This window comes from Streptomyces sp. NPDC004051 (genome assembly GCF_053604275.1).
Genome location: NZ_JBSGHG010000012.1, coordinates 114313 through 171041 on the forward strand (window position 1 = coordinate 114313; position 56729 = coordinate 171041).

52 protein-coding genes and 1 riboswitch (2 of these 53 only partly in view) are annotated in these 56729 nt (G+C 73.2%); of the genes, 38 read left to right on the forward strand and 14 right to left on the reverse strand.

All coding sequences use genetic code 11. The features are described 5' to 3' along the window. On the forward strand, window positions 1-2064 hold the 3' portion of the coding sequence (locus tag ACWEQO_RS15795; protein ID WP_452983228.1) for a primosomal protein N'. 84 nt of this gene lie to the left of the window's left edge; the window shows 2064 of its 2148 coding nt (coding positions 85-2148); the start codon falls outside the window, past its left edge; it ends in the stop codon at window positions 2062-2064. Window positions 2065-2085: 21 nt separating this feature from the next. On the opposite strand, the gene ACWEQO_RS15800 is transcribed toward ACWEQO_RS15795, so the two are convergent. Beyond that, a complete protein-coding gene (locus ACWEQO_RS15800) occupies window positions 2086-2658 on the reverse strand; it encodes a hypothetical protein (RefSeq protein WP_452983231.1) in 573 nt (190 codons plus the stop codon). Between the two features lie 233 nt (window positions 2659-2891). On the opposite strand from ACWEQO_RS15800, the gene fmt reads away from it, so the two are divergent. The 11 genes from fmt (at window position 2892) to ACWEQO_RS15855 (ending at window position 16342) form a co-directional block, all read left to right on the forward strand. Then, window positions 2892-3824 carry a methionyl-tRNA formyltransferase gene (fmt, locus tag ACWEQO_RS15805; protein ID WP_361457911.1) on the forward strand — a complete coding sequence of 311 codons (933 nt, stop codon included), beginning with the start codon at window positions 2892-2894 and terminating at the stop codon, window positions 3822-3824. A 97-nt stretch (window positions 3825-3921) separates the two neighbouring features. After that, window positions 3922-5331, forward strand: coding sequence for an RsmB/NOP family class I SAM-dependent RNA methyltransferase (locus ACWEQO_RS15810; protein WP_452983234.1), 1410 nt, complete (start codon window positions 3922-3924; stop codon window positions 5329-5331). A gap of 106 nt (window positions 5332-5437) precedes the next feature. After that, window positions 5438-6124 carry a ribulose-phosphate 3-epimerase gene (gene rpe / locus ACWEQO_RS15815; RefSeq protein ID WP_361457917.1) on the forward strand — a complete coding sequence of 229 codons (687 nt, stop codon included), beginning with the start codon at window positions 5438-5440 and terminating at the stop codon, window positions 6122-6124. Window positions 6125-6202: 78 nt separating this feature from the next. Continuing rightward, on the forward strand, window positions 6203-7249 hold the full coding sequence (locus ACWEQO_RS15820; RefSeq protein ID WP_452983237.1) for a sugar-binding transcriptional regulator: 1047 nt from the start codon (window positions 6203-6205) through the stop codon (window positions 7247-7249). Between the two features lie 263 nt (window positions 7250-7512). After that, window positions 7513-8955 (forward strand): GuaB1 family IMP dehydrogenase-related protein, encoded by a 1443-nt coding sequence (locus tag ACWEQO_RS15825; protein WP_452983346.1) that lies wholly within the window; start codon window positions 7513-7515, stop codon window positions 8953-8955. A gap of 88 nt (window positions 8956-9043) precedes the next feature. Next, the gene (locus ACWEQO_RS15830) at window positions 9044-9496 is read left to right on the forward strand and encodes an Lrp/AsnC family transcriptional regulator (RefSeq protein ID WP_109379437.1); all 453 of its coding nucleotides are present in this window, start codon (window positions 9044-9046) and stop codon (window positions 9494-9496) included. 372 nt (window positions 9497-9868) lie between these two features. Next, on the forward strand, window positions 9869-11071 hold the full coding sequence (locus tag ACWEQO_RS15835) for an MFS transporter (RefSeq protein WP_452983240.1): 1203 nt from the start codon (window positions 9869-9871) through the stop codon (window positions 11069-11071). A gap of 82 nt (window positions 11072-11153) precedes the next feature. After that, the gene (locus ACWEQO_RS15840) at window positions 11154-13118 is read left to right on the forward strand and encodes a sensor histidine kinase (RefSeq protein ID WP_452983243.1); all 1965 of its coding nucleotides are present in this window, start codon (window positions 11154-11156) and stop codon (window positions 13116-13118) included. Continuing rightward, a complete protein-coding gene (locus ACWEQO_RS15845; RefSeq protein WP_361457929.1) occupies window positions 13115-13495 on the forward strand; it encodes a DUF742 domain-containing protein in 381 nt (126 codons plus the stop codon). Before ACWEQO_RS15840 ends, ACWEQO_RS15845 begins: the two co-directional genes overlap by 4 nt. A gap of 292 nt (window positions 13496-13787) precedes the next feature. After that, complete coding sequence (locus ACWEQO_RS15850) at window positions 13788-14576, forward strand: carbon-nitrogen hydrolase family protein (RefSeq protein ID WP_452983246.1); 789 nt, start codon at window positions 13788-13790, stop codon at window positions 14574-14576. Between the two features lie 53 nt (window positions 14577-14629). Next, window positions 14630-16342: a flavin monoamine oxidase family protein gene (locus ACWEQO_RS15855; RefSeq protein WP_452983249.1), complete on the forward strand. Its 1713-nt coding sequence runs from the start codon at window positions 14630-14632 to the stop codon at window positions 16340-16342. Here the strand turns inward: ACWEQO_RS15855 and ACWEQO_RS15860 are convergent. Further along, entirely contained in the window at window positions 16303-17052 is a 750-nt protein-coding gene (locus ACWEQO_RS15860) for a DUF5995 family protein (protein WP_452983252.1), read from the reverse strand. The genes ACWEQO_RS15855 and ACWEQO_RS15860 overlap by 40 nt on opposite strands. A gap of 171 nt (window positions 17053-17223) precedes the next feature. Here ACWEQO_RS15860 and ACWEQO_RS15865 point away from each other — a divergent pair, with 171 nt between their 5' ends. Next, window positions 17224-18354, forward strand: a complete 1131-nt coding sequence (locus ACWEQO_RS15865; protein ID WP_452983349.1) for a glycoside hydrolase family 6 protein — start codon at window positions 17224-17226, stop codon at window positions 18352-18354. On the opposite strand, the gene ACWEQO_RS15870 is transcribed toward ACWEQO_RS15865, so the two are convergent. Continuing rightward, window positions 18336-19784, reverse strand: a complete 1449-nt coding sequence (locus ACWEQO_RS15870; RefSeq protein WP_361457941.1) for a uracil-xanthine permease family protein — start codon at window positions 19782-19784, stop codon at window positions 18336-18338. The two genes, ACWEQO_RS15865 and ACWEQO_RS15870, sit on opposite strands and share 19 nt — an antisense overlap. A gap of 184 nt (window positions 19785-19968) precedes the next feature. Here ACWEQO_RS15870 and ACWEQO_RS15875 point away from each other — a divergent pair, with 184 nt between their 5' ends. Further along, window positions 19969-20427 carry an acyl-CoA thioesterase gene (locus ACWEQO_RS15875; protein WP_361457944.1) on the forward strand — a complete coding sequence of 153 codons (459 nt, stop codon included), beginning with the start codon at window positions 19969-19971 and terminating at the stop codon, window positions 20425-20427. Here the strand turns inward: ACWEQO_RS15875 and ACWEQO_RS15880 are convergent. Then, entirely contained in the window at window positions 20387-21592 is a 1206-nt protein-coding gene (locus ACWEQO_RS15880; RefSeq protein WP_452983257.1) for an MFS transporter, read from the reverse strand. The genes ACWEQO_RS15875 and ACWEQO_RS15880 overlap by 41 nt on opposite strands. Window positions 21593-21774: 182 nt before the next feature. On the opposite strand from ACWEQO_RS15880, the gene ACWEQO_RS15885 reads away from it, so the two are divergent. Next, a complete protein-coding gene (locus ACWEQO_RS15885) occupies window positions 21775-22974 on the forward strand; it encodes an ROK family transcriptional regulator (RefSeq protein ID WP_452983260.1) in 1200 nt (399 codons plus the stop codon). A 53-nt stretch (window positions 22975-23027) separates the two neighbouring features. On the opposite strand, the gene ACWEQO_RS15890 is transcribed toward ACWEQO_RS15885, so the two are convergent. Beyond that, a complete protein-coding gene (locus ACWEQO_RS15890; RefSeq protein ID WP_452983264.1) occupies window positions 23028-23786 on the reverse strand; it encodes an SDR family oxidoreductase in 759 nt (252 codons plus the stop codon). Between the two features lie 439 nt (window positions 23787-24225). After that, window positions 24226-24356: riboswitch (FMN riboswitch) on the forward strand. Between the two features lie 144 nt (window positions 24357-24500). On the opposite strand from ACWEQO_RS15890, the gene ACWEQO_RS15895 reads away from it, so the two are divergent. The 9 genes from ACWEQO_RS15895 to ACWEQO_RS15935 all read left to right on the forward strand — a co-directional run bounded on the left by ACWEQO_RS15895 (window position 24501) and on the right by ACWEQO_RS15935 (window position 32095). Continuing rightward, window positions 24501-25115: a riboflavin synthase gene (locus ACWEQO_RS15895; protein WP_361457956.1), complete on the forward strand. Its 615-nt coding sequence runs from the start codon at window positions 24501-24503 to the stop codon at window positions 25113-25115. Further along, window positions 25112-25756: a nicotinamide mononucleotide transporter family protein gene (locus ACWEQO_RS15900; RefSeq protein WP_361457959.1), complete on the forward strand. Its 645-nt coding sequence runs from the start codon at window positions 25112-25114 to the stop codon at window positions 25754-25756. Before ACWEQO_RS15895 ends, ACWEQO_RS15900 begins: the two co-directional genes overlap by 4 nt. After that, window positions 25753-27042 (forward strand): bifunctional 3,4-dihydroxy-2-butanone-4-phosphate synthase/GTP cyclohydrolase II, encoded by a 1290-nt coding sequence (locus ACWEQO_RS15905; RefSeq protein ID WP_361457962.1) that lies wholly within the window; start codon window positions 25753-25755, stop codon window positions 27040-27042. Before ACWEQO_RS15900 ends, ACWEQO_RS15905 begins: the two co-directional genes overlap by 4 nt. A gap of 65 nt (window positions 27043-27107) precedes the next feature. Further along, window positions 27108-27593, forward strand: a complete 486-nt coding sequence (gene ribH, locus ACWEQO_RS15910) for a 6,7-dimethyl-8-ribityllumazine synthase (protein WP_361457965.1) — start codon at window positions 27108-27110, stop codon at window positions 27591-27593. Window positions 27594-27627: 34 nt separating this feature from the next. Beyond that, window positions 27628-27900, forward strand: a complete 273-nt coding sequence (locus ACWEQO_RS15915; protein WP_010046365.1) for a phosphoribosyl-ATP diphosphatase — start codon at window positions 27628-27630, stop codon at window positions 27898-27900. Between the two features lie 49 nt (window positions 27901-27949). Beyond that, window positions 27950-28813: an ATP phosphoribosyltransferase gene (hisG, locus tag ACWEQO_RS15920; RefSeq protein WP_361457969.1), complete on the forward strand. Its 864-nt coding sequence runs from the start codon at window positions 27950-27952 to the stop codon at window positions 28811-28813. Between the two features lie 25 nt (window positions 28814-28838). After that, window positions 28839-29327 (forward strand): PH domain-containing protein, encoded by a 489-nt coding sequence (locus ACWEQO_RS15925; RefSeq protein ID WP_452983272.1) that lies wholly within the window; start codon window positions 28839-28841, stop codon window positions 29325-29327. Between the two features lie 258 nt (window positions 29328-29585). Continuing rightward, a complete protein-coding gene (locus tag ACWEQO_RS15930) occupies window positions 29586-30968 on the forward strand; it encodes a hemolysin family protein (protein WP_452983275.1) in 1383 nt (460 codons plus the stop codon). Next, a complete protein-coding gene (locus tag ACWEQO_RS15935; RefSeq protein ID WP_452983277.1) occupies window positions 30965-32095 on the forward strand; it encodes a hemolysin family protein in 1131 nt (376 codons plus the stop codon). Before ACWEQO_RS15930 ends, ACWEQO_RS15935 begins: the two co-directional genes overlap by 4 nt. Window positions 32096-32122: 27 nt before the next feature. Here the strand turns inward: ACWEQO_RS15935 and ACWEQO_RS15940 are convergent, their stop codons facing one another. Further along, complete coding sequence (locus tag ACWEQO_RS15940) at window positions 32123-34000, reverse strand: AAA family ATPase (protein ID WP_361457981.1); 1878 nt, start codon at window positions 33998-34000, stop codon at window positions 32123-32125. Window positions 34001-34432: 432 nt separating this feature from the next. Further along, window positions 34433-35053 (reverse strand): uridine kinase family protein, encoded by a 621-nt coding sequence (locus ACWEQO_RS15945; RefSeq protein ID WP_452983352.1) that lies wholly within the window; start codon window positions 35051-35053, stop codon window positions 34433-34435. 308 nt (window positions 35054-35361) lie between these two features. On the opposite strand from ACWEQO_RS15945, the gene ACWEQO_RS15950 reads away from it, so the two are divergent. The 4 genes from ACWEQO_RS15950 to ACWEQO_RS15965 all read left to right on the forward strand — a co-directional run bounded on the left by ACWEQO_RS15950 (window position 35362) and on the right by ACWEQO_RS15965 (window position 39315). Further along, a complete protein-coding gene (locus tag ACWEQO_RS15950; RefSeq protein ID WP_452983281.1) occupies window positions 35362-36753 on the forward strand; it encodes a peptidase C39 family protein in 1392 nt (463 codons plus the stop codon). Between the two features lie 152 nt (window positions 36754-36905). Beyond that, entirely contained in the window at window positions 36906-37064 is a 159-nt protein-coding gene (locus ACWEQO_RS15955) for an SCO1431 family membrane protein (RefSeq protein WP_361457987.1), read from the forward strand. 64 nt (window positions 37065-37128) lie between these two features. Beyond that, window positions 37129-37785: a TetR/AcrR family transcriptional regulator gene (locus ACWEQO_RS15960; RefSeq protein WP_452983284.1), complete on the forward strand. Its 657-nt coding sequence runs from the start codon at window positions 37129-37131 to the stop codon at window positions 37783-37785. Between the two features lie 354 nt (window positions 37786-38139). After that, a complete protein-coding gene (locus tag ACWEQO_RS15965; RefSeq protein WP_452983287.1) occupies window positions 38140-39315 on the forward strand; it encodes an acyl-CoA dehydrogenase family protein in 1176 nt (391 codons plus the stop codon). Between the two features lie 119 nt (window positions 39316-39434). On the opposite strand, the gene ACWEQO_RS15970 is transcribed toward ACWEQO_RS15965, so the two are convergent. Continuing rightward, on the reverse strand, window positions 39435-39869 hold the full coding sequence (locus ACWEQO_RS15970) for a hypothetical protein (protein ID WP_361457996.1): 435 nt from the start codon (window positions 39867-39869) through the stop codon (window positions 39435-39437). Window positions 39870-40136: 267 nt separating this feature from the next. Here ACWEQO_RS15970 and ACWEQO_RS15975 point away from each other — a divergent pair, with 267 nt between their 5' ends. The 4 genes from ACWEQO_RS15975 to fxsA all read left to right on the forward strand — a co-directional run bounded on the left by ACWEQO_RS15975 (window position 40137) and on the right by fxsA (window position 44332). After that, the gene (locus ACWEQO_RS15975; RefSeq protein WP_109379411.1) at window positions 40137-40577 is read left to right on the forward strand and encodes an Lrp/AsnC family transcriptional regulator; all 441 of its coding nucleotides are present in this window, start codon (window positions 40137-40139) and stop codon (window positions 40575-40577) included. Window positions 40578-40693: 116 nt separating this feature from the next. After that, window positions 40694-42310 (forward strand): amidohydrolase, encoded by a 1617-nt coding sequence (locus ACWEQO_RS15980; RefSeq protein ID WP_452983291.1) that lies wholly within the window; start codon window positions 40694-40696, stop codon window positions 42308-42310. A gap of 549 nt (window positions 42311-42859) precedes the next feature. Further along, window positions 42860-43699 carry a polyprenol monophosphomannose synthase gene (locus tag ACWEQO_RS15985; RefSeq protein ID WP_361458002.1) on the forward strand — a complete coding sequence of 280 codons (840 nt, stop codon included), beginning with the start codon at window positions 42860-42862 and terminating at the stop codon, window positions 43697-43699. Window positions 43700-43750: 51 nt separating this feature from the next. Next, the gene (gene fxsA / locus ACWEQO_RS15990; protein ID WP_452983294.1) at window positions 43751-44332 is read left to right on the forward strand and encodes an FxsA family membrane protein; all 582 of its coding nucleotides are present in this window, start codon (window positions 43751-43753) and stop codon (window positions 44330-44332) included. A 101-nt stretch (window positions 44333-44433) separates the two neighbouring features. Here the strand turns inward: fxsA and ACWEQO_RS15995 are convergent, their stop codons facing one another. The 4 genes from ACWEQO_RS15995 to yczE form a co-directional block, all read right to left on the reverse strand. Continuing rightward, window positions 44434-44808, reverse strand: coding sequence for an RNA polymerase-binding protein RbpA (locus ACWEQO_RS15995; protein ID WP_003977404.1), 375 nt, complete (start codon window positions 44806-44808; stop codon window positions 44434-44436). Window positions 44809-45074: 266 nt separating this feature from the next. Then, window positions 45075-46427 carry an MFS transporter gene (locus ACWEQO_RS16000; RefSeq protein ID WP_452983355.1) on the reverse strand — a complete coding sequence of 451 codons (1353 nt, stop codon included), beginning with the start codon at window positions 46425-46427 and terminating at the stop codon, window positions 45075-45077. Window positions 46428-46474: 47 nt separating this feature from the next. Then, the gene (locus ACWEQO_RS16005) at window positions 46475-47242 is read right to left on the reverse strand and encodes a glycerophosphodiester phosphodiesterase (protein ID WP_361458008.1); all 768 of its coding nucleotides are present in this window, start codon (window positions 47240-47242) and stop codon (window positions 46475-46477) included. Further along, complete coding sequence (gene yczE, locus ACWEQO_RS16010) at window positions 47239-47904, reverse strand: membrane protein YczE (RefSeq protein WP_361458011.1); 666 nt, start codon at window positions 47902-47904, stop codon at window positions 47239-47241. Before yczE ends, ACWEQO_RS16005 begins: the two co-directional genes overlap by 4 nt. 99 nt (window positions 47905-48003) lie before the next feature. Here yczE and ACWEQO_RS16015 point away from each other — a divergent pair, with 99 nt between their 5' ends. After that, window positions 48004-49503: an SCO1417 family MocR-like transcription factor gene (locus tag ACWEQO_RS16015; RefSeq protein ID WP_452983298.1), complete on the forward strand. Its 1500-nt coding sequence runs from the start codon at window positions 48004-48006 to the stop codon at window positions 49501-49503. Between the two features lie 88 nt (window positions 49504-49591). Here ACWEQO_RS16015 and ACWEQO_RS16020 read toward each other — a convergent pair whose 3' ends face one another. Together ACWEQO_RS16020 and ACWEQO_RS16025 are read right to left on the reverse strand one after the other, a co-directional pair. Further along, a complete protein-coding gene (locus ACWEQO_RS16020) occupies window positions 49592-51268 on the reverse strand; it encodes a hypothetical protein (protein ID WP_361458017.1) in 1677 nt (558 codons plus the stop codon). A 66-nt stretch (window positions 51269-51334) separates the two neighbouring features. After that, window positions 51335-51529 (reverse strand): hypothetical protein, encoded by a 195-nt coding sequence (locus ACWEQO_RS16025; RefSeq protein WP_361458019.1) that lies wholly within the window; start codon window positions 51527-51529, stop codon window positions 51335-51337. Window positions 51530-51861: 332 nt separating this feature from the next. Between ACWEQO_RS16025 and ACWEQO_RS16030 the strand changes: the two genes are divergently transcribed. The 5 genes from ACWEQO_RS16030 to ACWEQO_RS16050 form a co-directional block, all read left to right on the forward strand. Then, on the forward strand, window positions 51862-52254 hold the full coding sequence (locus ACWEQO_RS16030) for an ankyrin repeat domain-containing protein (RefSeq protein WP_361458022.1): 393 nt from the start codon (window positions 51862-51864) through the stop codon (window positions 52252-52254). Window positions 52255-52689: 435 nt separating this feature from the next. Next, a complete protein-coding gene (locus ACWEQO_RS16035; protein WP_452983303.1) occupies window positions 52690-54108 on the forward strand; it encodes a HEAT repeat domain-containing protein in 1419 nt (472 codons plus the stop codon). Between the two features lie 162 nt (window positions 54109-54270). After that, complete coding sequence (locus tag ACWEQO_RS16040; protein ID WP_452983305.1) at window positions 54271-55404, forward strand: glycosyltransferase family 4 protein; 1134 nt, start codon at window positions 54271-54273, stop codon at window positions 55402-55404. A gap of 35 nt (window positions 55405-55439) precedes the next feature. Next, window positions 55440-56669 (forward strand): glycosyltransferase, encoded by a 1230-nt coding sequence (locus tag ACWEQO_RS16045; protein ID WP_361458091.1) that lies wholly within the window; start codon window positions 55440-55442, stop codon window positions 56667-56669. Continuing rightward, a protein-coding gene (locus tag ACWEQO_RS16050) for an SGNH/GDSL hydrolase family protein (protein ID WP_452983308.1) crosses the window boundary here: on the forward strand, window positions 56666-56729 show its beginning. 800 nt of this gene lie beyond the right edge of the window; the window shows 64 of its 864 coding nt (coding positions 1-64); it begins with the start codon at window positions 56666-56668; the stop codon falls past the right edge of the window. The genes ACWEQO_RS16045 and ACWEQO_RS16050 overlap by 4 nt, the downstream gene beginning before the upstream one ends.

Sequence of the window (56729 nt, forward strand, 5' to 3'; positions counted from 1 at the left end):
AAGGCGGACACGCCCCGGGCCAAGCCGCGGACCTGGCGGGGCGCCGCGCTCGCCGGACAGCTGCCGGTCGCGCGCGTCCTGGTCGACAAGGGCGTGCTGCACCTCGACCGGTACTTCGACTACGCGGTGCCCGAGGAACTCGACGCCGACGCGCAGCCGGGCGTCCGGGTGCGGGTGCGGTTCGGGGCCGGCCGGCACCGGGTGCGCGAGGGACGCCGAGAGGGCGGGGGGCTGATCGACGGGTTCCTCGTCGAGCGACTCGCCGAGTCCGACTACTCCGGCCCGCTGGCCGCCCTCGCCCAGGTGGTCTCGCCCGAGCCGGTCCTGAGCGAGGAGCTGCTGGGGCTGGCCCGCGCGGTCGCCGACCGGTACGCGGGCAGCCTCGCCGACGTGCTCCAGCTCGCCGTGCCGCCGCGCAACGCCCGCGCCGAGCGGCGCCCCTCACCCGACCCCGTACCGCCGCCCCCGGCGCCCCCACCGGGCTCCTGGGCCCGGTACGAACAGGGGGAGGGCTTCCTCCGGTCGCTGGCCTCCGGCGGCGCTCCGCGCGCCGTGTGGAACGCGCTGCCCGGACCGCTGTGGAGCGAGGAGCTGGCCCGTGCCGTCGCGGCGACACTGGCCTCGGGGCGCGGCGCGCTCGTCGTCCTGCCGGACGGCCGGACCGTCGCCCGTGTCGACGCCGCGCTCACCGAGCTCCTCGGCGAGGGACGGCACGCCGTACTGACCGCCGACGCCGGACCCGAGAAGCGGTACGCGCAGTGGCTCGCCGTGCGGCGGGGCTCGGTGCGCGCCGTGATCGGCACCCGGGCGGCGATGTTCGCGCCCGTCCGGGATCTCGGACTGATCGCGCTCTGGGACGACGGCGACGCCAGCCACAGCGAGCAGCACGCCCCGCAGCCGCACGCGCGCGAAGTGCTGCTGCTGCGGGCGGCACAGGACAGGTGCGGCTTCCTGCTGGGGAGCTGGAGCTGCACGGTGGAGGCCGCCCAGCTGGTCGAGACCGGCTGGGCCGGACCGCTGGTCGCCGGAAGGGACCGGGTACGGGCCGCCGCGCCGCTGGTGCGGACCGTCGGCGACGGGGACCTCGCGCGCGACGAGGCCGCCCGCGCCGCCCGGCTGCCGACGCTCGCCTGGCAGACCCTCAGGGAGGGGCTGCGGCACGGGCCGGTGCTCGTACAGGTGCCCCGGCGCGGCTACGTCCCCCGGATGGCGTGCGCCGGCTGCCGCGCCCCGGCACGGTGCCGGCACTGCTCCGGGCCGCTGGAGGCGCACGGTGCCGACGATCTGCGGTGCGGGTGGTGCGGGCGTGAGGAGACCGGCTGGCACTGTCCGGAGTGCGGCGGGTTCCGGCTGCGGGCCCAGGTGGTGGGGGCCCGCCGGACCGCCGAGGAGCTGGGCCGTGCCTTCCCCGCCGTGCCGGTGCGCACCTCGGGGCGCGAGCATGTGCTGGACACGGTGCCGGACACGCCCGCGCTGGTGGTGAGCACCCCCGGGGCCGAGCCGGTCGCGGAGGGCGGCTACGCGGCGGCGCTGCTGCTGGACGGCTGGGCGATGCTGGGCCGGCCCGATCTGCGGGCCGCGGAGGAGGCGCTGCGCCGGTGGATCGGCGCGGCGGCGCTGGTGCGTCCGCAGGCGGCCGGCGGCACGGTGGTGGTGATCGCCGAGCCGACGCTGCGGCCCGTGCAGGCGCTGGTGCGGTGGGACCCGGTGGGGCACGCGGTGCGGGAGCTGGGCGAACGGACCGAGCTGGGCTTCCCGCCGGTGTCGCGGATGGCGGCCGTGTCGGGACCGGGGGAGGCCGTGGCGGAGTTCCTCCGCGCGGTCGAACTGCCGGGGGAGGCGGAGGTGCTGGGACCCGTCCCGCTGCCCCTCACCCCCGCCGGCCGCCCCCGGCGACCGGGCGGTTCGCCGCCCGGGGACCACTGGGAGCGGGCGCTGATCCGGGTACCGCCGGGCAGCGGAGCGGCGCTCACCGGCGCACTGAAGGCGGCCCAGGCGGCGCGCACGGCCCGCGGGGGCGACATCCCGGTGCGGGTGCGGATCGACCCCCCCGACATCGGCTGAACGGCGCCGAGGAACCGCCGGTCAGCCGTTGCGGGGGCCGGGGAAGGTCGGGGGAGCGGGGAACGCCGGGGGACGGGGGTCGTTGCGGAGGGGCGAACTGCTCGCCGTGGGCTGGGTCGGCATGGAACGGGCGGCCGGCACCGTCGGCACGGCGGAGACCCCGGCGCCCACGTTGACCGTGCGGGCCCCCGACGGCTCCGCGGTGTGCTCCGTCTCCACGGCCGGGGCGGTCGGCCGGGCGGCCGCGGCGCGGCGGGCGCCGTAGCGGCGGTGCACCGCCTGCTTGGTGACGCCGAGCGCGGAGCCCACCGCGTCCCACGAGAAGCCCAGCGAGCGGTCGAAGTCGACGGCCGCGGTGACCAGGGTCTCGACGCTGTCCCGCAGTTCCTGGGCGAGCCGGACCGTCGGAGCCGGGGCACGTCCGTAGACGACGAAGCCCGTGGAGGGACCGGAACGGCGCGGGCGGTAGACGTTGCCCAGCTGGGCGGTGAGTGTGCGCAGTGCGTCCACCTGCCGGCGGACCCGCTCGATGTCCCGCACCAGCAAGTGCAGGCTGGCACGAGCCTGGGCGTCGTGGGTTGCGTGGTCGGCCATGGAACAAGCCTCTCGAACCGGCGTTGAATGGAACGGGCCGCGTCCGGGCCCGATGTGGTCAACTCTTTCTTGACCAACGCGGACGCGCCCCATGAGTCACGGGGTGGGGGCGTGGCGACATATGCGCACGCCCCCGTGCGCAGGCCTGCGCCTCGGCTTCGTCCGACGTGTCGTCCCCCATAGACTGGTGCGCTGCCCGCATCCGTCCCCGCCCGAGAGGCCCGAACCACTCCATGAAGCTGGTCTTCGCCGGCACCCCCGAGGTCGCCGTTCCCGCCCTGGACGCTCTGCTCGCCTCGGAGCGGCACGAGGTGGCCGCCGTCGTCACCCGGCCCGACGCACCGGCCGGGCGGGGCCGCAGGCTGGTGGCCTCTCCGGTCGCCGAGCGGGCGCGGGAGGCCGGGATCGAGGTGCTCAAGCCGGTGACGCCCCGGGACCCGGAGTTCCTGGAGCGGCTGCGCGAGATCGCCCCCGACTGCTGCCCCGTCGTCGCCTACGGCGCCCTGCTGCCCCGGGTCGCCCTCGACATCCCGGAGCGGGGCTGGGTCAACCTGCACTTCTCGCTGCTGCCCGCCTGGCGCGGTGCGGCGCCCGTGCAGCACGCCGTCATGGCGGGGGACGAGATCACCGGTGCGTCCACCTTCCTCATCGAGGAGGGGCTCGACTCCGGGCCGGTCTACGGCACCGTCACCGAGGAGATCCGCCCCACCGACACCAGCGGCGACCTGCTCACCCGGCTCGCCTTCGCCGGCGCCGGGCTGCTCGCCGCGACCATGGACGGCATCGCCGACGGCACCCTGAAGGCCGTACCGCAGCCCGCCGACGGGGTCACCCTCGCCCCGAAGGTCTCCGTCGAGGACGCCCGCGTCGACTGGAACGCCCCGGCCCTGCGCGTCGGCCGGATCGTGCGCGGCTGCACCCCCGCGCCCGGCGCCTGGACCACCTTCCGGGGCGAGCGGCTCAAGCTCGTCCAGGTCGTCCCCGCTCCCGACCGCACGGACCTCGCCCCGGGCCGGGTGTCCGCGGGCAAGAACAACGTGTACGTCGGCACCGGTTCGCACGCCGTGGAGCTGCTGTGGGTGCAGGCCCAGGGCAAGAAGCCGATGCGGGCGGCGGACTGGGCACGCGGCGCGCGGATCGGCGCGGAGGAGACGGTCGGCGCCTGAGGCCGCGGGGCCCGGCCCCCCTCCGGCCGCACCTCGGCCTTCTTCGAGGACGTAGGCTGGACCGCGCACTTCATCCCACATCCGGAGCACCTTTTTCGTGAGCGACCAGCCCCGCAGGCCCGGCAAGCCCTACCGTCGGCCCAAGAAGGACCCCGTCCGCATCCTCGCCTTCGAGGCCCTGCGGGCCGTGGACGAGCGGGACGCCTACGCCAACCTCGTCCTGCCGCCGTTGCTGCGCAGGGCCCGCGAGGGCGGTGACTTCGACGCCCGGGACGCGGCGCTCGCCACCGAGCTGGTGTACGGAACGCTGCGCCGGCAGGGCACGTACGACGCGGTCGTCGCGGCCTGCGTCGACCGGCCGCTGCGGGAGGTGGACCCGCCCGTGCTGGACGTGCTCGGCCTGGGCGCGCACCAGCTGCTCGGGACCCGGATCCCCACGCACGCCGCGGTCTCCGCCACCGTCGAGCTCGCGCGCGTGGTGCTCGGCGACGGGCGGGCCAAGTTCGTCAACGCCGTGCTGCGCAAGGTCGCGCAGCACGACCTCGACGGCTGGCTGGAGCGGGTCGCGCCGCCCTACGACGAGGACCCCGAGGACCATCTCGCCGTCGTGCACTCGCACCCGCGCTGGGTCGTCTCCGCGCTGTGGGACTCCCTCGGCGGCGGCCGTGCCGGCATCGAGGAACTGCTGCGGGCGGACAACGAGCGGCCCGAGGTGACCCTGGTCGCCCGCCCCGGGCGCGCCACCACCGAGGAACTGCTCGGCGAGGAGGCCGCCCTCCCGGGACGCTGGTCGCCGTACGCGGTGCGGCTGAGCGAGGGCGGCGAGCCGGGCGCGATCCCGGCCGTCGCGGACGGCCGGGCCGGAGTGCAGGACGAGGGCAGCCAGCTCGTCGCGCTCGCCGTCGCCAACGCCCCGCTGGACGGGCCGGACCGCAGGTGGCTGGACGGCTGCGCCGGCCCCGGTGGCAAGGCCGCGCTGCTCGCCGCGCTCGCCGCCGAGCGCGGAGCCGCCCTGCTGGCCTCCGAGAAGCAGCCGCACCGGGCCGGCCTGGTCGCGAAGGCGCTGGCCGGGAACCCCGGCCCGTACCAGGTCGTCGTCGCCGACGGGACCCGGCCGCCGTGGCGGCCCGGCAGCTTCGACCGGGTGCTGGTGGATGTGCCGTGCACCGGGCTCGGCGCCCTGCGCCGCCGGCCCGAGGCGCGCTGGCGCCGCCGGCCGGACGACCTGGACGGCTTCGCCCCGCTGCAGCGCGGGCTGCTGCGCGGCGCCCTGGAAGCCGTACGGGTCGGCGGCGTCGTCGGCTACGCCACCTGCTCGCCGCACCTCGCCGAGACCCGGGCGGTCGTCGCCGACCTGCTCAAACAGTTCCCGGACACCGAGCTCCTCGACGCCCGGCCGCTGCTGCCCGGGGTCCCGGAGCTGGGCGAGGGCCCCGACGTACAGCTGTGGCCGCATCTGCACGGAACCGACGCCATGTACCTGGCGCTCATCCGCCGGACCGGCTGACCCCGCCCCGAGGAGCTCCGAACGAAACGGGCGGCCGGTCCGCCCGCGACCGGATCGGAACCCGGCCGATGCCGCCGACCCTCGACGGGCATGGCAGGCTTGGTGCATGGCTGCGCAGATCAACCCCAGCATTCTGTCCGCCGACTTCGCCCGCCTCGCGGACGAGGCACGGGCGGTCGAGGGAGCCGACTGGCTCCACGTCGACGTCATGGACAACCACTTCGTCCCGAACCTCACGCTCGGTGTGCCGGTCGTGGAGTCGCTCGCCCGTGCGACGGACACTCCGCTGGACTGCCACCTGATGATCGAGGCCCCCGACCGCTGGGCGCCCCAGTACGTCGAGGCGGGGGCCGGTTCCGTCACCTTCCACGTCGAGGCGGCCGCCGCACCGGTGCGGCTGGCCCGCGAGATCCGGGCCAAGGGGGCGCGGGCCTCCATGGCGCTGAAGCCCGCGACCCCCATCGAGCCCTACGAGGACCTGCTCCCCGAGCTCGACATGCTGCTGATCATGACGGTCGAGCCGGGCTTCGGGGGGCAGGCCTTCCTCGACATCATGCTGCCGAAGATCCGCCGCACCCGCGAGCTGATCAGCAAGCACGGCCTGGAGCTCTGGCTGCAGGTCGACGGCGGGGTCTCGGCCTCCACCATCGAGCAGTGCGCCGACGCCGGCGCCGACGTCTTCGTCGCGGGATCGGCCGTGTACGGGGCGGCGGACCCGGCCGAGGCGGTGCGCGCACTGCGCCGCCAGGCCGAGGCCGCCACGGGCAAGGCGTCCTGGGCGTGCGACCACTGAGCCACGAGAACATGAACGGCTTTCAGCAGGGCTGATCGACCGCGCCGGATCTGCGAGGATGAACGGCGAATCCAGAGTGTGAACAGCAGTGAGGAGAACGCCGTGTCGGGTATGTCGGCGGCGGGCCGTTCAGCCATGCGGATGGGACCCGCTGAGCTGGTGCAGGCGGCGGCCATGGCCCGCCGCTTCTACCTCGAGGGCAAGTCCAAGATCCAGATCGCCGAGGAGTTCGGCGTCAGCCGCTTCAAGGTGGCCCGGGTCCTGGAGACCGCCCTCGAACGGGATCTCGTACGCATCGAGATCCGTGTGCCCGCCGAGCTGGACGCGGAGCGCTCCGACGCGCTGCGCGCCCGCTACGGCCTGCGGCACGCCGTCGTGGTGGAGTCCCCGGCCGAGGCCGAGGAGACACCCGACCCCGAGAACCTCGGAGAGGTGGCCGCCGACCTGCTCGGCGAACTGGTCGACGAGGGCGATGTGCTGGGCCTGGCCTGGGGCCGGTCCACCATCCACATGGCGGCGGCCCTGGACCGGCTGCCGCCCTGCACGGTCGTGCAGCTGACGGGCGTGTACGACGCCGGGACCGCCGAGCGCGGCTCGGTGGAGGCCGTGCGGCGGGCCGCACAGGTGTCGGGCGGCGACGCCCACCCCATCTACGCGCCGATGCTGCTGCCGGACGCGGCCACCGCTCAGGCGCTGCGCCACCAGACGGGCATCGCGCGGGCCTTCGAGTACTTCGACAAGGTCACGGTCGCCTGCGTCTCCATCGGATCGTGGGAGCCGGGCATCTCGACGGTGCACGACATGCTCTCGGACGAGGAGCGCGCGCACTACGCCTCGCTCGGCGTCGCCGCGGAGATGTCCGCCCACCTCTTCGACTCCGACGGACGCCGGGTCGGCCGCGACCTGGGCGAGCGGTGCATCACGGTCACCGCCGACCAGCTCCGCCGGGTCCCCGAGGTCGTCGCGATCGCCGGCGGGCAGCGCAAGGGCCCCGCCATCGACGCGGTGCTGCGCTCCGGGCTCGTCACCAGCCTGGTGACGGACACCTCGGCCGCGGACTACCTGATGGCGGCGGGACCGGCCCCCAGGTCCGCCCTGAACCGCTCGGACCCCGACGGCCCCTGACCGGCCCCGGGGACGCGTGGGCCCGGGGCGGGCGCGGCGGCACCGGGCGCACGGTGCCGCGGCTCCTGCCCGCCTGCCCGGCCCCGCGTCCCGTCGCCCACCGCGGCCCGGACATTCGGAGATTCCTCCCAGTGCCCGGCGGCGCGGCCTGGACGATCCGCCCGGAGAGGGCGTTCCGTCCGTCATGGGAGAATGAAGTACGTGCTCTTCCCCCTGGCTGACCTGTCCGGGGGCCACCTCTGAACCACCGGGATGTGCAGCACGTGCGTTTCCTCAACGACATCCAGCCCCCGTACGACCTGACGTACGACGACGTCTTCATGGTGCCGAACCGGTCCGCCATCGGTTCCCGGCAGAGCGTGGACCTCAGCTCCCCGGACGGCACGGGCACCACCATCCCGCTCGTCGTCGCCAACATGACGGCCATCGCCGGCCGCCGCATGGCCGAGACGGTGGCCCGCCGGGGCGGGCTCGTGGTCATCCCGCAGGACATCCCGATCGAGGTCGTCACCGAGGTCGTCTCCTGGGTCAAGAGCCGCCACCTGGTCCTCGACACCCCCATCGTGCTCGCCCCGCACCAGACCGTCGCCGACGCGCTCGCCCTGCTGCCCAAGCGCGCGCACAACGCGGGCGTCGTCGTGGACGACGAGCACCGGCCGGTCGGCGTGGTCACCGACACCGACCTGTCCGGCGTGGACCGGTTCACCCAGCTCACCGAGGTCATGTCCCGCGACCTGCTGCTCGTCGACGCCGGCATGGACCCGCGCGAGGCCTTCAACACCCTGGACGGCGCCAACCGGCGCTACGCCCCCGCCGTCGACGAGCACGGCCGCCTCGCCGGCATCCTCACCCGCAAGGGCGCCCTGCGGGCCACCCTGTACACGCCGGCCACCGACGCGCAGGGCAGGCTGCGGATCGCCGCGGCCGTCGGCATCAACGGCGATGTCGCGGGCAAGGCCCAGCAGCTGCTGGAGGCGGGCGTCGACACGCTCGTCATCGACACGGCGCACGGGCACCAGGAGTCGATGATCAGCGCGCTGAAGCTGGTGCGCGACCTCGATCCGCAGGTCCCGGTCGCCGCGGGCAACGTCGTCGCCGCCGCGGGGGTGCGCGATCTGATCGAGGCCGGCGCGGACATCGTCAAGGTCGGTGTCGGCCCCGGCGCCATGTGCACCACCCGCATGATGACCGGCGTCGGCCGTCCGCAGTTCTCCGCGGTGCTGGAGTGCGCGGCGGAGGCGAGGAAGTACGGCAAGCACGTGTGGGCCGACGGCGGCATCCGTCACCCGCGCGACGTCGCGATGGCGCTCGCGGCCGGTGCGTCCAACGTGATGGTCGGCTCCTGGTTCGCCGGGACCCACGAGTCCCCCGGCGACCTCCAGCACGACGCGGACGGCCGCCCCTACAAGGAGTCCTTCGGCATGGCCTCCGCGCGCGCCGTGCGCAACCGCACCTCGGAGGAGTCGGCCTACGACCGGGCCCGCAAGTCGCTGTTCGAGGAGGGCATCTCCACCTCCCGCATGTTCCTCGACCCGGCCCGGCCCGGCGTCGAGGACCTGATCGACTCGGTCATCGCGGGCGTCCGCTCCTCCTGCACGTACGCGGGCGCCGGCTCCCTGGAGGAGTTCGCCGAGAAGGCCGTCGTCGGTGTCCAGAGCGCCGCCGGCTACGCCGAGGGCAAGCCGCTGCACGCCAGCTGGACCTGACCGACCCCGGCGGGCCCGGCCGGTTCCGTACCGGCCCGGCCCGCCGATCCCGTTGTGGACCTCCCGGAAGCGAAGTGAACCACCCGCAGTGCTGAACGATCTCGACGAACGCATCGTGCACGCCCTCGCCGAGGACGCCCGCCGCTCCTACGCGGACATCGGCCAGCTCGTCGGCCTGTCCGCGCCCGCGGTGAAGCGGCGCGTGGACCGGCTGCGCGCCACCGGCGCCATCACCGGCTTCACGGTACGGGTGGATCCCGCCGCCCTCGGCTGGGAGACCGAGGGGTTCGTCGAGATCTACTGCCGCGGCAACACCTCCCCGGAGACCATCCAGCGGGGCCTGGAGCGCTACCAGGAGGTCGTGTCCGCCTCCACCGTCACCGGGGAGGCGGACGCGGTCGCCCAGGTCTTCGCCGCCGACATGCGGCACTTCGAGCGGGTCCTGGAACGGATCGCGGGGGAGCCGTTCGTCGAGCGGACCAAGTCCGTGCTGGTGCTGTCGCCACTGCTGCGCCGCTTCTCGTCGGGCTCGCCGACCTAGGCGAGAACCCCGGCCGCGGCTTCGAGGCGAACGCCGACCGGAACGCGGCCCGGAACGCCCTGCACCCGTACCGGAGCGGCCATGGGACGATCCCGGCTGCCCCGGCAACGGCTCAGGCGCGGCGGAGACGTGCTGCCGCCCCCTCCACCCCCGTCCCGGAGCCGTGACCGTCCGGCCGGACACGTCGGCCGGACACGTCGGCCGGGACATATCGACCGGGCGCGGAAACGCCGGACCGCATCCGGCTCCGGCGTCTACCATCGATGCCATGACCTGGCGACATTGATCCACCCCTCGTGCCTCCCGTGGGCCTCCCCGGGCGCCGTACGTCCTCCACGTCCGGTGTCCGAACCACCCTCACGGGAAGGCCCCATGACTCTCACGCCCCCGCGTGCGCCCGACCCCCGCGTCCGACGGCTGACGACCACGCTGTACGGCTACGCGTTCCTCGAAGACTTCGTGCTGCTCTACCCGGTGTACGCGCTGTTGTTCAGCGACACCGGTCTCACGGTCTGGCAGATCTCCTCCCTGTTCGCCCTCTGGTCGGTCACCGGCGTCCTGCTGGAGATCCCCTCCGGCGTCTGGGCGGACGCCGTCTCCCGGCGCCTGCTGCTGTGGCTCGGCCCGCTGCTCACCGCAGCCGGCTTCGCCCTGTGGGTGCTGCTGCCCTCCTACGGCGCCTTCGCGGCCGGCTTCGTGCTGTGGGGCGCCGGCGGGGCGCTCGCCTCCGGTGCGCTGGAGGCCCTCGTCCACGACGAACTGGAGCGGCTCGGCGCGGCCGACCGCTACGCCCGCGTCATGGGCCGCGCCCGCGCGGCGGGACTGGTCGCCGTGATGGCGGCCATGGGGTTCGCCGGTCCGGTGCTGGCCTGGGGCGGCCACACCGCCGTCGGCGCCGCCAGCGTCCTGGGGTGCGTGCTGACCACGGCCACGGCCCTCCGGTTCCCGGAGCACCGCCGCCCGGCGACCGGGCACGAGGGCTGGACCGCACCCCTGCGCGCCGGGCTCGCCGAGGCCCGCGCCGACCGGTCGGTGCGCGGCGCGCTGCTGCTCGTACCGGCCGTGGGCGCGGTCTGGGGCGCCCTCGACGAGTACACGCCGCTGCTGGTGCGGGACACCGGCGTCGCGGACGGGACGGTTCCCTGGCTGCTCCTGCTGATCTGGACCGGCGCCACCGCCGGAAGCCTGCTGGCCGGGGAGGGCGAACGCCTCGGCACGACCGGACTCGCGAGCCTGCTCGCGGGCTCCGGACTGCTCCTGGCCCTCGGCTCCGCCGCGGGCACGACGGCCGGGCTCGTGCTCGTCGCCCTCGCCTTCGGCGGCTTCCAGGCGGCGACCGTACTGGCCGACGCGCGACTCCAGCGGCGGATCGCGGACACCGGGCGGGCCACCCTGACCTCGGTCGCGGGACTGGGCACCGAGCTGGCCACGGTCGCGGCGTTCGGCGGCTACGCGGTGATCGCCTCGCGCGGCGGACACAGCACGGCCTTCGCCGTGCTCGCGCTGCCGTATCTGGTGACGGCGTTGCTCCTGATGCTCGTGAGGCCATTGCGCTCGCCGCGCGGCGTCCCGTAGGTTGTGCGCCTCGCTACCGACTGGTAACACCGTCGGTGGCCGTTTTCGCTGCCCAGTCATCCGAGCATCCTGGGAGAGAGCCATGCGTCGGCTCATCGGCCGCCCCACCACGGTCCGCGCCCGCATCGTCGCGCTCGCGTTCGCCCCGGCGCTCGCCCTGCTGGTGCTGTGGACCTTCACCATGGTGTCGGTCACCGGAGAACTGCGCGCACTGATCCGGCTGCAGGGCGTGTACGAGGACTTCGGCACACCCGTCGACACGGCGATCGGACAGATCCAGATCGAACGGCGGCTCGCCGCCACGTACCTGGGGGCCGGCCACCGTACGTCCGCGGCCCCGGACCTGATGGAACAGCAGCGCCGCACCGACCGTGCCGTGAACGCCATGCGCCACGCGATCCGAGACGGCGACCGCGGTCGGCTCTCCGGTCGGCAGCGCCGGGCCCTCGACGCCGTGGTCGGCGCCGCCGACGAACTCGAGGAACTGCGCCACCGGGTCCTGTCCCGCGACATCTCCTGGGACAGGGCCGTCGACGCGTACGGCGCGCTCGTGGAACCCGGCTTCGACGTGCAGTCCGCACTCACCGCACTGCAGGCCGGACAGCTCGCGCGGGAGGCGCAGGTCGTCGTCGAGCTCGTCCGGGTGCGGGAGTTCGTCTCCCGTGAGGACGCCCTCGTGGCCGGAGCACGTGCGGCCGGCCGGCTCACCGACCGGCAGTACGCCACACTCACCGCGACCGTCGAACACCGCCGGGTCTTCGAGCGGACGTACGTGGCCGACCTGCCGACCGACTCACGGGTGCTGTTCGAGGAGTTCCAACGCGGCGAGCTGCACCGCGCGTTGACCCGGAGCGAGGACGCGCTGCTGGAGGCGGGGCCGGAGCGTGCCGGTGAGGCAGTCGCGGCCGAGGCCTGGCGTACGACCACCGACCGGGCCGTCAAGCGCTACATGGAACTGTGCACCCAGGCGGCCCTCAACTCCGCCGAGCGTGGCCGTGCCTTCGCCTACCGAGAACTGATCGAGGCAGCCGTCGTGGGCGGGCTCGGGCTGGCGGCCATCGGCCTGTCCCTGTGGTGGGCGGTGCGCGGCGCCCGCCGCATCTCCCGCCGCCTGGAGGTGCTGCGGGACTCCGCCGACCTGCTGACCACCCGCCAATTGCCGGACGTCATGGAACGGTTGAGCGCCGGCGAGGAGGTGAACGCGGCTGTCGAGGCACCGCCGCTGGCCGAGGCGGAGGCGGAACCCGACGAGATCGGCCAGGTCGGCCGGTCCTTCAACGCCGCCCGGCTCGCCGCCGTCGAGGCCGCCGTCCGGCAGGCCACCCTGCGCCGCGGGCTGTTCGCCGTGCTGCTCACCATCGCCCGGCGCAACCAGGCCCTGGTGCACCGCCAGCTGAAGCTGGTCGACACGCTGGAACGGCGCACGGAGGATCCCGAGGCGCTGGAGCAGCTGTTCCGCATCGACCACCTCACCACCCGGATGCGGCGCCACGCGGAGAACCTGATCATCCTCTCCGGCGCGGCCCCGGGCCGCCGGTGGCGTCGGCCCGTGCCCGTGGCCGACATCGTCTCCTCCGCCGTGAGCGAGATCGAGGACTACACGAGGGTGGAGGTGCCGCCCATGGACCGGGTGGGGATCACGGCGGACGCCGTCGCCGATGTCGTCCACCTCCTCGCCGAACTCCTGGAGAACGCCACCGTGTTCTCGCCCCCGCACACCCGCGTGACCCTGCGCACCGGCCGGGAACGCGGCGGTTTCGTGCTGCGGATCGACGACCGGGGGCCCGGCCTCCGCTCCGGACCGCTCCACGGGGCCCTGCGCATCCTCAGCCACCCCGACGACTTCGACCCGTCCCGCCACGACCGGCTCGGTCTGTACGTGGTCGGCCGGCTCGCCGCACGGCACGCCATCGAGGTGACGCTGCACGAGTCCCCGTACGGCGGGACCACGGCCACCGTGCTGCTGCCGGAAGGAGTACTTGCGAACCTGGAGTCCCAAGAGCCGGAGGTGCTCGAGCGGACGGACGACGTGTCCCCGCTGCCGTGACCGACGACGAGCACTGGTATGAGGACGAGACCGGCTCGATGGTGCGCCCCTATACCGTCACGCGGGGCCGGACCCGGCCCTCAGGAGGGCCCACCGTCACCCTGTTGTCCCAGGTCAGCGCCGTGGAGTCCGGCCTGGCCCGACCCGGCGTCGACCACGCCCGCGCCGCTCTGCTCGACCTGGTGCGCCGCTGGGGCCCGCTGCCGGTCGTCGAGCTCGCGGCGCACGCCGACCTGCCCCTGACCGTCGTCCGCGTGCTGCTCGCCGACCTGGCGGGGGCCGGACTGGTGTGGGTCGGCGCACCGCGCCGACCGGGCGGGCCGGCGGCCGACCCGGAGCTGCTGCGCGAGATCGTCGCGCGGCTCCGGGAGCTGTGACCCCGGGGCCCGCCCGACCGTTATGCCCACGCGGCGGCCCTCAGGCGCTTCGCACGGCGGTTCATGGCGGCCTCCGCGCAGGCGGAACGGAGGGGCAGCACGGTCCCCGGTGCCGCGTCCACCCCCCGGCCACGGGCGCCGCACGGGGGCGCGCAACGAATCGCCGCCGACCCCGCGGCGGACGCAACAGTTCGCCCATGGGCGCGCAACGGCTCCTCCTTGTCCGGCCGAGCCGACCGGACGTAGCGTCTGTGCGACCCCCCGAAACCCCGTGCACCGATGAGGGAAACGCATGCGCACCGCCCTGCTCCAGAGTTCCGGACGGCCCGGATCCGTCGCCGGGAACCTCAAGGTCCTCGACGAGGCCGCGGGCCGTGCCGCCGCGGCCGGCGCCGGGCTGCTCGTGACCTCGGAGCTGTTCCTGACGGGGTACGCCATCGGCGACGACGTCACGGTGCTCGCCGAACCCGCCGACGGCGACGCGGCCGACGCGATCGCCCGGACGGCCGCCCGGCACGGACTCGCCATCGCCTACAGCTACCCGGAACGCACCGGCGAGACGGTCCACAACTCCCTCCAGCTCGTCTCCGCCGACGGCACCCGCCTCGCGAACTACCGCAAGACCCACCTCTTCGGCGACTTCGAGCACGAGCACTTCACCCCGGGCGACCAGCCGGTCGTCCAGGCCGAACTCGACGGCCTCACCGTCGGCCTGCTGGTCTGCTACGACGTCGAGTTCCCGGAGAACGCGCGCGCCCACGCCCTGGCGGGCACCGACCTCCTCCTGGTGCCCACGGCCCTGATGCACCCGTTCCAGTTCGTCGCCGAATCCGTCGTGCCGGTACGGGCGTTCGAGAACCAGATGTACATCGCGTACGTCAACCGGGTCGGCCGGGAAGGCGAGTGGGAGTTCGCTGGGCTGTCCACCCTCGCCGGACCCGACGGAGTCGCCCGCACCCGGGCGGGCCGCGGAGAGGAACTCGTCCTCGCCGACGTGGACCCCGTGCTCCTCGCCGCCTCCCGTGAGAACAACCCGTATCTGCGGGACCGTCGCCCCGGCCTGTACGGCCCCCGCGGCTGAGCCACGCCTCCCCCGACACCCCGAAGACCGTTCGCGCAAGGAGTCCGCACCCCATGACGTCCACGGTGCCCAACGCCGTCGAGCACGCCGACGAGCAGCAGCCCCCGATCACCATGTTCGGCCCGGACTTCCCGTACGCGTACGACGACTTCCTCGCCCACCCCGCGGGCCTCGGCCAGATCCCCGCGACCGAGCACGGCACCGAGGTCGCGGTCGTCGGCGGCGGCCTGTCCGGGATCATCGTCGCCTACGAGCTGATGAAGATGGGCCTCAAGCCCGTCGTGTACGAGGCCGACCGGATCGGCGGCCGGCTGCGCACCGTCGCCTTCGAGGGCTGCGACCCCTCGCTCACCGCCGAGATGGGCGCGATGCGCTTCCCGCCGTCCTCCACCGCCCTCCAGCACTACATCGACCTGGTGGGACTCGAGACCCGTCCCTTCCCCAACCCCCTTGCCGAGGCGACGCCTTCGACCGTCGTCGACCTCAAGGGCGAGTCGCACTACGCCAGGACGCCCGAGGACCTGCCGCAGGTCTACCGGGACGTGGCGGACGCCTGGAACCGCTGCCTGGAGGAGGGCGCCGACTTCTCCGACATGAACCGCGCCCTGCGCGAACGGGACGTCCCGCGCATCCGCGAGATCTGGTCGCGGCTGGTGGAGAAGCTCGACAACCAGACCTTCTACGGTTTCCTCTGCGATTCCGAGGCCTTCAAGTCCTTCCGGCACCGCGAGATCTTCGGCCAGGTCGGCTTCGGCACCGGCGGCTGGGACACCGACTTCCCCAACTCCATCCTGGAGATCCTGCGGGTCGTCTACACCGAGGCCGACGACCACCACCGCGGCATCGTCGGCGGCTCCCAGCAACTGCCGCTGCGCCTGTGGGAGCGCGAGCCGGAGAAGATCGTCCACTGGCCGTACGGCACCTCGCTGAAGTCCCTGCACGCCGACGGCGAGCCCCGCCCGGCGGTGACGCGGCTGCACCGCACCGCCGGCCGGCACATCACGGTGACGGACGCGAACGGGGACATCCGCACCTACCGGGCGGCCGTCTTCACCGCCCAGTCCTGGATGCTGCTCTCCAAGGTCGCCTGCGACGAGTCGCTCTTCCCCATCGACCACTGGACCGCCATCGAGCGCACCCACTACATGGAGAGCTCCAAGCTCTTCGTGCCCGTGGACCGGCCCTTCTGGCGGGACGAGGCCGTCGACGAGAACGGGAACCCGACGGGGCGGGACGTCATGTCGATGACGCTCACCGACCGGATGACCCGCGGCACCTACCTGCTCGACGACGGCCCGGACCGGCCCGCCGTCATCTGCCTCTCGTACACCTGGTGCGACGACAGCCTGAAGTGGCTGCCGCTGTCGCCGAACGAGCGGATGGAGGTCATGCTGAAGTCGCTGGGCGAGATCTACCCGACGGTCGACATCAGGAAGCACATCATCGGCAACCCGGTGACCGTCTCCTGGGAGGACGAGCCCTACTTCATGGGCGCCTTCAAGGCCAACCTGCCCGGCCACTACCGCTATCAGCGGCGCCTGTTCACGCACTTCATGCAGGACCGGCTGCCCGAGGACAAGCGGGGCGTCTTCCTGGCCGGCGACGACATCTCCTGGACGGCCGGCTGGGCCGAAGGAGCCGTCCAGACCGCGCTGAACGCGGTCTGGGGCGTCATGCACCACTTCGGTGGAGCGACCGACGCGACCAACCCCGGCCCCGGTGACGTCTACGACGAGATCGCGCCGGTGGAACTCCCCGACGACTGAGCCGGGCCGCCCGGGTCAGTCGGGCAGGGCGTGAGCAGCATGCGGCCGGCGAAGCCGACCGCCATGTCCAGCCGCGCGGCGAACTCCTCGGCGACGTCCGGCAGTCCGCGCAGCGCCCACAGCGCGCGGGCCGCCGTCCAGGCGGCGTCCCGGGCGCGGTCCAGGCTCCACGCGGCGAGCAGATGGGTCATCGGGTCGGCGAGCTGGAGCAGGTCGGGACCCGGCATCAGGTCCTCGCGGATGCGCTCCTCCAGCGTGACCAGGAGATCGCCCACATGGTCGAACTCGTCCTCCAGGTCAGCGGGTTCGCAGCCGAGCGTACGGCAGGTGTCCACGACGGCGAGCGCCAGGTCGTGGCCGATGTGCGCGTTGACGCCCGCCAGCGCGAACTGCAGCGGACGTACGCCCGGATGGTGGCGGAACTGGAACAGCGGGCGCCAGCAGGCCGGTGGGCGGCGGCCCTCGGACACCGCTGCGACGGCGGCCAGATAGCGCTCGGCGAACAGCACGTCCAGGGTGACCGCCGCCCGGGTGTCCGCGAGCAGACCGTCGTCGATGCGACGGTCCACCTCCGTCGTCACCGCGAGATAGACGCGGTTGAAGACCGCGATCCCGTCCCGGCGGGGCAGGGCGGAGTCGAGGGCGCACATCCGGGAGACGACCGCGTCTACAGGGGTGCAGACCCGACGGGCTTGTTCGCATTGCGCCATGAGCGCAGAGTCGCACCTTTAGTGTGGTGCCGGTGGCGGCGGGCCGACGTTTCCCCGGATCGGGGGAACGCGCCCGTCGTGGGGGAGGGGAGCAGCACTGTGACAGGTCCGCGTGCCCGACGCCTGGCCGCCCGGCGGTCCGCGCGCAGAGGCGCGGCCCGGCGTGCCGCCATGGTCGCGGCGGCCTCCCTCGTGGTCGCGGTCGGCACCGCCGCCGGGGTGGTCTCCTCGGTGGAGGACGGACGCGGCTCGGACGAGGCACGGCCGGCGGCGACCGCGTCGCCGCGGCCGGAGGCACTGCCCGCCCCGCCGTCGGTGTCCCCGTCGACCGGGGCGCCGCCCCCCTCCGCGTCGGCCCCTCCCGAGCCCCGGGCGGAAAAGGCGAGTGCCACGCCGTCCGGGCCGCCCAGCGCGCGGGAGCAGCGGTCGGCCCCGGCGTCCCCCCGGCTCTACCGCCACCCCGAGTCCCAGGTCCTGGACTGGGTGCGGGCCCACCCCGGTGATCCGCGCCGCGCGGTCATAGAATCCCGCATCGGTGACCGGCCGGCGGCCGTGTGGTTCGCCGACCACTCACCGGACACGGTCACCGAGCGGGTGCGCGCGATCACCTCGGCCGGCGCCGCGCGGGGCCGGGTGCCCGTCCTCGTGCCGTACACGATCCCCGACCGCGACTGCGGCGGGCACTCCCGGGGCGGGGCGCCCGATCTGGACGCCTACGACGACTGGATCGACCGGTTCGCCGCCGGACTGGGGTCCGGTGAGGTCATCGTGATCCTGGAGCCGGACTCCCTCGCCCAGGCCGATTGCCTCTCCGCGGGACAGCGAGCCGACCGCTTCGCCTCACTGGCCCGCGCCGGACGGGTGCTGAAGGAGGCCGCCCCCCGGGCCCGCGTCTACTACGACGCCGGGCACTCCGGCTGGAACGCGCCGGCGCGGCAGGCCGACTGGCTGCGGCAGGCCGGAGCCGCGTCGGAGGCCTCCTCCGACGGCGTCTTCAGCAACGTCTCCAACTTCCACGACACGGCCGACGAGATCGCTTACGACCGGCAGGTGCTCGACGCGCTCGACGGCCCGCCCGGCCTGGGCGCGGTGATCGACACCAGCCGCAACGGCAACGGCGCCCCGGCCGACGGCGAATGGTGCGACCCCGCGGGCCGCAGGCTCGGCCGGACCCCGACGCTCAGCACCGGCGAGGCCGGGATCGACGCCTACCTCTGGGTGAAACTGCCCGGGGAGTCGGACGGCTGCAGGGGCGCACCGGGCACCTTCACCCCGTCGTACGCCTACGACTTGGCGCGCTGAGGGCCCCCGCCGTCCGTCTCGTCCCCGTCGTTCCCGCCGTTTTCGCGGTTCCCGCCCCCGTTCTCGTCGTAGGCGGAGGTCCCGGCGTCGAGCAGCGGCGGCTGGGTCTTGAGGTGGGCCGGCGCGAAGGCGCGCAGCGCGTGGTACCCGGTGATGACGACGAGGGTGCCGAGCGCGATGCCGCTGAGCGAGAAGGTGTCGGTGAACTCCATGGTGACGTTGCCGACGCCGATGATGATGCCCGCGGCGGCCGGTACCAGGTTCAGCGGATTGCGCAGGTCCACCTTGGCGTTGATCCAGATCTGGGCGCCGAGCAGGCCGATCATGCCGTACAGGATGACGGTGATCCCGCCGAGCACACCCCCGGGGATGGCGGCCACGACCGCGCCGAACTTCGGGCAGAGGCCGAACAGCAGGGCGAAGCACGCGGCGGCCCAGTACGCGGCGGTCGAGTAGACACGGGTGGCCGCCATCACGCCGATGTTCTCGGAGTAGGTGGTGTTGGGCGGGCCGCCGACGGCGGTGGACAGCATGGAGCCGACGCCGTCGGCGGAGATGGCCGTGCCCAGCTTGTCGTCGAGGTTGTCGCCGGTCATCTCGCCGACGGCCTTGACGTGCCCGGCGTTCTCGGCGATCAGCGCGATGACGACCGGCAGGGCGACCAGGATCGCCGACCACTCGAAGGACGGGCCGTGCAGGTTCGGCAGACCGATCCAGTCGGCCTGGCCCACACCGGACAGGTCCAGGCGCCAGTGGTCGGTGACCTTGCCGCTCGCGTCCGCGGAGTGGATCCGGCCGAAGACCAGGTCGAGGACCCAGGAGAGCGCGTAGCCGAAGACCAGCCCGAGGAAGATCGCGATACGGGACCAGAAGCCCCGCAGGCACACCACCGCCAGGCCGGTGAACAGCATCACGGCCAGGGCGGTCCACTGGTCCTGCGGCCAGTACGTGGCGGCGGTCACCGGTGCCAGGTTGAAGCCGATCAGCATCACCACGGCACCGGTGACGATCGGCGGCATCGTGGCGTGGATGATTCGCGCCCCGAAACGCCGCACCGCGAGCCCCACCAGGAACAGCGCGGCCCCGACCACGAACACCGCGCCGGTCACCGTGGCGCTCGACCCGCCCTGGGCCCGGATGACCGCGGCGACGCCGACGAAGGAGAGCGAGCAGCCCAGGTAGCTGGGCACCCGGCCGCGCGTGGCCAGCAGGAAGACGATGGTCGCGACGCCCGACATCATGATCGCGAGGTTGGGGTCCAGGCCCATCAGCACCGGGGCGACGAAGGAGGCTCCGAACATCGCCACGACGTGCTGGGCGCCGAGTCCTGCGGTACGGGGCCAGGAGAGCCGTTCGTCGGGGCGGACCACCGCGCCGGGAGCCGGGGTGCGTCCGTCTCCGTGCAGTGTCCAGCGGACGCCGAGATCCATGGGGTGTCGCTTTCGTCGTTCGTGCAGCGTGTCCGGACCATTGTCGGGGCTGTCCAGGTGTGCTTCGTACCCCTGGACAGCCCCGCTCCGGTTGTCTGAGCGTCTGCTTAGGATGAGGGCGCGCCGTTGGTTCGTGTAGGCGGCACTCATTTCGCACGCACCCTACGCACCAGGAGTTCCGCCCGTGACCGCCGAAGCCCCGACCGCCCCCGCCCTGTCGTACGGCCGGCTGATCCCCGTGACCGTCCACTTCGACGACCTCGACGCGCTGGGGCTGCTGCACAACGCGCGCTATCCGCTGATGGTCGAGCGGGCCTGGACCGAACTGTGGGAGGAACACGGCATCCGCTTCGAGGGCGACTGGGCGGCGGCCGGCGACGCCTGCAACGCGGTCAGGGAACTGCGGATCAGCTACGAGGCCCCGGTGACCCGGACCGGCGCGTACGCCGTCCACCTGTGGCTGGAGAGGCTGGGGACGACCGGGCTGACCTACGGTTTCCGCTTCTGCTCGCGGGACGGGGCGGTGACCTACGCGCGGGGGAGCCGGGTGCTGGTGCGGCTGGACGCGGAAACCCTGCGCCCGGCGCCCTGGAGCGAGACGTTCAGGACCGCGGGCCGGGAACTGCTGCGTCCGGGCGGATGACCTTCACGCGGTTCCCGGAGCGCAGCACGCCCGCGAGGCCGGCCAGACCGCACGACAACACCGTGACCAGGACGAACGACACCGTCAGACTGGTCGCCTGGGCCAGCAGGCCGATCGCGCTCGGAGCGATCAGGCCCGAGGTGTACGTGATGGTCGCGACGCCCGCGATGGCGAGGCTGGGGTTGGTGCCGCTGCGGCCCGCCGCGGCGAAGCACAGAGGCACCACCACCGCGATGCCGAGACCCATCAGCGCGAACCCGCCCATCGCCGCCGCGGGGTGCGGGGCGAGGACGATCAGCAGTCCGCCGGTGACGGCGACGACGCCGCTGGTGCGGACCGTGCGCACCGCGCCGTAGCGGTCCACCACCCGGTCCCCGGCGAGCCGGGCGATCGCCATGGTGAGCGTGAACCCGGTGGTGCAGGCCGCGGCGAGCCCCGCCGAGGCCTCCAGCCGGTCGCGCAGATAGACCGCCGACCAGTCGAGGCTCGCGCCCTCCGCGAAGACCGCGCAGAAGCCGATGGCGCCGATCAGCAGCGCGGAGCGGGGCGGCAGCGCGAACCTCGGCGGCGGCGCCTCGTCCTCGGCGGGCTGCAGATCGAGCACGTGGCCCGCGGCGGCGACGCCCGCCACCGTCAGGACACCGGCCGCGAGCGTGTGGTGCAGCCGGGCGTCCGTGCCGAGGTGCGCGGCGAGTGTGCCGGCCGCCGAGCCGATCAGGGCACCGACGCTCCACATGCCGTGCAGCCCGGACATGATCGACCGCTCGAGCCGGTTCTCCACCTCCACCCCCAGGGCGTTCATCGCCACGTCGGACATGCCGGCCGTGGCGCCGTAGACGAACAGGGCCAGGCAGAGCGTCAGCAGGTTCGGGGAGACCGACGGCAGGACCAGCGCGAGCGTCCACAGGGCGATCAGTCCGCGCAGCGCGGTGCGGGCGCCGAAGCGGTGGCTGACCCGCCCCGCCAGCGGCATCGCGAGGGAGGCGCCGATCGCGGGGAAGGCGAGCGCGACCCCCAGCTGCCCCGGGCTCACGCCGGCGTGGTCCTGGATCCAGGGCACGCGCGTGGCGAACGAGCCGGTCACAGCGCCGTGCACGGCGAACACGGCACCCACGGCGTACCGCGCCCTCCGTACCTTGCGTTGCCCGTACACCTCTGTCCTCATGGTCCCGCCCCTCCCGGTCGCACGTGGCCCTCACGCGCCGCCGTAAACTATCAGGAAGGCTGCCTGATAGATAAGGGGTTTTTCGCCGCTCTCCCGGGCCGCGCACCGATCCGGCCCCGCCGTCCACCGCCCGCCGATCACCGTGCACCGATCACGGGCGGCCGATCTGGAAGGATCACGCCATGGCCGCATCCCCCAGCACCGCCAGAGCCATCAACGACCGGAACGCCCTGCGACTGCTCCAGCAGGAAGGCCCGCTGACGGCACGGCAGTTGAAGCAGCTGACCGGTCTGTCCCGGCCGACCGTCGCCGATCTCGTCGAGCGGCTGACCGCGGCCGGGCTGATCACGGTGGTCGGGGAGGCCGGGGAACAGCGGCGCGGGCCGAACGCGAAGGTGTACGGGATCGTCGCCGACCGGGCGCATCTGGCGGCGCTCGACGTTCGTACCGAGGGCGTCGCCGTGGTCGTCTCCGACCTCGTCGGTGCGGTACTGGCCGAGGCCTACGCGCCGATCGCGGTGGACGCCGGGACCGGTCCGGCCGTGGAGCAGGCGGTGGCGCTGGTCGAGCGGACGGCGAAGGAGGCGGGCGCCGACCGGCTGCACACCGTCGGCATCGGCGTCCCCGGACTGATCGACCCCGCCAGCGGCGAACTGCGGGTCTCCAAGGGGCTGCCGGAATGGCACCGCCTGCTGGTGGCCGCGCTGCAGGAGCGGCTGCCCGGGGCACGGGTCAGCCTGGAGAACGAGACCAACCTCGCCGCCCTGGCCGAGCAGCGCGACGGCGCCGCCCGGGGCCGCGACACCTTCGTCATGCTCTGGCTGGGGCACGGCACCGGCGCGGCCGTGATCCTGGACGGCTCCCTGCGCCGGGGCGCCTCCGGCGGCACGGGCGAGATCGGCTTCCTGCCGGTCCCGGGCACCGCCGGACCGCCGTCGGCCGCCGACTGCGGCGGCGGCTTCCACTCCCTCGTGGCCGCGGCGCCGATCGCGGAACTGGCGGGGGAGTACGGGGTCGTGGCCGAGCCGGACACGGAACCGGCGGCGGCGGGGGCGGTACGGGCGGCCGCCGCGAGGGCGCGCGAGGAACCGGCCTCGGCGGACGCGCGCTTCCTCGACGCCCTCGCGGACCGCGTCGCCGTGGGGGTCGCGGCGGTGGCGGCTCTGCTGGATCCCGGATGCGTGGTGCTCGGCGGGGAGATCGGCCAGGCCGGAGGCACGGAACTCGCCGCCCGCGTGCAGGACCGGACGGCCCGGATGTCACCGCTGGCCACCGAGGTGCGCGCGAGCCTCCTGGGCGGCGGCGCGGTGCTGCGCGGCGCCCTCCTGACGGCCCGGGACCGCGCCCAGGACGAGCTCTTCGGCCCGTCCGCCGCCCCTTGACGCCGGGCGCCCCGCCACCGGGCGCCCGCCCCGGCCCCCGCCGGCTCGCGCGCCTACTCGCCGACGCGTTTCCGTCCCGCCCGTGCGGCCAGGAACTCCTCGAAGGTGCCCTTGCCCACCGCGTGCTCCGGGGCGAGGTGGCCGCCGGCACGGAAGGCGCGGTAGGCGGCGCCCCGGAGCGGAACCCTGACCACCGCGCGGCGTCGCCCCGTCGCCCGGAGGTAGGAGCGCGCCAGGGAGTCGAGCGTCCTCACCTCCGGGCCGCCCATGTCCTCGACTCGTCCCGCCGGCCCGCCCAGGGCCAGCTCGGCCAGGCGGTCCGCGACCTCGGTCACGTCGATCGGCTGGCCCTTCACACGGGACGGCAGCAGCAGCACCGGGAGCCTGCACAACCCTTCGAGGACCGTGAGCAGCAGGTCGTGGAACTGGGTCGTGCGCAGTACGGTCCAGCCGATCCCGGACTCCTCGATCAGCCGCTCCACCGCGAACTTGGTGCGGTAGTAGCCGAACGGCACCCGGTCGACACCGACGATCGAGATGTACACGAGGTGCCCCACCCCGGCCCGCCGCGCCGCCGCGAGAAGGTTCTTCGCCGCCTCTTCGTCCCCGCCGCGCGGTGTGCTCGCACAGTGGACGACCGTGTCCGCCCCCGTGACGGCCTCGTCCAGCGTGCTGCCGCCCCGGCGCAGGTCGACGGCGTACGGACGGGAGTGCCGGCTGAGCACCCGTACCTCGTGCCCGTCGGTCCGCAACCGTTCGGTCAGGTGCCGTCCGAGGGCTCCGGTACCGCCGGTCACCAGGATCGTGGTCATGCTGTTCAGCTCCTCGGGAGATGCGGGAGCTCCCCGCTGGAGCACCCTCGTCCACGAGGACGGATCGACGGCTCCGGATGTGACACGGGATCACGGGCGGCCCCGGCGAACGGCATGGTGAGGCCCGGCGGCGGGCAAGGGCCGTCGTCACCGCCGCCGGGCCGGTCTGTGCGGAGGCCGCATCAGACGCTAAGAGGACTAGACCACTGTGGTCAATGGGTGGGCGTCGGTCGGGAGGGCGCGTTCGGCGGCGTTCAAGGGGGCGGGGAGGGGCGCGTGTCTCGCCACTGTGCGCCGGGTGTGCGCCGGTGGCGCGTGGTGGCCGAGGGGCGATCGGGGGGCGTGTGACGCGTGCGGCGCCTCCAGCTGTGAGGCACTCCACACTTCTCACCTGTATGGGTGGCGGCCGGGCATGGCACACTGGGCCCAGTACCAGCAGCAGCGCACTCCGGGGTCGGTGAAAGTCCGAACCGGCGGTTACAGTCCGCGACCCGGCCGCTTCCAGTGGCCGGTTGACCAGGTGAAATTCCTGGACCGACGGTTAAAGTCCGGATGGGAGGCAGTGCGCGGCGGGCGGGCATTCGTGCGCGCCGCCGTATCGGTTCGCCCTCGGGGCGAACTCCGTCCGGCGTCGCCCCCGGTGTACCTGCCCGTACTTCTGTCGTCATCGACAGCCCCGGAGTCCGTGCCCGAAGAGGCAGGAGGACCCGGGAAGTGTTCACCGGAATCGTCGAAGAACTGGGCGAGATCACCGCCGTCGAGACTCTCGACGACGCCTGTCGCTTCCGTCTGCGCGGCCCCGTCGTCACCGAGGACGCGAAGCACGGCGACTCGATCGCCGTCAACGGCGTCTGCCTCACGGTCGTGGACCACGAGGGCGACGAGTTCACCGCCGACGTGATGGCCGAGACCCTGAACCGCTCCAGCCTCGGCGCCCTCGCCGTCGGATCCCGGGTCAACCTCGAACGCCCCATGGCCCTGGGCGCCCGCCTCGGCGGCCACATCGTGCAGGGACACGTCGACGGGACCGGCCGGATCCTCGAGCGCAAGCCGTCCGAGAACTGGGAGATCGTGAAGATCTCGCTCCCGGCCGAACTCTCCCGCTACGTCGTGGAGAAGGGCTCCATCACCGTCGACGGCATCAGCCTCACCGTCGTCGACGCCGGACCCGACTTCTTCACCGTCAGCCTGATCCCCACCACGCTCGCCCTGACCACCCTCGGCATCAAGCAGAGCGGCGACCCGGTCAACCTCGAGGTGGACGTCATCGCCAAGTACGTCGAGCGGATGATCGGCGACCGGGCCGTCGGTGAGGGGGCCGCGCGGTGAACTGGCTGAACTCCGAGGCGTTCGTCCTCTTCGACCAGCACATCAAGTGGTCGGACATGATCGGCAACGTGATCGGTCTGATCGCCCTCGCCCTCGGCTGGCGACGCTCCATCTGGACCTGGCCCGCCCAGTTCGTCTCGGGCCTGATCCTCTTCGCGGCCTTCGCCACCGCCCACCTCTCCGGCAGCGCGGGCAAGCAGGTCGTGGTCATGCTGGTCGCGGCCTGGGGCTTTCGGCAGTGGCACCGCGGCCGGCAGCAGGCGCAGGACGGCTCCCTCGCCGTGCGGTTCGCCACCTGGCGCGAGCGCGGGATCCTGGCGGGCGCGGCGGCGCTCGGCACCCTCGCGGTGGGCGGACTGTTCACCCTGTACCCGTCCCTGTCCTGGGACCCCTGGCCGGACGCGTACATCTTCGTCGGCACCGTCGTCGCCATGTACGCCCAGGCCCGCGGCATGGTCGAGTTCTGGTTCGCCTGGCTGCTGGTCGACCTCGTCGGCGTCCCGCTGAACTTCGCCAACGGCTTCGCCTTCTCCGGCTTCGTCTACATCATCTACGGCGCGCTGGTCCTGTGGGGGCTGCGCGACTGGTGGCTGCGCTCCCGCGAGGACGCACGGCCCGCCCTGGAAGGAGCGCCGGCATGAGCACGGCACCGATCCTGTACAGCACCGAGGACGCCGAGGACCTGACGCTCGACCCGGTCGAACAGGCCGTCGCCGACATCGCGGCCGGCCGCCCGGTCGTGGTCGTCGACGACGAGGACCGCGAGAACGAGGGCGACCTCGTCATCGCCGCCGAGAAGATCACCCCCGAGATCGTCGCCTTCATGATGAGCGAATGCCGCGGACTGATCTGCGCCCCCATGGAGAGCGACGAACTGGACCGGCTCCGGCTCCCGCAGATGGTCGAGGACAACACCGAGTCGATGAAGACCGCGTTCACCGTCTCCGTGGACGCCTCCGCCGCCCACGGCGTGAGCACCGGCATCTCGGCCGCCGACCGCGCCACCACCCTCCGACTGCTCGCGGGCGGCACCGCCCAGCCGGACGACTTCGTCCGCCCCGGCCACGTCTTCCCGCTGCGCGCCCGCTCCGGCGGCGTGCTCGTGCGCGACGGCCACACCGAGGCCGCCGTCGACCTGGCCCGCCTCGCCGGGCTGCGGCCGGTCGGCGCCATCGTCGAGATCGCCGGCGAGGACGGGCAGATGCTGCGCCTGCCCGAGCTGATCCCGTTCGCCCGCAAGCACGGCCTGACGATCATCTCCATCGAGGACCTGATCGCCTACCGCCGTAGCTCCGAACCCACCGTCCGCCGCGAGGCCGAGGTCCGGCTGCCCACCTCGCACGGCACCTTCACCGCCTACGGCTACCGCTCCACCGCCGACGGCGTCGAGCACGTCGCCCTTGTCCACGGCGAGATCGGCGACGGCGCGGACGTCCTCGTGCGCGTCCACTCCGAATGCCTCACCGGCGACGTCTTCGGCTCCCAGCGCTGCGACTGCGGCCCCCAGCTGGACGCCTCCCTGGAGCGCATCCAGAAGGAGGGCCGGGGCGTCGTCGTCTATCTGCGCGGACACGAGGGACGCGGCATCGGCCTGATGTCCAAACTGCGCGCCTACGAACTCCAGGAACGCGGGCGTGACACCCTCGACGCCAACCTCGAGCTCGGCCTCCCGGCCGACGCCCGTGACTACGGCGCCGGCGCGCAGATCCTCGTCGACCTCGGGGTGCGCGGCGTCCGTCTGCTGACCAACAACCCGGACAAGGCCGACGCGCTCGTCCGGCACGGCATCGAGGTCACCGGCCGCGAACCGATGCCCGTCACCGCCGGCGAGCACAACATCCGCTACCTGCGCACCAAGCGCGACCGGATGGGCCACGACCTGCCCTGGCTGGACGCACCGGCCGTGCCGACCTGCGGCAATCAGTAAGAGACCCCAGAGACCCCAGAGACCCCAGAGAACTCGAGAGAACCAGAAGAAGGCCGAGGAGAGACGTGAGCGGCAAGGGTGCACCGGAACTGTCCGTACGCGACGTGGGGGACCTCCGCGTCGCCGTGGTCGCGGCGCAGTGGCACGAGAAGGTGATGGACGGACTGGTCGACGGCGCCCTGCGCGCCCTGCACGACCTCGGCATCGACGAACCGACCCTGCTGAGGGTCCCCGGCAGCTGGGAACTCCCGGTCGTCGCCAAGGTACTCGCCGGACGCGGCTACGACGCGGTCGTCGCCCTCGGCGTCGTCATCCGGGGCGGCACGCCCCACTTCGAGTATGTGTGCCAGGGCGTCACCCAGGGCCTCACCCAGGTCAGCGTCGACACCGGGGTGCCCGTCGGCTTCGGCCTGCTCACCTGCGACACCGAGGAACAGGCCCTGGACCGCGCCGGACTGCCCGGCTCCGCCGAGGACAAGGGGCACGAGGCGGTCACGGCGGCGGTGGCGACCGCGGCCACGCTGCGTTCGGTATCCGAGCCCTGGCGGTGAGCAGGCCCCGACACCGCGTAGGGTAAGGACCACCATGTCCAAGAAGACGTTCGAGGAGCTCTTCACCGAGCTCCAGCACAAGGCCGCGCACGGCGATCCCGCCACCTCCCGCACCGCCGAACTGGTGGAAAAGGGCGTCCATGCCATCGGCAAGAAGGTCGTCGAAGAGGCCGCCGAGGTCTGGATGGCCGCCGAACACGAAGGCAAGGAAGCGGCCGCCGAGGAGATCTCGCAGCTGCTCTACCACGTCCAGGTGATGATGGTCGCCCGCGGCATCTCCCTCGACGACGTCTACGCCCACCTGTGATCGCAGGCACCGCCCCACCACCGCCCACACCGCAAAGGAAGCCGACCTCATGCTGCGCATCGCACTCCCCAACAAGGGTTCACTGGCAGGCCCTGCGGCGGAGATGCTGCATGAGGCCGGCTACCAGCAGCGCCGGGAGTCGAAGGAACTGAGGATCGTCGACCCGGTCAACGAGGTCGAGTTCTTCTACCTCCGCCCCCGCGACATCGCGATCTACGTCTCCTCGGGCCGCCTCGACATCGGCATCACCGGCCGGGACCTCCTGGTGGACTCGGGCGCCGAGGCCGAGGAGATCCTGCCCCTCGGCTTCGCCCGCTCCACCTTCCGCTTCGCCGCCAAGCCCGGTGTCGCGCGGAGCGTCACGGACCTCGGCGGCAGGACGGTCGCCACCTCCTACGAGGGGATCGTCGCCCGGCACCTTGCCGAACAGGGCATCGACGCCTCCGTCGTCCACCTCGACGGCGCCGTCGAGACCGCCATCGAACTGGGCGTCGCCGAGATCATCGCGGACGTCGTCGAGACCGGCACCTCCCTGCGCAACGCGGGCCTGGAGGTGCTCGGCGAGCCGATCATGACTTCGGAGGCGGTCGTCATCCGCCGCACCGGCGCCTCGGCCCGGCCCGACGAGGCCGTCGAGCCCAAGGTGGGGCAGTTCCTGCGGCGTCTCCAGGGCGTCCTCGTCGCCCGCACCTACGTGATGATGGACTACGACTGCCGGGTCGAGCAGTTGGAGAAGGCCGTCGCGCTCACCCCGGGCCTGGAGTCCCCGACCGTGTCCCCGTTGCACAACGAGGGCTGGGTCGCCGTCCGCGCCATGGTCCCTTCCAAGGAGGCCCAGCGCATCATGGACGACCTCTACGACATCGGTGCCCGCGCCATCCTCACCACGGCCATCCACGCCTGCCGTCTCTGACCCGGACCGATCCCGGAGCCGCACCATGCCGGACACCTCCTCGGACCAGCCGTCCGACGCGCCCGCCCTGCCCGACCTGCCCGTCACCTTCCGCCCCGGCCGCACCCGCGCGGTGCTGCTCGGTGCGGCCGCCGCGATCTTCGGGGCCCTCTCCCTGCTCGCCCTGCTGCTGGATCAGGTCGACCCGGGCGAGCGGCTCAGTTTCGTGTTCACCGGAGCCCTGCTGGGCGGCGCGCTGGTGCTGCTGGCCCGGCCGAGGGTGGAGGCCGACGAGTCCGGCATCACCGTCGTCAACATCGTCGGCAGGCGCCGCCTCGAATGGGCTCAGATCCTTCAGGTGAACCTCCGTCCGGGTGACCCCTGGGTCTTCCTCGACCTCAGCGACGGCACCAGCATGCCCGTGCTCGGCATCCAGCCGGGCATCGCCAGGGAGCGTGCCATCGCCGACGCCAAGGCCCTGCGAGCGCTCGCCGTGGCGCGTTCCGTGGCCGACCCCGATGCGTCACGGGGCTGACCAGGGGGGCATTTCGGGGAGACATAGGGGTCGTCGCACCTGACGCGGTCGCCCTTGTCCTGATTAATCTGGTGGGCGGAGGCGCGCCGACAGCGCCTCCGCCCCTGCCGGCCCGCCCGGCGCCCAGGGGCTCCAGCTGACCGAGGAGTGACCCCCTCCGGCGATGGACGGATCGTCCTGCAGTACCTGCGCCGCCCCCTGCCGACACAGCGCGAACCCGTTCCACGAGGTCCGCGACCGTGCGCAAGCGGCGGCATCATGACCACCCCCCTGCTGCTCCTCGCAGCCGCATTCCTGCTGATTCTCGCCAACGGTTTCTTCGTGGCCGCCGAGTCCGGCCTGGTCACCGTCGAACGACCGGAGGCCGAACAGGCCGCCGCCGGCGGCGACCGACGCGCCCACCAGGTCGTCGAATCACTCAAGGAGCTGTCCTTCCAGCTCTCCGGCACCCAGCTCGGCATCACCCTCACCTCCCTGGTCGTCGGCATGCTCGCCGAACCGGCGCTCGCCGGGCTGCTGCGCGCCCCCGTCACCGGCACGGGCGTCCCCGAGGGCGCCGTCCCCACCATCGCCGTGGTCGTCGGTGTGCTGTCGGCCTCGGCCGTGCGGATGGTGATCGGCGAGCTCGTGCCCAAGAACTGGGCGCTCTCCCGGCCGCTGCAGGTCGCGCGGTTCGTCGTCGGCCCGCAGCAGGTCTTCGCCCGCCTGTTCCGCCCGGCCGTCGCCGGACTGAACGCCGTCGCCGACCGGGTGGTGCGCACCCTGGGCGTCGAGCCGACCGCGGAGCCGGCCTCCGCCCGCACGCCCGGCGAACTGGTCTTTCTGGCCCGGCACTCCGCGCGGGCCGGCGCCCTGGAACAGGACACGGCGGACCGCTTCGTACGGACCCTGTCCCTGGGCGAGCTGACCGCGCAGCACGTCATGACCCCGCGGGTGAAGGTCAGCGCACTGCAGTCCTCCGCGACCGTCGAGGACGTGGTGAACCTGACCCGGGCCACCGGTCTGTCCCGGTTCCCCGTCCACACGGAGCGGATCGACGAAGTCGTCGGCATGGCCCATCTCAAGGACGCCCTCGCGGTGCCCCCGCGGGACCGGCTGCGCACCCCCGTCGGCGACATCGCCCGCCCGGCGCTGCTCGTCCCCGAGACCCTGTCCGTCCGGCCGCTGCTGACGCGGCTGCGCAGCGAGCAGCCCATCGCGGTCGTCGTCGACGAGTACGGCGGCACGGCCGGAGTCGTCACGCTGGAGGACATCGTCGAGGAGATCGTCGGCGAGATCTGGGACGAGCACGACGAGCACGAGGGGCACGGCGAGTACGAGGAGCACGGCGAACACGGCGAACTGCTCGGCGAGGCCCCCGCACCCGTGGCCGCCCGGCCGGAGGACGGCCGCCGCGCCTGGGACGTCGACGGCAGCGCCCGCGTCGACACCCTGCTCCGCATCGGCCTCGACGTGCCCGACGGACCCTACGAGACCGTCGCCGGCCTGGTCGCCGACCTGCTCGGCCGGATCCCGGCCGTCGGCGACCACGCGGAACTGCCCGGCTGGCGGCTGTCGGTCCGCCGCGTCGGCCACTACCGCGCCGATCGCGTCCGCCTGGTCGAGGCCGCTCCGCGGCCACTCGTGGAGGCGGCCCGATGAACGTGCTGCACCTCCTCCTCGCCACCCTGCTCATCCTTGCCAACGGGTTCTTCGTGGGCGCCGAGTCCGCGCTGGTCTCCGTGCGCCGCAGCCAGATCGAACCGCTCGGCACCGCCCGCGCCCGCCAGGTCCTGTACGGGCTCGAGCACCTGCCGCGGATGACGGCGGCGGCCCGGCTCGGGATCACCGTCTGCTCGCTGACCCTCGGAGCGGTCGCCGGACCGACGGTCGCCCGCCTGCTGGAGCCGGTGTTCGAGTGGATCCGGCTGCCGCACGGCATGATCCACCCGCTCGGCCACGGCGTCGCACTCGCCGCCGTGGTCTTCCTCCACCTCGTCATCGGCGAGATGGTCCCGAAGAACCTCGCGACGGCCATACCCGAGAAGGCCGCGCTGTGGCTGAGCCCCGGCCTGGTCCGGTTCGCCCGGTTGTGCCGGCCCGTCACCACAGGTCTCGGCGCCTGCGCCGAGACCGTCCTGCGGGCCTTCCACGTCGAGCCGAAGGCCGAGGCCGAGGCCGCCCTCACCAGCGAGCAGCTGAACCGGCTGGTGGAGGACGCCGGGCAGGCGGGCCTCCTCGACCCCGAGGAGGCCGAGCGCCTGGAGGACGCCCTGGAGCTGGGCTCCCGCCCGGTGACGGACGTCCTGCTGCCCCGCGAGGCACTGGTGACGGTCGGCCCCGAGGCCACCCCGGCACAGATCGTGGAACTCACCGCCCGCACCGGGTACTCCCGCTTCCCGGTCGCCGCCCAGAGCGGCGCCTTCCTGGGCTATCTGCACGTCAAGGACGTGCTCGACCTGGAGGAGACCGACCGGGCCGTGCCGCAGCGGCTCTGGCGGCGCCTGCCCGCCCTCCGGCCCGAACTCCCGCTGGACGACGCCCTCACCGTGATGCGCCGCGCCGCCACCCACCTGGCCCAGGTGGCCGACGCGTCCGGCCGGACACGGGGTCTGGTGGCCCTGGAGGACGTGCTGGAGCTGCTGATCGGCGAGGTACGGGACCCGGCACACCGCGAGACCCCGGGCGCGCGGCCGGACTCCGGTACGCACCCCGACTCCGGGACGCTTCCGGAGGCCGGACCGATCGAGGCCAGGAGCGGTGCCCCGGCGGGAGCGCTCACCCGCTGACCGCCCGCGCCGCGGGATCCGCCGGTGTCAGGGTGCCGGCGGATCCTGATCCCGTGGGCCCCGCCCGGACAGCACCTCTCCGTACGCCTGCATCAGATCCGGCAGCCGCAGCGTCGCCAGGTCCTCCCGGGTCAGCGTGCCCGGGTACGCCGGGTACGCCGACAGCCGCAGATCCCGGTACGCGCAGCTCTTCTCGTACAGCGTCCGCAGGAACCGTCCGTTGCCCAGCTCGTCGATCCACCCCTGGTCCACCACATGACCGGCGATGGACCGCAGCTCCTCCAGCGCCTCCTCGTCCCACACGTCGCCGTTCTCCGCGGCCAGCACCTCGCCGATCGCGGTGAGTTCGAGTGGCCGGTAGGACGGGAAGTCGACGCGCGTCGTGAAGCGGGAGGACAGCCCCGGATTGGCGCCGAGCAGACGGTCCATGCCCTCCGGGTAGCCGGCGAGTATGACCACCAGGTGGTCGCGGTTGTCCTCGGCCCGCTTCAGCAGCACCTGGAGCGCCTCGTCGCCGTACGCGTCGCCCTTGCCGTACCCGGAGTTGGAGAGCGCGTAGGCCTCGTCGACGAAGAGGACCCCGCCGAGCGCGGAGTCGATCAGCTCATTGGCCTTGACCGCCGTCTGCCCCAGGTACTCGCCGACCAGATCGGCCCGCTGCGCCTCCACGAGGTGGTCCCCGCCGAGCAGCCCGAGGGCGTAGAAGACCCGGCCCAGGATGCGGGCCACCGTGGTCTTGCCGGTACCGGACGGGCCGGAGAAGACGAAGTGCCGTTTCGGCGGCTGTACCGGCAACCCCTGCCCGGCCCGTAGCCGCGCCATGTTCAACTGCGCCGACAACGCCTTGACCTGACGCTTCACCGGCTCCAGCCCCACCATGCGCTCCAGCTCGGCGAGTGCTTCCTCCAGTAAGGCGGGGTCGGTGGGGCCGGTGGGCAGTGACGGCGCCGGATCGCCGGTCCGCTCGCGCACCGAGGGCCCCGCGGCCGGCCGCGGGGCTGCGGGCTGCGGGGCCGGCTCGGACAGCATCAGATCGCGGCCCTCGGTGTCGAACAGCGGATCGAGTGTGTCCGGGCCGTCCAGCGGGTCCGGGCCCGTCCCGCCGAGCGTGAGCGGGCCGAGATCGGCGGGGTCGTCGTAGCCGTCCCCCTCGGCGATGGCGGCGAGCCGGGCCGAGGTGTCCATGAAGGCGGGGTCCACACGGTGCACGGCCCGGTACAGGGGGACCGCGGCGGCACTGCGGCCGGTGCCCTCGTGGGCGCGCGCCAGCCAGTACCGCAGCTCCTTGCGCTGCGGCTGCTCGCTGCGGCAGCGCATCAGGGCCGCCGACAGCAGCGGTTCGGCCTGCCCGTACATCTCCAGGCGCACCCGGGCCATGCCGCCGAACAGGCCCGTCTCGATGCCGAGCAGCGGATCGCCGTGCAGCGGGTCGGTGTGCCGGACCAGCTGCTCCCAGTCCTTGACCAGGTAGGCGCGGCAGGCGTGCAGGAAGCGGACCTGCGGATCGGTGTCCACGGGAGGCAGCCCGGCGAGCGCGCGGTCCAGTTCGGGGACGTGGCGGCCGTCCAGCCAGTGGGAGGCGTGCGCGAGCAGCAGATCGCGAGGGCTCTCCAGCACCGGCTGCACCCACCAGCCGAGCCAGTACCAGGAGTTGAGGGTACGGCGGTGCCGGGTGCGCTGTTCGCCGAAGCGGTCCCGGTGCCGGAACATGCGCAGCAGCGAGGCCGTCGTGTCGACGCGCAGCGCGTGCAGCCCGAGCCAGCCGTCCGCCATCCCCGGGTCGATCCGCACCGCGGCCCGGAACTCCTCCTCGGCCTGCGGATAGGCGCCCATGGTGTACGCGTCCACGCCCCTCAACCAGGCGAGGTCGGCCGGGGCCTGCGGGCCCTGCGTGCCGAAGTTCATCACGTCCCCCCACAAACCGTGCCTCGTCGGTATGCCCCACCGGCTCTCGCCCGCCGGCTGCCGTGAGGCGAACCGCTGCGTTGCGGAGCGGAGTTGCACGGTGCGCGAAGCGGCGTCCGTAGGTCGCACCGAAGGCATCGTACCTGCGGCGGCGCCCCCTCCGTAGGGGTGCCGCACCCGTCGAGGACTCGGAGTGAACGGAAGGACCTCGACGGCGCTCCGTGACCGAGAGTGATCGGCATATGCCGCTCGGCAGCCGGAAAGGACGAAGAGGGCAGAACGAAGCCCCCGGTCACGGGGGAACAACCGGGGGCTTCGTGTCTGCGGGCGGCTCCGAACGGCCGCACATTGAGAACGTAAGACCTGTACGGGCCCCTGGTCAAGCGAAGTTGGAGCACTCCGGCGACTTGTTCGGCAAGGCGCTCAACATATTCAGCACGTTGCGGATGGCCCGTCACCGTACGTGAACGGAGAGGGGGGTTCGGCCGTCCCGGCAGGCCCGGGGAGTACCTCGTACCCCTCCTCTCGCTCCCGCACCAGAAGGTCGGCGAAGGGGCGTGACGGGTCCTCGGCGAAGTGCCCGCGCTCCGCCTCGACCCACCCTTCCCAGAACTCCCGTTGCTCCGCCCCGTCCCGCGCCCGCCCCCGGGACCAGGCGGCCTCCGCGGGCAGTTCCATCCACAGCAGCAGCGCCAGATGGGGCCGCAGCGCCCGGCGTCCCGCTCCGACGCCCTCGATGACGACCACCGGGGCGGGCGGCAGCGGGTGCGGCTGTCCGAAGGCGCGGGCCCGCCAGTCGTAGGGGGTGTAATACGCCCGTTCACCGCGGCCGAGCGGACCGATCACCTGGCTCAGCAGCCGTCCGGTCCAGCCGAACAGCTCCTGGTGGCTGGCGATGTCGTCGAGTCGCAGCACCGGGACGTCGCCCAGTGCTCCGGCCAGCCGGCCGGCGAACGTGGACTTCCCGGAACCGGCGTGCCCGTCGACACCGACGAGCCGGACGGGTCCACAGGAGGGAGGGAGGGCGCGGATGCGGGAGACGAGAACGTGAATGGCTGATTCCTGGAGAGGTGCGGGGCGGCATGCGGAGAGACGGTGACGCGAGCACTCTAGGACCTGACCGGGCCCGGGGGCCGGCGCCCACGCCCCGGACCGGTCCGCCGGCCCCCGGCCCGTCGGCAGGTGCGTCATCGCATCGGTCCAGTCCCCCATCGGTCGGCGCGGCACGGTCCCGGGTGCTGGCGGGCCGGCCCCGTTGTGTTCATAGTGGGCGGACACCCGCTCCACCCGGTGGACGTACGCCGTACGGCCCGCCGCGCTCCGGACCTGCACCGACTCCGACACCTGGGGGTCCTCCACCCATGAGCAGAGCCGAACAGCCCTCCCGCAGAACCCTTCTGGCCGCAGCGGTCGTCGCCGCCGCCGTGTCGAGCGCCGGCCCGGCGTTCGCCGGTACCGCCACCGGCCGGTCCGCCGCAGGCCCGGCAGGCGGCTCCGCGGACCCCGAACGGGTGGCGGGAGCCCGCCCCGTGGACAACAGGGCCTGGACCTCCTACAGCGACTGGCGCGGCGGCGCCGCCGAGGGGACCCGGGCCGTCGCGGGCGTCCGTCCCGGCCTGGTGATCGCGAAGGCCGCGGGCACCACCGAGTACACCGACCCGCACACCGGCGACACCACCGCCTGGGAGTACGCGGCCTGGACCTCCCCGGTCCACCGGCTCACCGTGCCGGCGACGGAGGTGATCGCCTCCTGGAACGCGCACACCCCCGACGGCACCTGGATCCAGGTCGAGTTGCAGGGCGCCTACGCGGACGGCACCGGCACGCCCTGGTACGTGATGGGCCGCTGGGCGGCCGGCGACCAGGACATCCGGCGCACCTCGGTGGACGGCCAGAGCGACGGCCGGAGCACGGTGTGGACCGACACCCTGGCCGTCGACGACTCCGCCTCGGGGCTGCGCCTGGTCTCGTACCGGCTGCGGCTGACCCTCCACCGCCGTCCCGGGACGGTACTGACCCCGACCGTGTGGCGGCTCGGCGCGATGGGCTCCGACGTGCCCGACCGCTTCACCGTCCCGGCCTCCACGCCCGGCCCGGCCGAGGAGCTGATCGTCCCGCGCTACTCGCAGGAGATCCACAAGGGCCGGTACCCGGAGTACGACAACGGCGGCGAGGCCTGGTGCAGCCCGACCTCCTCACAGATGATCATCGAGTACTGGGGCGGCCGGCTCTCCGAGGAACAACTGGCCTGGGTCGACCCGTCCTACACCGACCCGCAGGTGTGCCACGCGGCCCGCCACACCTACGACCACCAGTACGCCGGCTGCGGCAACTGGCCGTTCAACGCGGCCTACGCGGCCACCTTCGAGGACCTTCAGGGCGTCGTCACCCGGCTCGGCTCGCTGACCGACCTGGAGACCCTGATCGGGGCGGGCATCCCGGTCATCACGTCCCAGTCCTTCCGCGAGGAGGAGCTGACCGGAGCGGGGTACGGGACGGCCGGGCACCTGATGACCGTGATCGGGTTCACCGAGGACGGCGACGTGATCGCCAACGATCCGGCCTCCCCGGACAACGAGGCCGTCCGGCGCGTCTACCGGCGGCGCGAGTGGGAGAACATCTGGCTCAGGACCAAGCGGTACAACGCCTCGGGCAAGGTCGTCTCCGGCACCGGCGGCGTCTGCTACCTGTACTTTCCGGCACGTCCCACTTCGCGCATGCGCAAGGCGCTCGCGGCCGTCGGCGTGCGCTGAACCGGTCCGTGCGGCGGGCCGCCCCCGCCGCACGGGGCCGCCCCGGCGTGTGACCGAGCTCTCCGCCGCAAAAGCCGCCGACGGTGGCAAGGTGGACAGCGTCGCGCGAGGGACCAGCGCGCACCACCGAGATCCGAGATCAGTGAGAAGCCATGACCGCGAACGCAGCCACCGCCACCGCTCCCGTCACCGCCCCCGGTGCCCGCACCGGCGGCCCTCGGGAGGACGGCCCGGACCTCCTCGAGCACATCATGGGATGGGTTCTCGTGGTGGTCTTCGCGATGCTCGTGACCCGGCTCGGAATGCTCTGACCTGACCCGGAAGATGACCTGACATACTGCGGAGGTCCGCCCCCGCAGGAAACCTGGGTCAAGATTGAACATCAGTCAGCAGCCTGTCGTGCGCCCCGGCGCGCGCAGCACCGAGCGTTCGCTGGCACGCCGTGCCGAACTCATCGCCATCGGGCGAAAGCTGTTCGCCGACACGTCGTACGACGCGCTTTCGATGGACGACATCGCGCGTCAGGCGCATGTCGCCAAGGGGCTGATCTACTACTACTTCCACTCCAAGCGGGGCTACTACCTGTCCATCATCCAGGACTCGGTGGCCGGCCTGGTCACCTTCGCGGCGAGCGGCGTCGAACTGCCGCCCGCGGAGCGGGTGCACCGCACCGTCGACAGCTATCTGCGCTACGCCGAGCACAACCAGGCCGCGTACCGCACGATCGTCAGCGGTGGTGTCGGCTTCGACACCGAGGTCCACGCCATCCGTGACGGGGTGCGCGAGGCGATCGTCGAGACCATCGCCGAAGGCGCCTACGGGACCAGTGACATCACGCCGACGGCGCGGATGGGTCTGCTGTCCTGGGTGTGCGGCGTCGAGGGTGCCACCCTCGACTGGATCGACCGTCCCGAACTGCCCCGCGAGACCGTGTGCGAACTGCTGGTGAAGATGCTCGGCGGGGCCATGCGCGCCATCGAGGAACTGGACCCCGCGCACCCGGCTCCGGAACCCGCCCGCCGCGACGGCTGACGCGCCGGCGGTGCGGTGGGGGGCCGCACCCGGAGGGCCTCCTCGCGGGGAGGAGGCCCGGAGGTCGATTGGCATGGACCTGGCGACTTTGTCGGGGCGGGGCAGTGGGCGGACCGGGCCGGCGAGGCCGACGGCGCGGACCGGTTTCGGCGCCCGGAAAAATCTTTCAGTAAGCGGTCGTTAACAAGTGACGCGCTCGGGTTGATCGGGCATACTCACGGCTCACAGTGGCTGGTCAGCGGCTCCCGAGACCCGGGGGCGCAGCATCGGCCAGGCACCGGAACCACCCGGCGGAGCCGCCCGACCCACGGCGCACATCCGCCGATGTGCCCGAACAGGGAGGAGAGCGTCGCCATGTCCGACCACGCCCCGCAGCCGGTGGACCGGCAACTGCCCACGGAGGAGGCGCGGGACCTGATCTCGCTCGTCCGCGACATCGCGCAGCGCGAGATCGCTCCGAAGGCGGCCGAGGAGGAGGACGCCGGCCGTTTCCCGCGCGAGGTCTTCACCCTGCTTTCCGAGGCCGGACTGCTCGGACTGCCCTACGACTCGGCGTACGGCGGCGGAGACCAGCCGTACGAGGTCTACCTCCAGGTCCTAGAAGAGCTCTCCATGGCGCGCCTGACCGTCGGCCTCGGCGTCAGCGTGCACACCCTCGCCTCCTACGCGCTCGCCACCCACGGCACCGAGGAGCAGCGGGCCGAGCACCTGTCGGCGATGCTCGGCGGTGGTCTGCTCGGCGCCTACTGCCTCTCCGAGCCGTCCTCCGGTTCGGACGCGGCCTCGCTGCGCACCAAGGCGGTGCGCGAGACGGGGGGAGGCTGGACGATCACCGGCACCAAGGCGTGGATCACGCACGGCGGCATCGCCGACTTCTACACCGCGATGACCCGCACCGGTGCGGACGGCCCGCGCGGGATCACCGCGTTCCTGGTGCCCGGCGACGCCGAGGGGCTGAGCGCCGACGCTCCCGAGAAGAAGATGGGCATGAAGGGCTCGCCCACCGCGCAGGTCCACTTCGACGGCGTACGGGTCGGGGACGACCGGCGGATCGGTGAGGAGGGCCAGGGCTTCGCGATAGCCCTGTCCGCGCTGGACGGCGGACGCCTCGGCATCGCGGCCTGTGCGATCGGCCTGGCCCAGGCGGCGCTCGACGAGGCACTGGGGTACGCGGCCGGGCGGCAGCAGTTCGGGCGGCCCATCGCCGACTTCCAGGGGCTGCGGTTCATGCTCGCCGACATGGCCACGCAGATCGAGGCGGGGCGCGCGCTGTACCTGGCGGCGGCCCGACTGCGGGATGCCGGGCGGCCGTTCGCCAAGCAGGCGGCCATGGCCAAACTGCACTGCACCGACACGGCGATGCGGGTCACCACCGACGCCGTCCAGATCCTCGGCGGCTACGGCTACACCGCGGACTTCCCGGCCGAGCGCTACATGCGCGAGGCCAAGGTGCTGCAGATCGTCGAGGGGACCAACCAGATCCAGCGCATGGTCATCGCCCGCCATCTCGCGGGACCGCCGACGAGCTGACCCGGCTTTCTCGCCGGGGGCCTTCCTCGCCGGAGGTCGGGCGACGCACCGCGCACGGAGATCCCGTCGCGGTGCGCTCGACAGGCCCCTTGGCAGGCCCTGAGCCGGGCCGGGGCGGCTCAGGCGGCGTGGCGCCGTATGACGGGCACCCTGATCGGGCGCGAAGCCGGACCGCCGACGTGCGAGAAGGGCTGGGTGCGCCAGTCGAGCCCCTGGGGGAGCGTCAACAGCAGGGCGGTGTCCTGCTCCTGGAGCGCGGCGGACTCGTCCGCCGGCCGGGCCTCGTCGGCGCTGCGGCCGGTGCCGGTGCAGACCGTGAGCCCGAACGGGTTCCACGGCGAGGCGCACAGCGCGTGCTCCGGCAGAACCTCCTCGTCCGCGAGCAGTGCGATCGGCTGTGTGCAGTCCGGGCAGACGACCCGGTACATCTCGAAGGTGTCGTACGCGTCGAGTTCGTCGTCGAGAGCGTCGGGGTCGACGTACTCGGGAACGAGCTCGACGACGGGCTGCTGCCGCTTGGGCGTGGTGCGACCAGGGCGCTTAAGACTCTGCATGGGTTCTCCCCCTCGGGCTGGGCCGTGAAGGCGCTGCGGCCTCGACCACAGCAAGCACTTCCCGTCCCCCATCGGGGGTAATCACGAGAACATCACGGAGACTGTTCGAAGGGTGTGGTATTCGTCACATGCCGTTCGGGGGTGCCGCCCGCAAACGGTTTCGTCCCCCGCCCGGCTCGGGCCGGACACCCGGTGCGTCACGAACCGGGCGTGGACTGGACGGCTCAGGTATCCGAGGAGATCGACGGCACTGTAGGTTCTTGCGCCATGGAGGAGCTGGACCGACAGATCGTGCAGCTGCTCGTCAAGGACGGGCGGATGAGCTACACAGACCTGGGCAAGGCCACGGGCCTGTCCACGTCGGCCGTGCACCAGCGGGTGCGCAGACTGGAACAGCGTGGCGTCATCCGCGGCTATGCCGCGGTCGTCGACCCGGACGCCGTCGGTCTGCCCATGACCGCCTTCATCTCGGTCAAGCCGTTCGACCCCAGCGCCCCCGACGACATCGCGGACCGCCTCGCGGGCGTGCCCGAGATCGAGGCCTGCCACAGTGTCGCGGGCGACGAGAACTACATCCTCAAGGTGCGGGTGGCCACTCCGCGCCAACTGGAGGAACTGCTCGCCCGCGTGCGCTCGCTGGCGGGCGTCTCCACCCGGACGACGGTGGTCCTGTCCACCCCGTACGAGGCCCGTCCGCCGCGCGTCTGACCCGGCATCCGCGCCGCGCGACCGGACGTGCGGCACGCGGGCGCAGCGGTGCGGGCGTGACCCGAAGAACGGCCCTGGGTGCGGGCCCGGCCCCGCGAGGGGCGACACTGTGGGTCATGAGTGAACGCACCGCCCCGCCGCACACCGTCCTGCTCCGCCGCGGCGAGGTCCACAGCCCCGCCGACCCCTTCGCCACCGCGATGGTCGTCGAAGGCGGCCAGATCGCCTGGGTCGGCTCCGAGGGCGCCGCCGACTCCTTCGCGGACGGCGTGGACGAGGTGATCGACCTCGACGGGGCGCTGGTCACCCCGGCGTTCACCGACGCGCACGTGCACACCACGGCCACCGGACTGGCCCTCACCGGCCTCGACCTGTCCGACGCCCCCTCCCTGGAGGCCGCGCTGGCCCGGGTGCGGGAGTTCGCCGCGGCCCGCCCGGCCGACCGGGTCCTGCTCGGCCACGGCTGGGACGCGTCCCGCTGGCCGGGCGGCCGCCCCCCGAACCGCGCCGAACTCGACGCGGCCACCGGCGGGCGCCCCCTCTACCTCAGCCGGATCGACGTCCACTCCGCGGTCGTCACCACCGCGCTGCTCGACCTCGTCACCGGAGAGGCCGCCCGTGAGGCCCCCGGTGAGGCCCGGCCGCTCACCGGCGACGCCCACCACGCCGTACGCGCCGCCGCCCTGGGCGCCGTCACACCCGCCCAGCGCACCGAGGCACAGCGTGCCGCCCTGGCCCACGCCGTCTCCCTGGGCATCGGCACCGTCCACGAGTGCGGTGGTCCGGAGATCTCCTCCGAGGACGACTTCACCGGTCTGCTGCGGCTCGCCGCCGAGGGCGGCGGCCCGCGCGTCGTCGGCTACTGGGCCGAACGGGACGTCGCCAAGGCCCGCGAACTGGGCGCGACCGGAGCCGCGGGCGACCTGTTCGTCGACGGGGCCCTCGGCTCGCACACCGCCTGCCTGTGCGAGCCGTACGCCGACGCCGGCCACACGGGCACCGCCCACCTGGACGCCGCCGCCGTCGCCGCCCATGTGGTCGACTGCACCGAGGTGGGCCTCCAGGCGGGCTTCCACGCCATCGGCGACGCCGCCAACGGCGCGGTGGTCGACGGGATGCGCGCCGCCGCCGAGAAGGTGGGCATCGCGCGCGTGCGGGCCGCCCGGCACCGGGTCGAGCACGCCGAGATGCTCACCCCCGAGACCGTCGCCGCGTTCGCCGAACTCGGCCTGACCGCCTCCGTGCAGCCCGCCTTCGACGCCCTGTGGGGCGGCGAGGACGGCATGTACGCCCGGCGCCTGGGCGTGGCGCGGGCCCGTTCCCTGAACCCCTTCGCGGCCCTGCTGCGTGCCGGCGTCCCGCTCGCCTTCGGCTCGGACAGCCCGGTCACGCCCCTCGACCCGTGGGGCACCGTCCGGGCCGCGGCCTTCCACCGCACGCCCGAGCACCGGGTCTCCGTCCGGGCCGCGTTCACCGCGCACACGCGGGGCGGCTGGCGGGCGATCGGACGTGACGACGCGGGCGCCCTGGTACCGGGAGCCCCCGCCGACTACGCCGTGTGGCACACCGGTGACCTCGTCGTACAGGCCCCCGACGACCGGGTGGCGCGCTGGTCCACCGACCCCCGCTCCGGCACCCCCGGGCTGCCGGACCTGACCCCGGGTGGCGACCTGCCCGTCTGTCGGCGCACGGTGGTCGGCGGACGCACGGTCTTCGTACGGCCGGGAGGGTGATCTCAGCGGACCGCCCGGTGCCGAGCACGCGCCGAGTCCCCGTCTCGCGACCTGCGCATCCTCCCCGCCGGTCGGACACCTGAACCGTATTGCGCAGGTCAAACGTCTGTTGGCAGGAAGCAGCGGGGGGAAAGCTGAGTTCGGCGGGGTCCACCATCGGACGCCCGACCGGGGACGTTCCGCCCACTCGAGGCAGTGCCGCTGGGTCAGGGACGGTGTGCCGCACCGGGCGCCGTCACCGGGAGCCAGGCTCAGCGTCGGCGCGGCGCGAGGGAACGTTCCGGTGGGTCGGGAAGGTGTGGCCCCGGGTGGGGCCGGGCGCTCAGTAGACAACGGCTTCAGGTCGACCCGCAGCCGGCGGGTCCCAGGTCGGACCGAAGGGCGCCGGGCCCCCATCCGCCGTACACCGCGCCCGGGGCCTTCTCCCCAGGAGAAGGCCCGTTCCTACTCGATCTTCGGAAATTAACACCATCATATGAACGTCATGCCATGTCAGTGCAGGCCGTGACCACTATGGTGGGACCCTGAACATGACATGAAGGGGCAGTTGTGGACGACGGCGACGGGACCCGCGCGGCGGAAGCCCAGGAGAGGACTTTCGGCCCGCTCGGCACGACCTTGGTGATCATCCCGACCTACAACGAGGCGGAGAACATCAAGGCGATCGTCGGCCGGGTGCGCAAGGCCGTTCCCGAGGCTCACGTTCTCGTGGCCGACGACAACAGCCCCGACGGCACCGGCAGGCTCGCCGACGAACTGGCCGCCACGGACGACCACGTCCAGGTGCTGCACCGCAAGGGCAAGGAAGGCCTGGGCGCCGCGTACCTCGCGGGCTTCCGCTGGGGCGCGGAGCGCGGCTACGGCGTACTCGTGGAGATGGACGCCGACGGCTCCCACCAGCCCGAGGAACTGCCCCGTCTGCTGACCGCCCTCAAGGGCGCCGACCTGGTGCTCGGTTCGCGCTGGGTGCCCGGCGGCCGGGTGGTCAACTGGCCCAAGTCCCGTGAGTACATCTCGCGCGGGGGCAGCCTCTACTCGCGGGTGGCACTCGATCTGCCGCTGCGCGACATCACCGGCGGCTTCCGCGCGTTCCGCCGCGAGACCCTGGAGGGCCTCGGTCTGGACGACGTCGCCTCCCAGGGCTACTGCTTCCAGGTCGACCTCGCCCGTCGCGCGGTCAAGGCCGGCTACCACGTCGTCGAGGTGCCCATCACCTTCGTCGAGCGGGAACTCGGCGACTCCAAGATGAGCCGCGACATCGTCGTCGAGGCGTTGTGGCGGGTCACCGCGTGGGGCGTGGGGGACAGGGTCGGCAAGGTCCTGGGGCGTGAGGACGCCGGACGGACCGGACAGTCGCGGCGGGTCGAGGAGACGAAGCAGGGCGGGTAGGCGAAGAGACCGCTTATCCCGCGCTGAGCAGGGGCCAGGCACACTGGGAGCATGACGACTGGTGCTCAGACCCCGAACCCCGTCCGGCCCCGGCGCTCCCGGCTGCGCACCGTCCTGCCGCTCGGCGTCGCCGCGTGGCTGGTGCTGGAGATCTGGCTGCTCACGGTCCTGGCCGGGGTGTCGAACGGGCTGGTGGTCTTCCTGGTGCTGCTGGCCGGCCTGGTCCTCGGCTCGGTGGTGATCAAGCGAGCCGGCCGGCGCGCCTTCAAGAACCTCACCGAGACGCTGCAGCAGCAACAGAGCGGCGTACTGCCCGAGCCCCGGCCGAACAGCGAGGGCAACGGCCTGATGATGCTGGGCGGACTGCTGCTGATCATCCCGGGGCTGGTCTCCGACGCGGTCGGTCTGCTCCTGCTGGCGCCCCCGGTCCAGAAGACCGTGAGCCGCTATGCCGAGCGCACCCTCGAGCGCAAGCTGCGCGAGGCCGCCCAGGGCTCCCTGGGGGACGCCTTCCAGCAGGCGCGCATCCACCGGCCCGACGGCAAGGTGGTCCAGGGCGAGGTGATCAGGGAGGAGCGCGGTACTCCGCCGGGCGACTTCCCGTGGGAGCCCCGGCCGCCGCTCCCGCGCTGAGGGCCGAACCGGACGCACACAGGACTGCGGGCGCCGTACCGGCCGGTACGGCGCCCGCAGTCCTGTGTGCTGTTGTGCGCTTGTCCGATCCCCCGCAGGGATCAAGCCGACTTTCGGCTGTCCCGGGGATGGACCGCAATGTTCATCGCACCGGAGCGCAGAACGGCGAGACGCTCCTCGAGGACCTCTTCGAGCTCCTCACGGGTACGTCGTTCCATCAGCATGTCCCAGTGCGTGCGCGCGGGCTTGGCCTTCTTCTCCTCGGGGCCGTCACCGTCCACCAGGAGTGCCTGGGCACCGCAGACCTTGCACTCCCACTCCGGCGGGATCTCCGCCTCGACCGAGAAGGGCATCTCGAAGCGGTGCCCCTTCTCGCATGCGTACTCCACGGCCTGGCGCGGTGCCAGGTCGATGCCGCGGTCCGTCTCGTAGCTGGTCACCACGAGGCGCGTGCCGCGAAGAGCTCGCTCACTCATGAATCGTGCCTCCCGGGCTTGTCGCCCACAGGACAGGTGTCGCTGTCGTCGTCATCCGGTCAACGTCCGGTCGGCGGTAAAGATTCCCGTTCCGGGCCATGTGTCGCCGTCGTAGCCGCAGCCTTGTCAACCAGTGCAGTACCCACCGGCGCCCGGTTTGTCACATCTGATGACAGATGCGGCACGGCGTTTCGGCATGTTTGACGCGCAGTAACGGTACACCTGGCAGGCCAAACGCGTACACTACAGTCCTTTCGCGCCGAGTGCTAAATCCTCTCCGGAACGGGATTCCCCGCGGCGGCGACCGCCCGGCGCACCGGAATCCGCGCGAGCAGCGCGAAACCGAGGACGAAGAAGGCCACCAGCGAGATGATCGCGTTTCGGTAGCTGCCCGTCAGCTGGTAGGTGAGCCCGAACAGCAGTGGACCGAGCCAGCTCATCCCGCGATCGCTCAGCTCGTACGCGGAGAAGTACTCGGCCTCCTTGCCGGGCGGCACGAGGTGGGAGAAGAGCGACCGGGACAGGGCCTGGCTGCCGCCGAGGACCAGGCCGATCCCGGCGGCCAGGACGAAGAACCACACCGGCTCCCCGGCGGGCAGGAAGTACCCGGCGGCCAGCGTCAGCGTCCAGGCGACCAGTGAGCCGAGGATCGTGCGCTTCGCCCCGTGGATCCGGGCCAGCCGGCCCAGCGCCAGCGCGCCGGCCACCGCCAGCACCTGGACCAGCAGCACGGCGACGATGAGCGTGGACTGTCCGAGCCCGAGCTCCTTCGAGCCGTAGACCGAGGCCTGTGAGATCACCGTCTGGATGCCGTCGTTGTAGACCAGGTACGCCAGCAGGAAGGCGAGCGTGAGCGGGTGGCGCCGCATGTCGCGGACGGTCGCCGCGAGCTGCCGGAAACCGGACGGGGAGGACGGCGCCTCCCGCGCGGGGGCGCGGCGGTCGCGCAGCCGCCGCAGCGGTACCAGGGTGAAGGCGCCCCACCACAGACCCGCCGACGCCAGGCAGATGCGGACCGCCATGCCCTCGGAGAGTCCGAAGGAGTCATGGGCGGAGTAGAGGATCAGGTTGGCGACGAGGACCAGGGCGCCCGCCGCGTAGCCGAAGGCCCAGCCCCGCGAGGAGACCGCGTCGCGTTCCCGGGGAGTGGCGATCTGCGGCAGGTAGGAGTTGTAGAGCATCATCGCCACGGACTGCGCCGCGTTCGCCACGACCAGCAGGGCGCCGCCCAGCAGGTAGCGGTCGCCCTCGAGGAGGAACATGCCCGCCGTGGCGGCGGCACCCGTGTAGGCGGCGGCCGCGAGGAGCGGCTTCTTGCGGCCGGTGCGGTCGGCGGCGGCGCCCACCAGGGGCATCACGAGCACCGCCAGGATCACCGACAGGGACACCGAGTACGCGAAGAACGACCCGGCGCGCACCGGAACGCCGAACGGGTGCACGAACCCGTCCGCGTCCGCCGCGGCCTCGGCGACCGACGTCAGATAGGGACCGAGGAACACCGTGAGGACGCTCGTGGAGTACACGGAGCACGCCCAGTCGTAGAAGTACCAGCCGCGCTGCTCGTACCGTCGGCCGGCCGCCTCGTCCGCTGCCGGTGATCGCACGGCGCCGTCGTCCACCCGTGCCCTCGCTTCCCCGTGCACGCGCTCGGTGGCCGGGCGGGGTCTCAGACCCACAGGCCGCGCTCCTCCATGACCGTGCGCAGTGTGTCGATGTGATCGGTCATGATGCCATCCACCCCCAGATCCAGGAGCCGGTGCATCCGCTCGGGGTCGTTGACCGTCCACACGTGCACCTGGAGCCCGTGCGCGTGGGCGGTGCGCACGAAGCGGTGGTCCACCACCGGGACGCCGGACCGGGCCTCCGGAACCTGGGCGGCGACGGCCGACCGGCGCACCGCGGCCGGCAGCCCCCACGAGCGCAGCCGCAGATTCAGCACCCCCCGGGTGCCGTACGACGTCGCGAGGCGGGGCCCGGCCAGCCGCTGGGCACGGACCACCCGGGCCTCGGAGAAGGAGCCGAGGCAGACCCGGTCCCAGGCGTCCGTCCGCTCGACCAGGTCCAGGAAGGGCAGGAGAGCCGGCTCGGCCTTGACGTCGACGTTCCACCGCACCTCGGGGAAGGCGGCCAGCAGCTCCTCGAAGAGGGGCACCTGCTCCCGGCCCGCCACGCGCGCCTGCTGCACGTCCCGCCACGGCAGGTCGGCGATCCGGCCCGCCCCGTCCGTCACCCGGTCCAGGGTCGCGTCGTGGAACGCGACGATCCGGCCGTCCCGCGTGACATGGACGTCCGTCTCGATGTAGCGGTAGCCCGCCTCGACGGCGCACCGGAACTGGCGCACGGTGTTCTCCAGCCCGTCCGCCGCCCCGCCGCGGTGGGCGAACGCGATCGGGCCGGGGTGGTCGAGGTAGGGGTGGCGTATCCGTGAGGTCACGGACGCAGTATCACCCCGTGCGGTTGACCGGTGGCAACGGCCGTGGGGCCGGAGGATGCCGAGGGGACGGCGAACACCCGCAGGAAGAGCTGGGCGAGCGGGCCGATCGTCACCGCGTACAGGAGGGTCGCCACGCCCACGGTGCCGCCGAGGACGAAGCCGGTGGCGACCACCGCGACCTCGATGGCCGTGCGCACCAGCCTGACCGACACCCCCGTGCGCTGGTTCAGGCCCGTCATCAGCCCGTCGCGCGGGCCCGGTCCGAAGCGTGCCGCGATGTACAGCCCGGTCGCCGCGCCGTTCAGCACGATGCCGGCCACCGTCATCGGCGCGCGCAGGGCCATGCCGTGCGCCTCGGGCACCACGGCCAGGGTCGCGTCCAGGGCGGCGCCGATCACCAGGACGTTGGAGACCGTGCCGAGTCCCGGGCGCTGGCGCAGTGGGATCCACAGCAGCAGCACCGCCGCGCCCAGGACGGTCACCACCAGGCCCATCGGCAGGTCCGTCCGCTCCGACAGGCCCTGGTGCAGCACGTTCCACGGCTCCAGGCCGAGTCCGGACCTGACCAGCAGCGCCGAGCTCGCGCCGTACAGCGCCAGTCCGGTGTAGAGCTGGAACAGGCGCCGTGCGAGATACCTGTGCCGGGGTGATCGGCTGGACAAGGCATACCCCCCATGGTGGAAGTGGACTGACCCGTGACACCCTGTGGCGGGGAAGGGGATGGCATCCATGGCCAATTCGAGGAAGGTGGACTGATTCAGATGGCGCAGTGGACCTCGGCGGTGGGTGCGGCGCAGCTCGCCCGGCTGCTCCACTCCCAGCAGAACCGGCCGGCCGCCTCCGGCGCCCGCCGCCCGCCCGCCTATCGTGCCCTGGCCGACGGGATCCGGCTGCTGGTGCTCGAGGGGCGCGTCCCGGTGGCTGCCCGGCTGCCCGCCGAGCGGGAACTGGCCCTGGCCCTGTCCGTCAGCCGCACCACCGTCGCCGCCGCCTACGAGGCGCTGCGCGGCGAGGGCTTCCTGGAGTCACGGCGCGGCGCCGGCAGCTGGACCGCCGTGCCGGCCGGAAACCCGGTGCCCGCGCGGGGACTGGAACCGCTGCCGCCCGAGGCTCTCGGCTCGATGATCGACCTCGGCTGCGCCGCGCTGCCCGCGCCCGAACCCTGGCTCACCCGCGCCGTACAGGGCGCCCTCGAGGAGCTGCCGCCCTACGCGCACACCCACGGCGACTACCCGGCCGGACTGCCGGCGCTGCGCTCGACGATCGCCGACCGGTACACCGCGCGGGGCATCCCGACCATGCCCGAGCAGATCATGGTGACGACCGGGGCGATGGGCGCCATCGACGCCATCTGCCACCGCTTCGGAGGCCGTGGCGAGCGCATCGCCGTCGAGTCGCCGTCCTACGCCAACATCCTCCAGCTGATGCGGGAGGCCGGGGCCCGGCTGGTCCCCGTCGCCATGGCGGAGGGGCTGGCCGGCTGGGACCTGGACCACTGGCGGCAGGTGCTGCGGGAAGCGGCGCCGCGCATCGCGTACGTCGTCGCGGACTTCCACAACCCGACCGGTGCGCTCGCCGACGAGGACCAGCGCCGCCGGCTGGTGGACGCGGCGCGCTCGGCGGGGACGGTACTGGTCGCCGACGAGACCATGAACGAACTCTGGCTCGACCCGGACGTGGAGATGCCGCGCCCCGTCTGCGCCTTCGACCCGGCCGGGTCCACGGTGGTCACGGTCGGGTCGGCGAGCAAGGCGTTCTGGGCCGGTCTGCGCATCGGCTGGGTGCGCGCGGCCCCCGACGTGATCCGCGGTCTCGTCGCCGCGCGCGCGTATGCCGACCTGGGCACGCCCGTGCTGGAACAGCTCGCGGTGAACTGGCTGTTCGGCACGGACGGCTGGGAGCGGGCCGTGGAGATCCGGCGCGCGCAGGCCCGGGAGAACCGGGACGCGCTGGTCGCCGCGGTGCGCCGGGAGCTGCCCGACTGGGAGTTCGAGGTCCCGCGCGGCGGGCTCACCCTGTGGGTGCGTACCGGTGGGCTCTCGGGGTCGCGGATCGCTGAGGCGGGGGAGCGGGTCGGGGTACGGGCGCCGTCGGGGCCGCGCTTCGGGGTCGACGGGGCGTTCGAGGGATATGTGCGACTGCCGTTCACCGTGGGCGGCGCGGTGGCCGAGGAGGCGGCGGTGCGGCTGGCCGCGGCGGCACGGATCGTCGAGACCGGGGGGACGTCGGGGGCGGAGGTGCCGCGCTCCTTCGTGGCGTAGCCGCGGCGGACGGGCGGCACCTGCGCGCGGTGCCCGGGTGAGGCCTGCGGCAGGCAGCAGCCTGCCGCAGGCGGTGTGCGATGTGCGGTCAGGAGGATTTGGTGACGGCCGCCTCCGCGGGCACGTTGGCCTCGGTGCACCGGTCGGCCGTCGCCGGGGCCGTGTCCGCGGAGGTCTCGTCGACAGGGGCCTTGGACAGGAGGCCGGGTACCGGCCGTGTGTGCTCGGGCGCCCGCGTCCCCGTTTCCGCGTCCGCCGGAGTCGTCTTGGCCGGGAGCAGGTCCAGTACCGCCTGCCGGTGGGCATCGCTGGTCGCGTCGTCGTACGGGTTCGGCGTGGCGGGCACCTGGAGCCGGTGGACCGGGCCCGTGCCCAGGCGGGCGTAACCGCGGCCCGGGGGGACGTGTTCGACGGGTGTGGTGTGCGGGGGAGCCCCCAGGACGGCCGTCACCTGCTCCGGTGTCACGGGTCCGAGGACGACCCGCGCGCGGGTGTGCTGCCGTACCGCGTCGGTGAGGGTCTCCATGCTGTCGAGCTGCTCGGCGACGACCACCGTGACGTTCACCGGGCGGCCGTGCCGCAGCGGGACCTGGAGCAGTGACTGGGGGTCCTCGCGGCCGTCCGCGGCGGCGAGGTGGGTGAACGTGCTCGGGCGGTCCAGCAGGATCCAGAGCGGCCGCCTGGTGTCCGCGGGCGGCGGATCGCCCGCCTGGTGGGCCCGGTTGGTGGCGATCAGGCGGCGCTCCGTCTCGTGCGCGGCCCACTGAAGACTCGCGAGAGCCCCCGCCAGGCCGCACTCGACGGAGAGCACACCGTCCCGGCCGGTGAGGCAGGCGTACTCACCGGTGCCGCCGCCGTCGATGATCATCACATCGCCGTGGACCAGTGCCTGCAGGGCGACGGAGCGCAGCAGTGTGGAGGTACCGCTGCCGGGGTGCCCGGCCGCCAGCAGATGGGGCTCGGTGGAGCGGATGCCGGTGCGCCAGACGACGGGGGGCACGTCGCGCTGCTCCTCGCCGTGGGTGAGCGGCAGGGTCCGCCGCACCCGGGTGGGGTCGGTGAAACCGAGGACCGTCTCGCCGGGGGACGTGACGAAGCGCTGGGCGGTGATGCCGACGGGCAGCGGGGCGAGGACGCGGACCGTGAGCTGGTTGCCCTCCTCGTCCCAGGCGAAGTGGTATTCGCGGCCGCGCCCCGACTTGGCGGCGAGCAGATGCTCGATCCGGGCGCGGGACTCCGGTTCGCCGTCGGTGTAGTAAGCGGGATAGCTGATCAGCAGGTGGGTGATGCGGCCGGTGCCGTCGAACTCGTACGCGGGGAAGGCGTTCTCCCACGCGCCGCCGTGGGTGTAGAGGGGATCCGGGTCCCCGGCGGACGAGAAGTACGGCACCAGGGCGTGGTACAGCGACCTCAGGCGCTTGACCTGTGACTCGTCGGGCCCGCACCTGGCCGGGGCGCGGTCCCGGCCCTGCCAGGCCGCCGCCGTCATCAGGGTGATGACGGCGAACAGCGGACCGTACGGGAGGAGCGCCACGACCAGGAGCACCGACACCACCAGGAAGAGCAGCGCCCCGCGCCGCTCCTTGGGGGTGTCGAGCCACCTGCGCCGTCCGGCCGAGGCGAGCCGGCGCAGTCCGCGCGTGATCGTGATGAGCGGATGCAGGACGTCCGTGGCGCTGTCGGCCGCCGTCCTGGCCAGCTCCCGGCTCCGGGCGAGCTGTGTGCCGCCGTTCCTCAGGATGCGGGGGAGGGGGCGCCGGGCCACTGTTGCCTCCAGTGTGTGTACGGGGTCGGGTGCGTCGGGTACGTCGGGAATCCGGGGTGCGGTGGGTCAGAACCTGATGCCGCCGAGGAGGCCGGCCAGGCTTTCGCCACCTGCCTTGATGCTCGGCGCGATGGCCGTGCTCGCCAGGTAGAAGCCGAAGAGCATGGCCACCAGGGCGTGCAGCGGCTTCAGGCCGTCCTTACGGCAGAAGATGAAGAGGACGATGCCGAGCAGGACCACGCCTGAGATCGAGAGGATCATGTGAGTTCTCCTGGTTCGCGGGGACAGTCACCATGAGTACTTCCAGGATCACAGAATGTATCTATACGACAAAAGGTGCAACTGGGCTAATCGGTGCGTGTTTCGCCCGGTCGGCGGACGGTTGCGGACCGTTCCCGGCCCGGCGGACACGGGCTGTCGCATCCGCCTGCGTCCGGCCGGGTGCCCCGTGATCTTTACCTCGGACGCGTCGGCTCATGTGCCGCGCGAGCCAGTACCCTGGCGATTCACCCGTACGGCTCTGCACCGCTCGCAGACGTACACCTTGTCCCCGATGTGCGGAGTGATCCGTGGTGAGAGGCGGTCCGGCCGACATGACTGAAGCCCCTGACCCCGAGGTCGTGGAGCTGGCGACCAAGATCTTCGATCTGGCCCGGCGCGGCCGGACCGGGGAACTCGTGGCCTACGTCGACGCGGGTGTGCCTGCCGACCTCACCAATGACCGGGGCGACTCGCTCGTGATGCTCGCCGCCTATCACGGTCATGCCGCGACGGTCCGCGCGCTGCTGGAGCGCGGCGCCGACGCCGACCGGATCAACGACCGGGGGCAGACCCCGCTCGCCGGGGCCGCCTTCAAGGGCGAGACCGAGGTGGTCAAGGCCCTGCTGCACGGTGGTGCCGACCCTGCCGCAGGCGCTCCTTCGGCCGTCGACACGGCCCGGATGTTCGACCGCGCGGAACTGCTCGAACTGTTCGGCGAACACTGAACCGCGCAGCGGGCCGAAGCCGGCCCGGGCGCTGGACCGGACGCCGCGCCGAGCGCTCCGGCCGGCGCGGGCACGGCACCGGGGGAACCGCGGCAACCGCGGAAGTCACGGCAACCGCGGGAGTTGCGGAAACCCCGGAAACCCCGGAAACCGTGGGAAACCACGGGAAACGGAGAGGCGGTGCGAGGCCGCCGGAATTCGGTCGCGGCAGATGTGACCGCCGGGTCATCATGACGACGTGATTCACGGACGTGATGGCTGGGCAGGTGTTGCCGCACCGCGCGGACCGTGACGCGGCCCGCTCGGGCCACCGACGAGAGGCAGAGGAAGATGGTCTACAGCAAGCAGGAAACGGCGGGCGCCCCGACGTGTTGGCACGCGGCCAGGTAATGCACGTCCCCGGTTGCGTCGACGCTTGATGTGAGGCTGTTTCCCATGTTCGATCCGGTCATAGCGCCCAGCGGTACGCTGCTCGGCCTGCTTCAGCGGGGCCGCGGCGACGGCACGCTGCACGCGCTCACCGCCCCGCGCTCCGAAACGCTCGCGGCGCTGAACCACTGCGTGCTGCACGATCCGCGCCACGACTGGCAGGTGGAGAACCGCTCCCTCTACTACGCCCGCCTCTACCTCGATCTGCACGGCGAACTGGACGCGATCGAGGCCCACCTCTTCGGGGCCGAGGACCTCCTCGACACCGAGGAGTCACGCACCGGGCTCGCCCTCGCGGTCCTCGGACACCTCGCCTCCTACGGCAGGCAGGACGCGCTCGCCCTGCTGCGCAGGTACGCCGCCCAGGGCTCCAACTGGGCCTGGGCCCTGGACGAACTCGCCCTCCGGGACGACGACGCGGGGCTGCGCGCCCTCGCCGCCCCGGTGCTCGCGCGGTTCCCCGCCGACGCCGAGGGCGAGGCCGAACTGGCCGCCGCCGTCCGCGACGCCTTCGAGCCGCGGCCCTGGCGCCTGTGGGCCGACGATCCACGCGCATCCGTCGCCACGCGCGTGCGCGGCGCCCAGGAGGCCGGCTGCTTCGACCGCTGGCAGCGGCAGATGCGCCCCACCGGTCCCCGCCCCGGGTGGAGCGTGCGGGCCGTCTTCGAATGGGCCCAGCAAGGAATCGAACGCGGCGCCGCCCTGCATGTCCCGGCCGCCCGCTGCCTGAGCGCCGTGGCGGGACCGGAGGACCGGCCCGAGATCGTCCGGGCCGCCGTGGACGGCGCCGAGGGGGCCCGCTGCACGGCCCTGCGCTACCTCGCCGACAGCAATGACCCGGACGCCCTCACCCTGATCGAGGGCGCCGTGGCCACCGGGCCGGCGCCCGTCGTGGAGACCGCCGTCGCCGCGTTCGAACGCATGTGCAGTCTCGCCGCCGTCGACCGTGCGCGCCGCTGGGCCCACCGGCCCGACGCCCTGGGCGCCGCCGCCGGCCGTGTCCTCGCCCTCCGGGGCGGTGCACAGGACCGCGACCTGGTCCTCGCCGCGCTGCGCGAGGCGGTGCGGGGTGAGGGCCCGGACGCGCCGTCCCTGTGGACCCTCGTCGACGGCGCCGGCCGCCTGGGCATCGCCTGCGCCGCTCCCGTGCTCCGCCACGTCTACCGGGAGACCGCCTCCTCCCATCTGCGCGGCCGGGCCGCCCGCGCACTCGCCGCCACAGACCCCTCCTTCGGCGTCGGCTTCGCCGTCGAGTGCCTCTGGGACTGCGAGGAGTCCACGCGCGAGATCGCCGCACGGCACGCCGAGACCGGCGACGCCCGGGTTTTCGAGCGTCTGCGCCGGCTCGCCGCCGACCCGGCCGAGGAGGCCGAGGTGCAGACCGCCGTACGCAGCCGGATCGGTCCCGGGGAGACCGTCGTGTGACCCGTCCGGGGCGCGCGGTGTGAACGCCGGACGACCCGTGGGACAGGAGCGCATGGCCGGCGTTCGACCCCGGTGGGTGTGCGAGGCAACGCTCACGGGACGTTCCCCGGCCGGAAAGATCCACTTTGACGTGGCCACGTCCGGCGCGGCGAGAACACCCGTATGCGAGTCGTCATCGTGACCGAATCCTTTCCCCCTGACGTGAACGGCGTGGCTCACTGCGCGCTCCAGACCGCACGGCACCTCGTGGACCGCGGTCACAGTCCTGTGGTCGTCGCCCCCGCCGTCCCCGCCACCGCGGGTGACGCACCGGACGACCGGGCCCCGTGCCCCGTCGTCCGGATCCCCTCCCTCCCGCTCCCGGGCTACCCCCAGGTCCGCGTCGCCCTCCCCAGCCGGCGTGTCACCGCGGCGATCACCGAGCACCGGGCCGATCTCGTCCATCTGGCCAGCCCCTTCGTGCTCGGTGCGCGCGGGATGGCGGCGGCCTCGCGGCTCGACCTGCCGGCCGTGGCCGTCTACCAGACCGACCTCGCCGGGTACGCCCGCACGTACATGGGCGCGGGCGGGGCCGCGGCCTGGCGTCGGATCCGGTCCGTGCACTCGGCCGCCGACCTCACCCTCGCCCCGTCCGGCGCCGCGCGAAGAGACCTTCAGGAACACGGCGTCCCCAGGGTCGAACTGTGGCCGCGCGGCGTGGACACCGTCCGTTTCCGGCCCGAACTGCGCAATGAGGCACTGCGCCGGGAACTCGCCCCGAACGGCGAGCTGATCGTCGGCTACGTCGGCCGGCTCGCCCCCGAGAAGCAGGTCGAGCTGCTGGCCGGAACGAGCACCCTGCCGGGAGTGCGGGTCGTCGTCGTGGGCGACGGCCCCAGCCGGCCGGGCCTGGAGCAGGCCATGCCCGGCGCGGTCTTCCTGGGACGGCGTACCGGTGACGAACTCGCGAGGATCTTCGCCTCGCTGGACGTCTTCGCCCACACGGGACCGTTCGAGACCTTCTGCCAGACCGTGCAGGAGGCCATGGCGAGCGGCGTGCCCGTGGTCGCGCCCGCCGTGGGCGGCCCACTGGACCTGGTCGCGCACGGGCGCACCGGGTTCCTGGTGCCGCCGTGCGACGCGGCCGCGGTACGGGACGCGGTGTGGTCCCTGGCCGCCGACCCCCGACTGCGGGCCGCCTACGGGGCAGCGGGGCGCGCGACGGTCGAGGGCCGTACCTGGGCGGCCGTCGGGGACCGGCTGATCGGCTACTACACGGATGTGCTCGCCGGGCGCAGAACGGCGGTGGCGGTGTGAACGGACCGGTGGCGACGGGAAACCCGCCGTCCGATGTGCCGGGCGTCGACGGCCCGCGGGACGTCGACGGCCCGCTGCGGATCGTGCGGCTCGCGAACTTCGTCGCGCCGGCCTCCGGCGGCCTGCGCACCGCGCTGCGGGAGCTCGGCAGGGGCTACCGGGCGGCGGGACACGAGCCCGTGCTCGTCGTCCCCGGTGAGCGGGAGAGCGACCGGGAGACCGAGCAGGGGCGGGTGATCACCCTGCCGGGCCCGCTCCTGCCCGGCACCGGCGGCTACCGTGTCCTCACCGACAAACGGCGGATCGCCACCCTGCTGGAGGGACTCGCTCCCGACCGGCTCGAGGTGTCCGACCGTACGACCCTGCGCTGGACCGGCAGATGGGCGCGGCGGGCCCGGGTACCCGCGGTCATGGTCTCCCACGAGACCGCCGACGGCGTGCTGCGCACCTGGGGGCTGCCGGAGGGGGTCGCGCGGCGCACCGCCGACGCCCTCAACGTCCGCACCGCCCACACCTACGCGCGGGTCGTGTGCACCACCGGGTTCGCCGAGCGGGAGTTCGCCAGGATCGGCGCCCGCAACGTCGTACGGGCCCCGCTCGGTGTCGACCTGACGGAGCGGCACCCCTCACTGCACGACCCGGGGCTGCGGGCCCGTCACGCGCGCGTGACGGAAACGCTGCTGGTGACCTGCACCCGGCTGTCCGTGGAGAAGCGGCCCGGGACGGCGCTGGACGCACTGGAGGCACTGCTGCGGCGCGGGCGGCGGGCGGTGCTGGTGGTGGCGGGGGACGGACCGCTGCGGCCGAGGCTCGAACAGCGTGCCCGGGAACGCGGACTGCCGGTCGTCTTCCTGGGGCACGTCCTGGACCGGGCGCTCCTCGGCGCGCTCCAGGCCTCCGCGGACGTGTGCCTGGCGCCGGGACCCGCGGAGACCTTCGGGCTCGCCGCGCTGGAGGCGATGGCGTGCGGCACCCCCGTGGTGGCGAGCACCTCGTCCGCGCTGCCGGAGGTGATCGGCCCCGCCGGGGCGGTCGCGGGGGACCGGGGGGAGTCGTTCGCGGACGCCGTCGAACTCCTGCTGGGGCGGCCGGAGACGGAACGGCGCGCGGCGGCACGCGCGCGTGCGGAGCGCTTCGGGTGGGAAGCGGCCGTGACGGCGTTCCTCGACGCCCACGAGGCCCCGCGGACGGCTGTGCGGGAGGGCGAGCGGGAGGACATGGCGCCGGTCCGGCACGCGTCCGCGGTACCGGGAGGCCCGAGATGAGACCCGTGCGGTTCGTGGCCCTCGGCGACTCGCTGACCGAGGGCGTCGGGGACCGCGCCG

What these genes read in the sequence shown, in the direction of transcription:
- ACWEQO_RS15800 (WP_452983231.1), bottom strand. Translation starts at nt 2,658, where the DNA reads ATGGCCGACCACGCAACCCACGACGCCCAGGCTCGTGCCAGCCTGCAC.
- fmt (WP_361457911.1), top strand. Translation starts at nt 2,892, where the DNA reads ATGAAGCTGGTCTTCGCCGGCACCCCCGAGGTCGCCGTTCCCGCCCTG.
- rpe (WP_361457917.1), top strand. Translation starts at nt 5,438, where the DNA reads ATGGCTGCGCAGATCAACCCCAGCATTCTGTCCGCCGACTTCGCCCGC.
- ACWEQO_RS15835 (WP_452983240.1), top strand. Translation starts at nt 9,869, where the DNA reads ATGACTCTCACGCCCCCGCGTGCGCCCGACCCCCGCGTCCGACGGCTG.
- ACWEQO_RS15840 (WP_452983243.1), top strand. Translation starts at nt 11,154, where the DNA reads ATGCGTCGGCTCATCGGCCGCCCCACCACGGTCCGCGCCCGCATCGTC.
- ACWEQO_RS15850 (WP_452983246.1), top strand. Translation starts at nt 13,788, where the DNA reads ATGCGCACCGCCCTGCTCCAGAGTTCCGGACGGCCCGGATCCGTCGCC.
- ACWEQO_RS15855 (WP_452983249.1), top strand. Translation starts at nt 14,630, where the DNA reads ATGACGTCCACGGTGCCCAACGCCGTCGAGCACGCCGACGAGCAGCAG.
- ACWEQO_RS15860 (WP_452983252.1), bottom strand. Translation starts at nt 17,052, where the DNA reads ATGGCGCAATGCGAACAAGCCCGTCGGGTCTGCACCCCTGTAGACGCG.
- ACWEQO_RS15865 (WP_452983349.1), top strand. Translation starts at nt 17,224, where the DNA reads ATGGTCGCGGCGGCCTCCCTCGTGGTCGCGGTCGGCACCGCCGCCGGG.
- ACWEQO_RS15870 (WP_361457941.1), bottom strand. Translation starts at nt 19,784, where the DNA reads ATGGATCTCGGCGTCCGCTGGACACTGCACGGAGACGGACGCACCCCG.
- ACWEQO_RS15880 (WP_452983257.1), bottom strand. Translation starts at nt 21,592, where the DNA reads ATGAGGACAGAGGTGTACGGGCAACGCAAGGTACGGAGGGCGCGGTAC.
- ACWEQO_RS15885 (WP_452983260.1), top strand. Translation starts at nt 21,775, where the DNA reads ATGGCCGCATCCCCCAGCACCGCCAGAGCCATCAACGACCGGAACGCC.
- ACWEQO_RS15890 (WP_452983264.1), bottom strand. Translation starts at nt 23,786, where the DNA reads ATGACCACGATCCTGGTGACCGGCGGTACCGGAGCCCTCGGACGGCAC.
- ACWEQO_RS15905 (WP_361457962.1), top strand. Translation starts at nt 25,753, where the DNA reads ATGAGCACGGCACCGATCCTGTACAGCACCGAGGACGCCGAGGACCTG.
- ACWEQO_RS15915 (WP_010046365.1), top strand. Translation starts at nt 27,628, where the DNA reads ATGTCCAAGAAGACGTTCGAGGAGCTCTTCACCGAGCTCCAGCACAAG.
- hisG (WP_361457969.1), top strand. Translation starts at nt 27,950, where the DNA reads ATGCTGCGCATCGCACTCCCCAACAAGGGTTCACTGGCAGGCCCTGCG.
- ACWEQO_RS15925 (WP_452983272.1), top strand. Translation starts at nt 28,839, where the DNA reads ATGCCGGACACCTCCTCGGACCAGCCGTCCGACGCGCCCGCCCTGCCC.
- ACWEQO_RS15930 (WP_452983275.1), top strand. Translation starts at nt 29,586, where the DNA reads ATGACCACCCCCCTGCTGCTCCTCGCAGCCGCATTCCTGCTGATTCTC.
- ACWEQO_RS15935 (WP_452983277.1), top strand. Translation starts at nt 30,965, where the DNA reads ATGAACGTGCTGCACCTCCTCCTCGCCACCCTGCTCATCCTTGCCAAC.
- ACWEQO_RS15940 (WP_361457981.1), bottom strand. Translation starts at nt 34,000, where the DNA reads ATGAACTTCGGCACGCAGGGCCCGCAGGCCCCGGCCGACCTCGCCTGG.
- ACWEQO_RS15950 (WP_452983281.1), top strand. Translation starts at nt 35,362, where the DNA reads ATGAGCAGAGCCGAACAGCCCTCCCGCAGAACCCTTCTGGCCGCAGCG.
- ACWEQO_RS15955 (WP_361457987.1), top strand. Translation starts at nt 36,906, where the DNA reads ATGACCGCGAACGCAGCCACCGCCACCGCTCCCGTCACCGCCCCCGGT.
- ACWEQO_RS15965 (WP_452983287.1), top strand. Translation starts at nt 38,140, where the DNA reads ATGTCCGACCACGCCCCGCAGCCGGTGGACCGGCAACTGCCCACGGAG.
- ACWEQO_RS15970 (WP_361457996.1), bottom strand. Translation starts at nt 39,869, where the DNA reads ATGCAGAGTCTTAAGCGCCCTGGTCGCACCACGCCCAAGCGGCAGCAG.
- ACWEQO_RS15975 (WP_109379411.1), top strand. Translation starts at nt 40,137, where the DNA reads ATGGAGGAGCTGGACCGACAGATCGTGCAGCTGCTCGTCAAGGACGGG.
- ACWEQO_RS15980 (WP_452983291.1), top strand. Translation starts at nt 40,694, where the DNA reads ATGAGTGAACGCACCGCCCCGCCGCACACCGTCCTGCTCCGCCGCGGC.
- fxsA (WP_452983294.1), top strand. Translation starts at nt 43,751, where the DNA reads ATGACGACTGGTGCTCAGACCCCGAACCCCGTCCGGCCCCGGCGCTCC.
- ACWEQO_RS15995 (WP_003977404.1), bottom strand. Translation starts at nt 44,808, where the DNA reads ATGAGTGAGCGAGCTCTTCGCGGCACGCGCCTCGTGGTGACCAGCTAC.
- ACWEQO_RS16015 (WP_452983298.1), top strand. Translation starts at nt 48,004, where the DNA reads ATGGCGCAGTGGACCTCGGCGGTGGGTGCGGCGCAGCTCGCCCGGCTG.
- ACWEQO_RS16025 (WP_361458019.1), bottom strand. Translation starts at nt 51,529, where the DNA reads ATGATCCTCTCGATCTCAGGCGTGGTCCTGCTCGGCATCGTCCTCTTC.
- ACWEQO_RS16030 (WP_361458022.1), top strand. Translation starts at nt 51,862, where the DNA reads ATGACTGAAGCCCCTGACCCCGAGGTCGTGGAGCTGGCGACCAAGATC.
- ACWEQO_RS16035 (WP_452983303.1), top strand. Translation starts at nt 52,690, where the DNA reads ATGTTCGATCCGGTCATAGCGCCCAGCGGTACGCTGCTCGGCCTGCTT.
- ACWEQO_RS16040 (WP_452983305.1), top strand. Translation starts at nt 54,271, where the DNA reads ATGCGAGTCGTCATCGTGACCGAATCCTTTCCCCCTGACGTGAACGGC.